The sequence below is a fragment of the Pseudothauera rhizosphaerae genome, assembly GCF_004801305.1.
Lineage (GTDB): Bacteria > Pseudomonadota > Gammaproteobacteria > Burkholderiales > Rhodocyclaceae > Pseudothauera > Pseudothauera rhizosphaerae.
The window spans coordinates 278,278-334,548 of the sequence record NZ_SSOD01000002.1 but is presented as its reverse complement, the minus strand read 5'-3'; the positions used below and the strand labels follow the sequence as shown (position 1 = coordinate 334,548).

At 68.1% G+C, this 56,271-nt stretch carries 51 protein-coding genes, 1 tRNA gene and 1 riboswitch (2 of these 53 cut by a window edge); of the genes, 33 read left to right on the top strand and 19 right to left on the bottom strand.

The genetic code is table 11. The features are described 5' to 3' along the window. Positions 1-532, bottom strand: partial view of a sulfite exporter TauE/SafE family protein gene (locus tag E6O51_RS03610; RefSeq protein ID WP_136383595.1) — the 5' portion only. Its footprint begins 224 nt before the window's first position; 532 of the gene's 756 nt are visible here — the first part of the coding sequence; the start codon lies at positions 530-532; its stop codon lies off the left edge, out of view. 97 nt (positions 533-629) lie between these two features. Here E6O51_RS03610 and E6O51_RS03605 point away from each other — a divergent pair, with 97 nt between their 5' ends. Continuing rightward, positions 630-1,580 carry a LysR substrate-binding domain-containing protein gene (locus tag E6O51_RS03605; protein ID WP_211091314.1) on the top strand — a complete coding sequence of 317 codons (951 nt, stop codon included), beginning with the start codon at positions 630-632 and terminating at the stop codon, positions 1,578-1,580. Positions 1,581-1,586: 6 nt separating this feature from the next. Here the strand turns inward: E6O51_RS03605 and E6O51_RS03600 are convergent, their stop codons facing one another. The 6 genes from E6O51_RS03600 to E6O51_RS03575 form a co-directional block, all read right to left on the bottom strand. After that, positions 1,587-2,066, bottom strand: a complete 480-nt coding sequence (locus E6O51_RS03600; RefSeq protein ID WP_136383593.1) for a DUF4124 domain-containing protein — start codon at positions 2,064-2,066, stop codon at positions 1,587-1,589. After that, the gene (locus E6O51_RS03595) at positions 2,063-4,120 is read right to left on the bottom strand and encodes a M3 family metallopeptidase (RefSeq protein WP_136383592.1); all 2,058 of its coding nucleotides are present in this window, start codon (positions 4,118-4,120) and stop codon (positions 2,063-2,065) included. The genes E6O51_RS03600 and E6O51_RS03595 overlap by 4 nt, the downstream gene beginning before the upstream one ends. A gap of 99 nt (positions 4,121-4,219) precedes the next feature. Further along, entirely contained in the window at positions 4,220-5,494 is a 1,275-nt protein-coding gene (locus E6O51_RS03590) for an MFS transporter (protein ID WP_136383591.1), read from the bottom strand. 90 nt (positions 5,495-5,584) lie between these two features. Further along, complete coding sequence (locus E6O51_RS03585) at positions 5,585-6,520, bottom strand: phosphoribosylaminoimidazolesuccinocarboxamide synthase (protein WP_136383590.1); 936 nt, start codon at positions 6,518-6,520, stop codon at positions 5,585-5,587. A gap of 49 nt (positions 6,521-6,569) precedes the next feature. Beyond that, positions 6,570-7,505 (bottom strand): nucleoside recognition family protein, encoded by a 936-nt coding sequence (locus E6O51_RS03580; protein WP_136383589.1) that lies wholly within the window; start codon positions 7,503-7,505, stop codon positions 6,570-6,572. 112 nt (positions 7,506-7,617) lie between these two features. Next, a complete protein-coding gene (locus E6O51_RS03575; RefSeq protein WP_136383588.1) occupies positions 7,618-7,818 on the bottom strand; it encodes a hypothetical protein in 201 nt (66 codons plus the stop codon). A 212-nt stretch (positions 7,819-8,030) separates the two neighbouring features. On the opposite strand from E6O51_RS03575, the gene E6O51_RS03570 reads away from it, so the two are divergent. Further along, a complete protein-coding gene (locus E6O51_RS03570) occupies positions 8,031-9,566 on the top strand; it encodes an extracellular catalytic domain type 2 short-chain-length polyhydroxyalkanoate depolymerase (RefSeq protein ID WP_136383587.1) in 1,536 nt (511 codons plus the stop codon). An 89-nt stretch (positions 9,567-9,655) separates the two neighbouring features. Here the strand turns inward: E6O51_RS03570 and aceB are convergent, their stop codons facing one another. After that, entirely contained in the window at positions 9,656-11,254 is a 1,599-nt protein-coding gene (gene aceB, locus E6O51_RS03565) for a malate synthase A (RefSeq protein ID WP_136383586.1), read from the bottom strand. 205 nt (positions 11,255-11,459) lie between these two features. On the opposite strand from aceB, the gene E6O51_RS03560 reads away from it, so the two are divergent. The 13 genes from E6O51_RS03560 to E6O51_RS03500 all read left to right on the top strand — a co-directional run bounded on the left by E6O51_RS03560 (position 11,460) and on the right by E6O51_RS03500 (position 22,388). After that, complete coding sequence (locus E6O51_RS03560; RefSeq protein WP_136383585.1) at positions 11,460-12,371, top strand: LysR family transcriptional regulator; 912 nt, start codon at positions 11,460-11,462, stop codon at positions 12,369-12,371. 83 nt (positions 12,372-12,454) lie between these two features. After that, positions 12,455-12,530: transfer RNA gene (locus E6O51_RS03555), tRNA-Thr, on the top strand. Between the two features lie 149 nt (positions 12,531-12,679). Further along, positions 12,680-13,447, top strand: coding sequence for a 3-hydroxyacyl-CoA dehydrogenase (locus E6O51_RS03550; RefSeq protein WP_136383584.1), 768 nt, complete (start codon positions 12,680-12,682; stop codon positions 13,445-13,447). A 177-nt stretch (positions 13,448-13,624) separates the two neighbouring features. Then, positions 13,625-16,105, top strand: coding sequence for a heavy metal translocating P-type ATPase (locus E6O51_RS03545; protein WP_136383583.1), 2,481 nt, complete (start codon positions 13,625-13,627; stop codon positions 16,103-16,105). Between the two features lie 14 nt (positions 16,106-16,119). Then, the gene (gene ccoS, locus E6O51_RS03540; RefSeq protein ID WP_136383582.1) at positions 16,120-16,347 is read left to right on the top strand and encodes a cbb3-type cytochrome oxidase assembly protein CcoS; all 228 of its coding nucleotides are present in this window, start codon (positions 16,120-16,122) and stop codon (positions 16,345-16,347) included. 366 nt (positions 16,348-16,713) lie between these two features. Beyond that, positions 16,714-18,138: a cytochrome-c oxidase, cbb3-type subunit I gene (ccoN, locus tag E6O51_RS03535; RefSeq protein WP_136383581.1), complete on the top strand. Its 1,425-nt coding sequence runs from the start codon at positions 16,714-16,716 to the stop codon at positions 18,136-18,138. Positions 18,139-18,153: 15 nt separating this feature from the next. After that, positions 18,154-18,789, top strand: a complete 636-nt coding sequence (gene ccoO / locus E6O51_RS03530; protein WP_136383580.1) for a cytochrome-c oxidase, cbb3-type subunit II — start codon at positions 18,154-18,156, stop codon at positions 18,787-18,789. Positions 18,790-18,806: 17 nt separating this feature from the next. Further along, entirely contained in the window at positions 18,807-18,995 is a 189-nt protein-coding gene (locus E6O51_RS03525) for a cbb3-type cytochrome oxidase subunit 3 (protein ID WP_136383579.1), read from the top strand. Further along, positions 18,988-19,884 (top strand): cytochrome-c oxidase, cbb3-type subunit III, encoded by an 897-nt coding sequence (gene ccoP / locus E6O51_RS03520; RefSeq protein WP_136383578.1) that lies wholly within the window; start codon positions 18,988-18,990, stop codon positions 19,882-19,884. The genes E6O51_RS03525 and ccoP overlap by 8 nt, the downstream gene beginning before the upstream one ends. Positions 19,885-19,975: 91 nt before the next feature. After that, positions 19,976-21,406, top strand: a complete 1,431-nt coding sequence (gene ccoG, locus E6O51_RS03515) for a cytochrome c oxidase accessory protein CcoG (RefSeq protein WP_136383577.1) — start codon at positions 19,976-19,978, stop codon at positions 21,404-21,406. Positions 21,407-21,410: 4 nt separating this feature from the next. Continuing rightward, positions 21,411-21,929 (top strand): FixH family protein, encoded by a 519-nt coding sequence (locus E6O51_RS03510; protein ID WP_136383576.1) that lies wholly within the window; start codon positions 21,411-21,413, stop codon positions 21,927-21,929. Between the two features lie 24 nt (positions 21,930-21,953). Further along, positions 21,954-22,103 (top strand): DUF3149 domain-containing protein, encoded by a 150-nt coding sequence (locus E6O51_RS03505; RefSeq protein ID WP_136383575.1) that lies wholly within the window; start codon positions 21,954-21,956, stop codon positions 22,101-22,103. Between the two features lie 30 nt (positions 22,104-22,133). Further along, complete coding sequence (locus tag E6O51_RS03500) at positions 22,134-22,388, top strand: hypothetical protein (protein ID WP_136383574.1); 255 nt, start codon at positions 22,134-22,136, stop codon at positions 22,386-22,388. Between the two features lie 45 nt (positions 22,389-22,433). On the opposite strand, the gene E6O51_RS03495 is transcribed toward E6O51_RS03500, so the two are convergent. Then, entirely contained in the window at positions 22,434-22,877 is a 444-nt protein-coding gene (locus E6O51_RS03495; protein ID WP_136383573.1) for a universal stress protein, read from the bottom strand. 135 nt (positions 22,878-23,012) lie between these two features. Between E6O51_RS03495 and E6O51_RS03490 the strand changes: the two genes are divergently transcribed. After that, complete coding sequence (locus E6O51_RS03490) at positions 23,013-24,422, top strand: MBL fold metallo-hydrolase RNA specificity domain-containing protein (RefSeq protein ID WP_136383572.1); 1,410 nt, start codon at positions 23,013-23,015, stop codon at positions 24,420-24,422. 133 nt (positions 24,423-24,555) lie between these two features. Further along, positions 24,556-26,241 (top strand): PHA/PHB synthase family protein, encoded by a 1,686-nt coding sequence (locus tag E6O51_RS03485; RefSeq protein WP_230976690.1) that lies wholly within the window; start codon positions 24,556-24,558, stop codon positions 26,239-26,241. A gap of 96 nt (positions 26,242-26,337) precedes the next feature. Here E6O51_RS03485 and E6O51_RS03480 read toward each other — a convergent pair whose 3' ends face one another. Continuing rightward, positions 26,338-27,024, bottom strand: a complete 687-nt coding sequence (locus tag E6O51_RS03480) for a Crp/Fnr family transcriptional regulator (protein WP_136383570.1) — start codon at positions 27,022-27,024, stop codon at positions 26,338-26,340. Between the two features lie 71 nt (positions 27,025-27,095). Here E6O51_RS03480 and E6O51_RS03475 point away from each other — a divergent pair, with 71 nt between their 5' ends. The 3 genes from E6O51_RS03475 to E6O51_RS03465 are packed head-to-tail and all read left to right on the top strand — an operon-like array spanning position 27,096 to position 29,258. Then, on the top strand, positions 27,096-28,316 hold the full coding sequence (locus E6O51_RS03475) for an NnrS family protein (RefSeq protein WP_136383569.1): 1,221 nt from the start codon (positions 27,096-27,098) through the stop codon (positions 28,314-28,316). A 4-nt stretch (positions 28,317-28,320) separates the two neighbouring features. Beyond that, positions 28,321-28,716: a SirB2 family protein gene (locus tag E6O51_RS03470; RefSeq protein WP_136383568.1), complete on the top strand. Its 396-nt coding sequence runs from the start codon at positions 28,321-28,323 to the stop codon at positions 28,714-28,716. Further along, entirely contained in the window at positions 28,716-29,258 is a 543-nt protein-coding gene (locus tag E6O51_RS03465; protein WP_136383567.1) for a hemerythrin domain-containing protein, read from the top strand. The genes E6O51_RS03470 and E6O51_RS03465 overlap by 1 nt, the downstream gene beginning before the upstream one ends. Here the strand turns inward: E6O51_RS03465 and fnr are convergent. Continuing rightward, complete coding sequence (fnr, locus tag E6O51_RS03460; protein WP_136383657.1) at positions 29,240-29,980, bottom strand: fumarate/nitrate reduction transcriptional regulator Fnr; 741 nt, start codon at positions 29,978-29,980, stop codon at positions 29,240-29,242. The two genes, E6O51_RS03465 and fnr, sit on opposite strands and share 19 nt — an antisense overlap. A gap of 117 nt (positions 29,981-30,097) precedes the next feature. On the opposite strand from fnr, the gene hemN reads away from it, so the two are divergent. Next, the gene (gene hemN, locus E6O51_RS03455; protein ID WP_136383566.1) at positions 30,098-31,489 is read left to right on the top strand and encodes an oxygen-independent coproporphyrinogen III oxidase; all 1,392 of its coding nucleotides are present in this window, start codon (positions 30,098-30,100) and stop codon (positions 31,487-31,489) included. A gap of 67 nt (positions 31,490-31,556) precedes the next feature. Beyond that, positions 31,557-32,258: a sulfite exporter TauE/SafE family protein gene (locus E6O51_RS03450; protein ID WP_136383565.1), complete on the top strand. Its 702-nt coding sequence runs from the start codon at positions 31,557-31,559 to the stop codon at positions 32,256-32,258. 4 nt (positions 32,259-32,262) lie between these two features. Here the strand turns inward: E6O51_RS03450 and E6O51_RS03445 are convergent, their stop codons facing one another. Further along, complete coding sequence (locus E6O51_RS03445; RefSeq protein ID WP_136383564.1) at positions 32,263-32,682, bottom strand: MerR family transcriptional regulator; 420 nt, start codon at positions 32,680-32,682, stop codon at positions 32,263-32,265. A 75-nt stretch (positions 32,683-32,757) separates the two neighbouring features. On the opposite strand from E6O51_RS03445, the gene E6O51_RS03440 reads away from it, so the two are divergent. Next, positions 32,758-35,163, top strand: coding sequence for a heavy metal translocating P-type ATPase (locus tag E6O51_RS03440; protein ID WP_230976682.1), 2,406 nt, complete (start codon positions 32,758-32,760; stop codon positions 35,161-35,163). Positions 35,164-35,187: 24 nt separating this feature from the next. Further along, entirely contained in the window at positions 35,188-35,397 is a 210-nt protein-coding gene (locus E6O51_RS03435) for a heavy-metal-associated domain-containing protein (RefSeq protein WP_136383563.1), read from the top strand. A gap of 5 nt (positions 35,398-35,402) precedes the next feature. Here the strand turns inward: E6O51_RS03435 and E6O51_RS22190 are convergent, their stop codons facing one another. Further along, positions 35,403-36,170: an energy transducer TonB gene (locus tag E6O51_RS22190; RefSeq protein WP_168735174.1), complete on the bottom strand. Its 768-nt coding sequence runs from the start codon at positions 36,168-36,170 to the stop codon at positions 35,403-35,405. A gap of 156 nt (positions 36,171-36,326) precedes the next feature. Continuing rightward, positions 36,327-36,478, bottom strand: a riboswitch (cobalamin riboswitch). A 62-nt stretch (positions 36,479-36,540) separates the two neighbouring features. Here E6O51_RS22190 and ppa point away from each other — a divergent pair. Beyond that, the gene (gene ppa, locus E6O51_RS03425; RefSeq protein ID WP_136383561.1) at positions 36,541-37,089 is read left to right on the top strand and encodes an inorganic diphosphatase; all 549 of its coding nucleotides are present in this window, start codon (positions 36,541-36,543) and stop codon (positions 37,087-37,089) included. 70 nt (positions 37,090-37,159) lie between these two features. Here the strand turns inward: ppa and E6O51_RS03420 are convergent, their stop codons facing one another. Together E6O51_RS03420 and E6O51_RS03415 are read right to left on the bottom strand one after the other, a co-directional pair. Next, positions 37,160-39,199, bottom strand: coding sequence for a sodium-translocating pyrophosphatase (locus tag E6O51_RS03420; protein WP_136383560.1), 2,040 nt, complete (start codon positions 39,197-39,199; stop codon positions 37,160-37,162). A 195-nt stretch (positions 39,200-39,394) separates the two neighbouring features. Beyond that, a complete protein-coding gene (locus tag E6O51_RS03415) occupies positions 39,395-40,546 on the bottom strand; it encodes a GNAT family N-acetyltransferase (protein WP_136383559.1) in 1,152 nt (383 codons plus the stop codon). 142 nt (positions 40,547-40,688) lie between these two features. Between E6O51_RS03415 and E6O51_RS03410 the strand changes: the two genes are divergently transcribed. Beyond that, positions 40,689-42,305 (top strand): NAD+ synthase, encoded by a 1,617-nt coding sequence (locus tag E6O51_RS03410; protein ID WP_136383558.1) that lies wholly within the window; start codon positions 40,689-40,691, stop codon positions 42,303-42,305. Between the two features lie 67 nt (positions 42,306-42,372). Further along, on the top strand, positions 42,373-42,711 hold the full coding sequence (locus E6O51_RS03405; protein ID WP_136383557.1) for a P-II family nitrogen regulator: 339 nt from the start codon (positions 42,373-42,375) through the stop codon (positions 42,709-42,711). Positions 42,712-42,718: 7 nt separating this feature from the next. Here E6O51_RS03405 and E6O51_RS03400 read toward each other — a convergent pair whose 3' ends face one another. Next, on the bottom strand, positions 42,719-43,510 hold the full coding sequence (locus E6O51_RS03400) for a Smr/MutS family protein (protein ID WP_136383556.1): 792 nt from the start codon (positions 43,508-43,510) through the stop codon (positions 42,719-42,721). A gap of 5 nt (positions 43,511-43,515) precedes the next feature. Further along, a complete protein-coding gene (gene trxB, locus E6O51_RS03395; RefSeq protein ID WP_136383555.1) occupies positions 43,516-44,475 on the bottom strand; it encodes a thioredoxin-disulfide reductase in 960 nt (319 codons plus the stop codon). Between the two features lie 232 nt (positions 44,476-44,707). On the opposite strand from trxB, the gene E6O51_RS03390 reads away from it, so the two are divergent. From E6O51_RS03390 to E6O51_RS03375, 4 genes are all read left to right on the top strand, one after another. Continuing rightward, complete coding sequence (locus E6O51_RS03390) at positions 44,708-45,379, top strand: Crp/Fnr family transcriptional regulator (RefSeq protein WP_136383554.1); 672 nt, start codon at positions 44,708-44,710, stop codon at positions 45,377-45,379. Positions 45,380-45,497: 118 nt separating this feature from the next. Further along, complete coding sequence (locus E6O51_RS03385; RefSeq protein ID WP_136383553.1) at positions 45,498-47,789, top strand: DNA translocase FtsK; 2,292 nt, start codon at positions 45,498-45,500, stop codon at positions 47,787-47,789. 1 nt (position 47,790) lies between these two features. Then, positions 47,791-48,429 (top strand): outer membrane lipoprotein chaperone LolA, encoded by a 639-nt coding sequence (gene lolA / locus E6O51_RS03380; RefSeq protein ID WP_136383552.1) that lies wholly within the window; start codon positions 47,791-47,793, stop codon positions 48,427-48,429. Between the two features lie 28 nt (positions 48,430-48,457). Next, on the top strand, positions 48,458-49,795 hold the full coding sequence (locus E6O51_RS03375; RefSeq protein WP_136383551.1) for a replication-associated recombination protein A: 1,338 nt from the start codon (positions 48,458-48,460) through the stop codon (positions 49,793-49,795). Positions 49,796-49,819: 24 nt separating this feature from the next. Here the strand turns inward: E6O51_RS03375 and E6O51_RS03370 are convergent, their stop codons facing one another. Then, a complete protein-coding gene (locus E6O51_RS03370; protein WP_136383550.1) occupies positions 49,820-50,083 on the bottom strand; it encodes a hypothetical protein in 264 nt (87 codons plus the stop codon). A gap of 264 nt (positions 50,084-50,347) precedes the next feature. Here E6O51_RS03370 and serS point away from each other — a divergent pair, with 264 nt between their 5' ends. Continuing rightward, positions 50,348-51,640 (top strand): serine--tRNA ligase, encoded by a 1,293-nt coding sequence (serS, locus tag E6O51_RS03365; RefSeq protein ID WP_136383549.1) that lies wholly within the window; start codon positions 50,348-50,350, stop codon positions 51,638-51,640. Positions 51,641-51,980: 340 nt separating this feature from the next. Further along, positions 51,981-55,364 carry a PAS domain-containing protein gene (locus E6O51_RS03360; protein WP_168735173.1) on the top strand — a complete coding sequence of 1,128 codons (3,384 nt, stop codon included), beginning with the start codon at positions 51,981-51,983 and terminating at the stop codon, positions 55,362-55,364. Here the strand turns inward: E6O51_RS03360 and mltF are convergent. Beyond that, positions 55,342-56,271, bottom strand: partial view of a membrane-bound lytic murein transglycosylase MltF gene (gene mltF / locus E6O51_RS03355; RefSeq protein WP_136383547.1) — the 3' portion only. The gene runs 453 nt beyond the window's last position; the window shows 930 of its 1,383 coding nt (coding positions 454-1,383); its start codon lies off the right edge, out of view; it ends in the stop codon at positions 55,342-55,344. The two genes, E6O51_RS03360 and mltF, sit on opposite strands and share 23 nt — an antisense overlap.

The following is a 56,271-nucleotide window of genomic DNA, read 5'->3' as shown; positions in this document are numbered from 1 at the left end:
CCAGCAGCATGGACAGGTTGAAGTTCTGCACCACCGCGCGCAGGGCGTCCTTGTCGAAGCCGCGCAGCGTGCCCCACAGGGTGGGCAGGGTGCCGGTGAAGCCGCCGATGCCGCCCATCATGCCGCTGGCCAGGCCCACCACGCCGTCGGCCAGCCGGCCGCCGCGGGCAATGCGCGGCAGCCTGCGCGCCATCAGCATGGCCGGGCACCACAGCACCAGCAGCGCGCCCAGGATGGCCTTGAACCACGCCATGTCCAGGCGCGGCAGCAGCAGTACGCCCAGCGGCACGCCGAGCAGGCCACCCAGCACGAAGGGCAGCAGCCGCCGCGCGTCGAAGCCGCGGCGCACGGACAGCGCGGCGATGATCTGCCCGGTGAGGGCGCCGAACACCGCCAGCGTCGCCGCCAGGCGTGGTTCCAGCGCCCAGGCCCAGAACGACACGGCGGTGAGCCCGAAGGCGAAGCCCGACAGGCCCTGCACGAAACCGCCCGCCACTGCGCCCAGCGCCACCACGAGATAGATCGAATCCATGCGTCCCCGCCTTCCCTTGCCGGCACATTGTGAGCGGAAGACATAAGGTGATCATTCGGAATTAGTATCGCGGTATCACATTCTCATCATGGTTGCGATGAACGCCCCCGACGAACTCCTGGCCCGCCTTACCTCGCGGTTGAAGATGCGCCACCTGGTGCTGCTGCGCCTGATCGGGCAGCACGGCTCGCTCACCCGCGTGGCCGGGCACATGGCCACCAGCCAGCCGGCGGTCACCCATGCGCTGGCTGAACTGGAGGCGATGTTCGGCGCGCCGCTGTTCGTCCGTTCCGCGCGCGGCATGGCGCCCACGGCGCTGGGCGAGGTGGCGCTCGCGCGCGCCCGGGCCATGCTGCAGGATCTCGGCCACTGGGTGCGCGACATGGAAGCGGCCGGCGCGGGCCGCGCGGCGCACCTGCAGGTGGGGGTGATTCCGTTCATCCCGGGGCGGCTGCTGGCCGAGGCCATCGGCCGCACGCGGCCGCGGGGGAGCGGCGTCACGGTGACGATCCACGAGGGTTCCAGCGACCATCTGCTGGCGCGCCTGCGCGACCACGAACTGGACTGCGTGATCGGCCGCAGCTCCGCCGTGCTAGCCATGGACGGACTGGTGCACGAGGTGCTCTACGAGCAGGAACCCCGGCTGGTCGCGCACCGCCGCCTGGCTGCGCGGCTGGGCCGCAGGCCGCTGTCCTGGCCGGAACTGGCGCAACTGGACTGGGTGCTGGGCCAGCGCAACACGCCGATGCGGGAGCAGATCACCGACTTCTTCCTTCGCGCCGGGGTGGCGCCGCCCGCGCCCATGGTCGAGAGCCTGTCGGCCAAGCTGATCGGCGAATTGCTGGCGGCCAACGAGCGCGCCGTGTCCATCGTGCCCGCCGACATCGCCGAGGAACTGGCGCGCATCGCCGGCGTGGGCGTGGTGGCGCACCGCTTCGGCTGGACGCTGCCGCCGGTCACGCTGTTCCGCCGCGCGGAGGAGTCGTCCCGCGAGGCCGACGCGCTGTTCGCGCAGGCCCTGCGCGCGGCGTGCGGCCGGAGCACCTGAGCGTTCTCAGCGGCCGGGCAGGGCCGTGCGCGGATAGCCGGCGTCGTCGAGCAGGCGCTGCCAGTCGTTTTCCAGGAAACCCTTGCGGGTGAAGCGGCCCACCAGCAGGGCCGGTACTTCCACCGGCACGCCGATGGCCTTCCGGTAGGCCTCGTGGGCGGTCTCGCTGTCCAGCGCGTTTTCCGCGTAGGGCACACCCCGGCCATCCAGCAGCTTCCTGGCGCTGTCGCAGGGATCGCCGCATTCCTCCGTGACGTAGAGCGTCACCGGGAAGTTCTCCGCCGCCTTGCGCACCGCGTAGGGCAGGGCGGCGTCGGCCGCACCCGGCTTGAAGCGCTGGCGCTCCACCTCCTGCACGTGGGCGGGCGGGGGCAGGTCGGAGTAGTTGATCTGGCCGCGGTCGTCCACCCAGCGGTAGGTCGTGTCCTGGGCGAACAGGGTGGGGGCGGCGGCAAGCAGGGCTGCGAGCAGGAGCATGCGTTTCATGCGGTCACCATACCGTTGTGGCGAAGCAGGGCATCCACCCGCGGCTCGCGGCCGCGGAAGGCCTTGAAGGATTCCAGCGCCGGGCGGCTGCCGCCCACGGCGAGGATTTCGCGCCAGAAGCGTTCGCCGGTTTCCCGGTCGAGCAGGCTGCCGCGCCCGGCACCGGCTTCCTCGAAGGCTTCGAAGGCGTCGGCCGAGAGCACCTCGGCCCACTTGTAGCTGTAGTAGCCGGCCGCGTAGCCGCCGGCGAAGATGTGGGAGAAGCTGTGGGGGAAGCGGTGCCAGGGCGGCGGGACGATCACCGCCACCTCGCGCCGCACCTCGTCCAGCAGGCGCAGCACGGCCTCCACCGGCACCGGGCCGGCGGAGGCGTCCACCTCGCTGTGCAGGCGCAGGTCGAACAGGGCGAATTCGAGCTGGCGCACGGTCTGCATGCCGCTCTGGAAGTTCTTCGCGGCGATCATCTTGTCGTACAGGGCGCGGGGCAGGGGTTCGCCGGTGTCCGCGTGGGCGGTCATGGCGGAGAGCACGTCCCACTCCCAGCAGAAGTTCTCCATGAACTGGCTGGGCAGTTCCACTGCGTCCCATTCCACGCCGTGGATGCCCGAGACCGCCAGCTCGTCGATGCGGGTGAGCAGGTGGTGCAGGCCGTGGCCGGCCTCGTGGAACAGGGTCAGCACGTCGTCGTGGGTGAAGGTGGCGGGTTTGCCATTGACCGGGCCGGGGAAGTTGCACACCAGGTAGGCCACCGGCGTGGACAGGCCCGCCGGGCCGCGGTAGCGGCTGCGGGCGGAATCCATCCAGGCGCCGCCGCGCTTGGTTTCGCGGGCGTGCAGATCCAGGTAGAAGTGGCCGATGGTGTCGCCGTCGCGCTCGATGCGGAAGAAGCGCACGTCCTCGTCCCAGCGCGGCGCCTCGTCGGGCAGGATGTCCACGCCGTAGAGGGTGCGGACCACGCCGAACAGGCCGTCGAGCACTTTGGGCTCGGGGAAGTACTGCTTCACCTCCTGGTCGGAGTAGGCGTACCGCGCCTGGCGCAGCTTCTCGGACGCCCAGGCGATGTCCCAGGGCTGCAGTTCGGGCAGGTTCAACTCGTCGCGGGCGAAGGCCCGCAGTTCGGCCAGGTCGCGCTCGGCGAAGGGCTTGGCCTTGGCCGCCAGTTCGCGCAGGAAGTCCAGCACCTGCTGCGGGCTGTCGGCCATCTTGGGCACCAGCGACACCTCGGCGAAGCTGCGGTAGCCCAGCATCCGCGACTCCTCGGCGCGCAGGGCGAGGATGCGGCCGATCAGCGGGCCGTTGTCCCAGTCTGCCTTGCCGGCTTCCGAGGCGCGGGTGGCGTAGGCGCGGTACATGCGCTCGCGCAAGTGCCGGTCGTCGGCGTACTGCATCACCGGCAGGTAGGAGGGCATCTGCAGCGTGAACTTCCACCCGGCCTGGCCGTCGCGCTCCGCGGCGGCGCGGGCGGCCTCCAGCGCGTCGGCCGGAATTCCCGCCACGCCGGCCTCGTCGGTGACATACTCGGCGTGGGCGTTGGTGGCGTCCAGCAGGTTCTCGGAGAACTTCGCCGCCAGTTGCGACAGTTCCTCCTGGATGGCCTGGAAGCGCGGCTTGAGTTCTTCGGCCAGTTCGGCACCGGAGAGGCGGAAGTCGCGCAGCTCATGCTCGACGATGCGCCGGCGTACCGGCGACAGGGCGGCGAAGGCCGGGCTTTCGGCCAGCGCCTTGTACTTGTGGTAGAGGGCCAGGTTCTGCCCCACCTCGGCGTAGAAGCGGGAGACTTCCGGCAGCATGGCGTTATAGGCCTCGCGCCACTCGGGCACGTCCTTGACGCTGTGCAGGTGGCCCACCACGCCCCAGGCGCGGCCCAGGCGCTCGCCGGCCTCGGTGAGCGGCACGGCGAAGCCGTCCCAGTCGGGCGTGCCGGCCTCGGCCGTGAGGCGGGCGATGAGCTGGCGGTTTTCCTCGATCAGTTCGCGGACGGCCAGCGCCACGTGTTCCGGGCGGATGGCGTCGAAGTCGGGCAGGGCCTTCAGGTGCAGCAGCGGGTTGCTCATGGCTGGGGATGTTCCGTTGGGGTGGGGCTGACCGCTATTGTGCCGAAAAAGCGGTGAGGGGTGCCCTATCCCGGCCATGTCCCTGTTCAATCTCCCCGTTCAATCCCCCTGTTCGGCCGGCGCCCGCCAGACGTTGCGGCAGCCGGTCTCGCGCACGAAGAAGCTCCACAGCGCGCCGAACAGGCCGGCGGCGGCGAGCAGGCCGATGCCGAGGCGGAAGTTGTCCACGGAATACACGCGCACGCCGTCGGCCAGCGTGCCGTCCCAGCCCAGGTCCATGACCAGGCCGACCGCCGGCTGCAGCAGCGCGCCGGCGAGGAAGCCGCCCATGTTGGTGACGCTGGTGCTCATGCCGGACAACTGCGGCGGATTCACTTCCTTGGCGCAGGCCCAGGTCAGGGAGAAGCTCGACGTGGTGAAGCCCATCACTGCGAACAGCCCGTAGGACAGGCCGATGGGCATGCGCAGCGCGGACAGCCACACCAGCCACAGCACGCAGTAGGCCAGGCTGGCGGCGATCAGTACCGGCTTGCGGCGCCTCAGGCGGTCGGACAGGGTGCCGATGGCGAGGCAGCCGATGGCGAAACCGGCAAAGAACAGCGACAGATGGCTGGCGGCCTCGACCCGGCTGAGGCCATGCACCTGCACCAGATAGGGCGTGGCCCACAGCCCGGCGAAGGCGAAGAAGCTGCCCGCGAGGCCGAAATTCACCCACACCGCTGGCCAGGTGGCGCGGTTTTTCAGCACGCCCAGCAGGCCGCTGATGATCACGGTGCGGTCGAAGCGCGGGCGGGGTGCATCCGCGCTGCGGGCTTCGCGGATGAAGACCCAGCACGCGACCGCCAGCAGCGCCGAGATGGCCGCGGCGCCGAAGAACACGCCGCGCCAGGAGGTGACCTGGGCCAGCGCGGCGAGCGGCGTGCCGGCCAGCATGGAGCCCAGGTTTCCCAGCAGCATGGACAGGCCCACCAGGGTGGCGAAGCGGCGTTCGTCGAACCACACGGCGATCAGCTTCAGCATGGCGATGAAGACCACCGACACGCCCAGGCCGATCAGCGTGCGTCCGATCAGGGCCACGTTCAGGTCGGGCGCGAGGCCGAACAGCAGGCTGCCGCCCGCCGCCACCAGGCCGCCCAGGAGCAGGATGCGGCGCGGGCCGAGGGTGTCCACCAGGATGCCGGTGGGCACCTGCATGAGCGTGTAGACGTAGAAATAGGTGGCTGCCAGCACGCCCAGGGAGGCGGCGCTGGTGTGGAAGGCGAGCGCCAGGTCCTGGGCGATGCCGGCCGGGGCGAAGCGGTGGAAGAAGGACATGATGTAGGCGGCGATGACCACGGCCATCGCCAGCCCACGCCCGCTGGCGGGGATGTGCATGGGATTCGTCTCCTGCGGGGGCGCGGGGCCGCCCTTGTTGTTGTGGCCGCCCCGCGGATCGTGCCGCGGGACGGGTACTGCACGGGCGGTTCAGCCCAGGGTCTTGCCGGTGAGACGCTCGTAGGCCTCGCGGTACTTGGCCGCGGTGTGTGCTATCACTTCGGCGGGCAGGCGCGGGCCCGGCGCCTTCTTGTTCCAGTCCAGCGTCTCCAGGTAGTCGCGCACGTACTGCTTGTCGAAGGAGGGCGGGCTGATGCCTTCGCGGTAGCTGTCGGCGGGCCAGAAACGGGAGGAATCCGGGGTCAGCGCCTCGTCGATCAGGTGCAGCGTGCCGGCCGCATCCACGCCGAACTCGAACTTGGTGTCGGCGATGATGATGCCGCGCGCCCGGGCGTACTCGGCTGCTTCGGAGTACAGCGCGATGGCGGCGTTGCGGGCTTCTTCCGCGAGACCCGCGCCACGCTTGCCGGTGCCGGCGAGCGCGTCGGCCAGTGCCGCGTCGCAGTTGGCCTGGGCCACGGCGAAGGAGACGTTCTCGTCGTGGTCGCCCGCCTCGGCCTTGGTGGCTGGGGTGAAGATGGGCGCCGGCAGCCTGGCCGCCTGCTTCAGGCCGGCGGGCAGCGGGATGCCGCAGATGCTGCCGGTGGCCTGGTAGTCCTTCCACCCCGAACCGATCACGTAGCCGCGCACCACCGCCTCGATGGGCAGGGGCTTCAGGCGCTTGACCACCAGCGCGCGCCCCGCGACCTGGTCGCGCTCGCCGGCGGCGACCACGGTTTCGGGGGCGATGCCGGTGAGCTGGTTGGGGACGACGTGGGCCAGGCGCTCGAACCAGAAGTTGGCCAGCGCGGTCAGCACCCGGCCCTTGTCCGGAATCGGATCCGGCAGGATCACGTCGAAGGCCGACAGGCGGTCGCTGGTGACGATCAGCAGCTTGTCGGCATCGACCGCGTAGATGTCGCGCACCTTGCCGCGGCCGAGCAGCGGCAGGCTCTTGATGGTGGATTCGAACAGGGGAGTGCTCACGGGGCGGGTACCGGCGGAAGTAAAGGCGAAATTATAGCCGCGGCCGACCCTACATCAGCGCGTGACCCACGGTGCGCAGCGCGATGCCCACCGCTGCACCGGCCAGCGCCGGGCGCAGCACGCCGGCCACCCGCCGGCCGGCGGAGATCAGGATCGCTACCCCGGCCACGTCCAGCGGGTGGATCAGGAAGCCGGCGCTGGCGTTGAGGGCCGCAGCGGAGAGGGTGCCTTCCCGCAGCATCTCGTCCATGACGCCCAGCATGGCGGTACCGCCGGCGATGTACTTGGTGAGCGTGGGCAGGATCAGCGCCGGGTCGATGGCCAGCACCGCCAGGGCCGGGGTCAGTGCGGCGGTGAGGAGGTCGATGGCGCCGGCCGCGCGCAGCGCCAGCACCGCCACCAGGGCCAGCACCAGCATGGGAATCGCGCCCACGGCGATCTTGAAGGCTTCCGCGCCGGCGCGGTTGATCACGTCCAGCACGCCCTTGGCGTCGTCGGCGCTGCGGTGGTGCAGGGTCTCGTCCACCGGTCCTTCCTCCGCCGACAGCCTGCGCCCGAACAGATGCCAGGTGGCGGCCGCGGCGAGCAGCCCGCCGACGAGCGACAGGGCCAGTGTCAGCGCGAAGTCCAGCCCCAGCGCCGCCATCGGAAAGGTCACGTTGGCCTGCGCCATCGCCATCACCATGGCCAGCGTGGCCGCCAGGTGGCGATCGGAGGCGCCGCGCCCCTCCATCATCGTCAGCGTGGCCACCGGCGCGGCGAAGCTGACGAAATTGATCTGCAGCGCGGCGAACACGCCCAGTCCGGTCAGCCCTACCGGCCGCAGCAGCGGGGCGAGGCGGGCGACCACCCAGTCCAGCACGCCGCGCGCTTCCAGCAGGCGCATCAGCGACAGCATGACCACCATGATGGGCAGCAGGATGAAGAGGGAAAGTTCCACCGCCGAACGGCCGGCGCGCAGGATGATGTCGGTGAGCAGGTCCATGCCTTGTGGCCATCGTGGCTATCGTCGCAACGCCGCGGATGCTAACCGTTCCCGGCGTGCTCCGCACGGGGGCATGGGAGGCTGGCGATGCACCGGATCGGCGCACCGCCGTTCAGTCGTCGTGCTCGCCCTTTTCCTTCTCCGCCGGGGCCGGCACGGCGGGCGCGCCGAAGGTGACGCCGATCAGCAACAGCAGCATGAACGCCAGCGTGAGGGCGTAGGCGTCGAAGCTGTGCAGTCCGAAGCCGAAGACCAGCGGCAGCACCAGCAGCCCGTGGGCGAGGAAGTCGATCAGCTTGTTCCAGGGAATCATGGCGTTCTCCTGTTGGGGCTGCGCGTTATCGGTATCTTGTGTGACGCACGAACCGTGCCGGCAATACCTATTCCAGTGTAGGTGTCGATTCCCGTTCTGCCGATTTTCCGTGCCTGGTCTTTCCTATGCCGGATGTCTATGCTCTCGTTGTGGTTGGGCGTGAATGAAGATGAGGAAATTCAATGAAATCATGTGGATGGATGAATTTTGGATTGCCGCGCCGACTGTTTTCGGCGGCGCTGGTGCTGTTGCTGGCCGGGGCGGGCGGCACCGCTGCGGCGGATGAGCCCCTGCCGGAGCTCGTGCTCGACACGACGCGGATCACCGTTTCGGGGATTTCATCGGGGGCCTACATGGCGGTGCAGTTCGGCACCGTCCACTCGGGTGCGGTCAGCGGCGTGGCCGCCACCGCCGGCGGGCCGTACTTCTGCGCCGGCGGCAATACCTGGGGCGGCCTGGCGGTGGGCGGTGTGATGGCCCGCTGCATGCAGGGCGACCCCGATTACCCGGCCACACCCATCACCGCCGCGCACCGGGCGCAGATGGAGGCGAACACCCGCGACTGGGCGGCGCAGGGGCGCATCGACCCCCTCGACGGCTTGGCGCGCCAGCGCGTGTGGATCTTCCACGGCTACAACGACGGCATCGTCAAGCGGCCGGTGAGCGATGCCCTGGCGGATTGGTACAGCGCGTTCGTGCCTCAACACCAAGTCTTCTACCGCAACGACCTCAACGCCGCCCACGGGCAGATTTCCGCCGCCTGCGCGGCGCCGCAGGCCGGGGCGAACTGCAACGTCTGCGCGCAAACTGGCGGCAATTTCATCAACCACTGCGCCGACCGGGCTACGGGGGCCGCCGACTACGACGCCGCGGGTGCCGCGCTGCAGCTCTTCCACGGCCCGCTGCAGCGCACGCCGACCGCAGCGCTCACCGGCCGCGTGCTGAGTTTCGACCAGACGCCCTACGTGCGGCGCGGCGACAGCCCGCTAGCCCCCGCCCGCGCCTCCATGGGCCAGACCGGCTACCTCTACCTGCCCGCCGCCTGCGCCGCCGGCCAGCCCTGCCGTCTGCACGTGGCCTTCCACGGTTGCCAGCAGTACGCGGGACGCATCGGCACCGCGTTCGTCGACCACGCCGGCTTCAACGAATGGGCCGACGCCAACCGCATCGCCGTGCTCTATCCCCAGGCGGCGGATTCCATGCCCACGCTGTTCGCGCCGACCCGGCCCATCAACCCCAATGGCTGCTGGGACTGGTGGGGCTACAACGATTTCCTCTTCGACCCCGCCGGCCGCTACGCCACCCGCGACGGCCTGCAGATCGCCGCGGTGTGGCGCATGGTGCAGCGGCTGGCGGGCGGCGGCAGCGCGGGCGTGCCCGCAACGCCCGCGAGCGGCACGCCCGTCCCGCAACTGGCGGACGTCAGCGCCACCCGGGTCGTGCTGGTGTGGACGCCGGTGGCCGGTGCGGCGGGCTACCGCATCGTCCGCAGCGGTGCGGGCGAGCCGGAGGTGCTGGGCGGCGGCTCGGTCGATGGGCCGTCCTTCGTGGACACCGGACTCGCGCCCGCCACGGCTTACCGCTACCGCATCCATGTACTCGACGCCGCGGGCGCCGAGGGGCCGCCGTCGGCCGAGCTGGCGGTAACCACCGCCGCAGCCGCGCCGGCCTGCGATCCCTACTATTCGCTCGCCCAGGACCGCCCGGTGGATGCGCGCAACCGGCCGACGGCGGCGGTCTGCCCCTGACGTAAACGACGAACGCCCGCTCGCGCGGGCGTTCGTGCCTGGCCGGTCGGAACCCGCCGAGCAGGCGGGGCAGCACCGGGAGGGGCCGTTCAGTCCATCGCCTCGTACAGCGGCAGGGTGAGGAACTCGGGGTAGTTCTCGGACAGGGACATCTCTTCGAAGATCTTTGCCGCCTGGTCGTAGGTAGCCGTATTCTCGCCCTGGGCGGTGACGGTGGCCTTCACCTTCGCCAGTTCTTCCGGGATCATCGCCCTCACCATCTCGGACGTGACCTTGCGGCCGTCGTCCAGCTTGCCCTTGGGGCTGACCACCCATTGCCAGATTTGCGAGCGGCTGATTTCCGCCGTGGCTGCGTCTTCCATCAGGTTGTGGATGGGCACGCAGCCGTTGCCGGCGAGCCAGCTACCCAGGTAGTGGATGCCCACGTTGATGTTGTTGCGCACGCCGACTTCGGTGATGGGCTGTTCGGGCCGGAAGTCGAGCCAGTCCTGCGGACCGAAGCTGCCGGACACCTGCTTTTCCCACTGGTTGGGACGGTCGCCGAGCACCTTGACGAACTCTTCCATGGCGATGGGCACCAGGCCCGGGTGGGCCACCCAGCCGCCGTCATAGCCGTCGTTGGCGTCGCGGGTCTTGTCGTGGCGGATGCCGGCCAGCGCCTTCTCGTTGGCGGCGGGGTCGCCCTTGATCGGGATCAGCGCGCTCATGCCGCCCATGGCCGGGGCGCCGCGCTTGTGGCAGGCCTGCACCAGCGCCAGCGCGTAGGAGCGCATGAAGGGCACTTCCATCGTGATGGCGCTACGGTTGGCGAGGCAGAAGTCCTTGTTCTTCTTGAACTTCTTGATGCAGGAGAAGATGTAGTCCCAGCGGCCCGCGTTGAGCCCGGCGGAGTGCTCGCGCAGTTCGTACAGGATTTCTTCCATCTCGAAGGTGGCGAGGATGGTTTCGACCAGCACGGTGGCCTTGATGGTGCCTTGCGGCAGGCCGATGTGATCCTGCGCCAGCTTGAAGATGTCGTTCCACAGCCGCGCTTCGAGATGGGATTCCATCTTCGGCAGGTAGTAGAAGGGGCCGGCGCCACGGGCGATCTGCTCCTTCGCGTTGTGGAAGAACACCAGCGCGAAGTCGAAGATGCCGCCGGAGACGCGCTGGCCATCCACCAGCACGTGCTTCTCGTCCAGATGCCAGCCGCGCGGACGGATCTGCAGGGTGGCGATCTTGTCGTTGAGCTTGTATTCCTTGCCGGCTTCGTTGGTGTAGCCGATCTCGCGGCGGATCGCGTCGTACAGATTCACCTGGCCCTGGATCTGGTTGTACCAGTTCGGGCTGTTGGAATCCTCGAAGTCGGTCATGTAGGAGTCCGCCCCCGAATTGAAGGCGTTGATGATCATCTTGCGCTCGACCGGGCCGGTGATCTCCACGCGGCGGCATTCCAGCGCCTTCGGCAGCGGCGCGATCTTCCAGTCGCCTTCGCGGATGTGCTTCGTTTCCGGCAGGAAGTCGGGCAGTTCGCCGGCGTCGATGCGGGCCTGGCGCGCGACGCGGGCGGCGAGCAGTTCCTGGCGGCGCGGCTCGAAGGCGCGGTGCAGTCTGGCGACGAGTTCGAGCGCCGGACGGGTAAGGATCTGGTCGAAGCGGGGGTGCAGGGGGGCGTTGATCTGCACGCCCTGGGGCAGGTCGAGGCTCATGGGGACTCCTTGATGGCGATTGCTGGAATGTCGGGTCGTGTGCCGGTGCCGGCGGCTTGCCGCGTGCGGGGTCTTCCCGTCTGGATGCGTGCTGCCGCAGGCGGGTGTCTCCTCCACCCGGCATAGGTTGAAGCCGAGTCTATTGCGTCGAAAATGAAAATAGAAGATAAGGCAAAATCAATTGATCTTTTACTTTGAGTAAAAAATGGATCAGCTCAAGCAGATCGAGAGCTTCGTCAGCGTCGCCACCCGTGGATCGCTCTCGGCCGCGGCGCGGGAAGCCGGGGTGACGCCCGCGGTCATTGGCCGCCGGCTGGATGCGCTGGAATCGCGTCTGGGGGTGAAACTCGCGCTGCGTACCACCCGGCGCATCACGCTCACCTTCGAGGGTAGTGCCTTCCTGGAGGACTGCCAGCGCATCCTCAACGATCTGGCCAACGCCGAAGCCTCCGTGAGCCTGGGCGGCATCAAGCCCAGCGGCCACCTGCGCCTGACCGCGCCGGCCGGCTTCGGCCGCCGCCACGTGGCGCCGCTGGTGATGCGCTACCTGCAGGACAATCCAGAAGTCACTTGCACGCTGGAGTTGTCCGACCGCATGGTGGACCTGGTGAACGAAGGCTTCGACTGCGCCATCCGCATCGGCGAACTGCCGGACTCCAGCCTCGTGTCGGTGCGCCTGGCGGAGAACCGCCGGATGGTGGTCGCCAGCCGGGACTACCTGGAACGCCACGGCACGCCGCAGAAGCCGGAGGACCTGCTCGCCCACAACTGCCTGTGCCTGGCGCAGCAGCGTGGATGGCAGTTCACCGGCGAGGACGGCACACAGCGTCTGGTGCGGGTGTCCGGCAACCTGGAGTGCAACGACGGCGCGGTGCTGCACGACTGGACGCTGGCCGGCCTGGGGCTGGCCTGGCGCTCCCTATGGGAGGTGGGGGAGGACCTGCGCAGCGGCCGCCTGGTGCCGGTACTGGAGAAATGGGCCGCCGCGCCGCTGGGCATCTACGCGGTGTTCCCCCAGCGCCGCCACCTGGCGCTGCGGATGCGCCTGCTGCTGGATCATTTCCGCGCCACCTACAGCGAGCCGGACTACTGGGGCCGGCCGGAGGCGGGGGCCTGAGCGGCGGCGAGATTGATGTATCGGCGACGATCCGTTATAGTCCGAGCCCTTCGCCGCCCGGCGCGACAAGCGCATGGCAGCAGGCCGGCATAGCTCAGTTGGTAGAGCAGCGCATTCGTAATGCGAAGGTCGGGGGTTCGACTCCTCTTGCCGGCACCAGTCGAAGTGAAAAGGGCAGCCCCACGGGGTTGCCCTTTTTGCTTTGAGGCAGCGTTTCCGGCGCGCGTCGTTTGTTGACGTTTACGTCAACGTTCACTATCGTCCGTCCATCGGCGGACGCGAGCGTCCGAACCCTGGAGGAGGCATAGATGAAGATAACCAACAAGGTATTCCTGGTGACCGGTGGCGGTTCCGGGCTGGGCGCGGCCACCGCGCGCATGCTGGTGGAGGCGGGCGGCAAGGTGGTGCTGGCCGACGTCAATGCGGAGGCCGGCGAGCAGGTGGCGAAGGAACTCGGCGCCGCGGCGGCCTTCGTGCGCACCGACGTCACCGACGAAGCCAGCGCCAAGGCGGCCATCGACCGGGCGGTGAGCGGCTTTGGCGGTCTGCACGGCCTGGTCAACTGCGCCGGCGTGGCGCCGGCCGAGAAGGTGGTGGGGCGCGAGGGGCCGCACCGGCTGGATGCCTTTGCCCGCACGGTGGGCATCAACCTCATCGGCAGCTTCAACATGATGCGCCTGGCCGCCGACGTCATGAGCAAGGCCGACCCGGACGAGGGCGGCGAGCGCGGGGTGATCGTCAGCACCGCGTCGGTGGCGGCCTTCGACGGCCAGATCGGTCAGGCCGCCTACGCCGCCTCCAAGGCCGGCATCGTGGGCCTGACCCTGCCGGTGGCCCGCGAACTGTCGCGCTACGGCATCCGCGTGATGACCATCGCTCCGGGCATCATGGAAACCCCGATGCTGATGGGCATGCCGCAGGAAGTGCAGGATGCGCTGGGCAAGATGGTTCCCTTCCCGTCGCGTCTGGGCAAGCCGGCCGAGTTCGCCACGCTAGTGCGCCACATCGTCGAGAACGCTTACCTGAACGGCGAGGTGATCCGCCTCGACGGCGCGATCCGCATGGCGGCGAAGTAGGGCGGCGACGGGCTCTGCGCCACGCGAAGGTCGGGCCTGGTGCCCGGCCTCTTTCTTTCCGGCCAGGCTTTGCGCAGGCGCATTGGTCGGGGTGGGGAAATGTGCTAAAAGGGCGCTTCCCCATTTTCCCGCCCCTGTTCTTGCTCGGCACCGGCGCGGGAACCTCGTCCCCGGACAATGAATACTGCTGTCAGCGAAACCGCTTCACCCGCCGCCGTCGAGGACGCGGACTGCTACCACTGCGGCCTGCCCATCCCGCCCGAAACCCGCCACTACGTACAGATCGACGGCCGCCCACGGCGCATGTGCTGCGTAGGCTGCGAGGCGGTGGCCCAATCCATCGTCGACAACAAGCTCACCGACTACTACCGCCACCGGGACGCCATGCCCGAGTCGCGCCGGGAGGCCATGCCGCAGGAGTTGCAGGAACTCGGCCTGTTCGACCATCCGGACTTCCAGAAGACCTTCGTGCGCCCGGTGGGCGAGCACGAGCGCGAGGCTTCGCTGATCCTCGAAGGCATCACCTGCGCGGCCTGCGTGTGGCTCAACGAACAGCACGTGGCGCGCCAGCCCGGCGTGCGCGGCATCGACATCAACTACGCCACGCGGCGCGCGCGGGTGCGCTGGGACGAGCGCGAGATCAAGCTCTCCGACATCCTCGCCGCGGTGCAGGCCATCGGTTATCGCGCCTATCCTTACGACGCCGAGCGCTCCGAGCAGGTCGCCCACCGGGAGCGCCGCTCCATGCTGTGGCGGGTCTTCGTCGCCGGCTTCGGCATGATGCAGGTGATGATGTACGCGATCCCCGTGTACATGGCCGGCGACGGCGACATGGGCGCCGACATCGAACTGCTGATGCGCTGGGCGAGCCTGGTGCTGACCCTGCCGGTGGTGTTCTATTCGGCCGCGCCCTTCTTCCAGCGCGCCCTGCGCGACGTCCGCCTGCGCCGGCTGGGCATGGACGTGCCGGTGGCCCTCGGGGTCGGCAGCGCCTTCGCCGCCAGCGTGTGGGCGACACTGACCGGCGGGCCCGAGGTGTATTTCGATTCGGTGACCATGTTCGTCTTCTTCCTGCTGTGCGGCCGCTACCTGGAGATGCTGGCGCGGCAGAAGGCGGTGCGCGGGGTGGAGGAACTCGGCAAGGTGCTGCCGGTGTTCGCCGAGCGCCTGGCTGCGGACGGCTCGACCGAAAAAGTGCCGGTATCGCAGCTCGAACCGGGCGACCGTGTGCGGGTGCGCCCCGGCGAGGTGATCCCGGCCGACGGCGTGGTGGCCGAGGGCGAGAGCGAGGCCAACGAGGCGTTGCTCACCGGCGAGAGCCGGCCGGTGGTGAAGCGTCCCGGCGCGGAAGTGACCGGCGGCAGCATCAACGTCGCCAGCCCTCTGCTGGTGGAGGTGCTCAAGGTGGGGGATTCCACCCGGCTGGCGGCGATCCGCCAGTTGATGGACCGGGCGACGGCGGAGAAACCCCGCATCGCCACCCAGGCCGACCGGGTCGCGCGCGTGTTCATCGTCACGCTGCTCGCACTGGCGGCGGCAACCTGGATGGCCTGGCAGTTCGTGGATCCCGATCGTGCCCTGTGGGTCTTCGTCTCCGTGCTGGTGGTGGCCTGCCCGTGTGCCCTGTCGCTGGCCACGCCGACCGCCCTCACCGTGGCCACCGACGTGCTCGCCCGCATGGGCGTGCTGATCACCCGCGGCCACGCCATCGAGGCGCTGGCCGGTGCCAATCTCTACGTGTTCGACAAGACCGGCACGCTCACCTACGGGCGCATGCAGGTGGATGCGGTACGGGTCTTCGACGGCGGCGACGAGGCGCGCGCGCGCGCCCTGGCCGGCGCGCTCGAGCAGGCCTCGGAGCATGCGGTGGCCGCCGGGGTGCGGCTGGCGGCCGATGGCCTGCCGCTGCCCGCGGTCGAGGGGTTGCGCGCGGTCACCGGGCAGGGCGTGGAAGGCCGCATCGAAGGCCGTCCGCTGCGCATCGGCCGGCCATCCTTCGTCGCGGAGCTGGGCGCAAGCCCGGTGCCGGAGGCGGTGGCGACGCTGGAAGAGGGCGGGGCCACGGTGGTGGCGCTGGGCTCGGCGGACGGCTGGATCGCCCTGTTCCGCCTTGCCGACGTCGTGCGCGACGACGCCCCCGAACTGTTCCGCCGCTTCGCCGGCGAGCGCGTCCCGACCGCCATTCTGTCGGGCGATGCGCCGGCCGCGGTGAATGCGGTCGCGCGGCGTATCGGTGCCGGGGAGGCGCACGCGGGCATGACGCCGCAGGACAAGCAGGCCTGGGTCGAGGCGCGCCAACGCGAACCCGGCGCGATGGTGGCGATGGTGGGCGACGGCGTGAACGACGCCCCCGTGCTCGCCCAGGCGCACGTGTCGGTGGCCATGGGCGGCGGCACCGACCTCGCACGCAATCAGGCCGACGTCGTGCTGCTGTCGGAAAGCCTGGCCGGCCTGTCGGGCGCCATCGGCCTCGCGCGCCGCACGCTTGCCGTGGTGCGGCAGAACCTGTGGTGGTCCTTCATCTACAACTTCACCTCGGTGCCGTTGGCGATGCTCGGCCTGATCACGCCCTGGATGGCGGGCATCGGCATGGCCGCGAGTTCGCTGCTGGTCGTGCTCAATGCGCTGCGCCTGCAGGCCCGGCCGTCCTCAATCTGAACGGAAACGCCACGATGGTCGACCTGCTCGGCAGTCTCTACATCCTCATTCCGCTGTCGGTGCTGCTGGTCTTCGCGATCGGCGCGATCTTCTGGTGGTCGGTGCGCTCCGGGCAGTTCGACGACCTGGAAGGACCCGCCTATCGTCTGCTGATGGACGACCGCGATCCCCCCGTAGCGGAGCCGGAACGCGAGAAGCCCGCTGCCGGGGAAGACGACGCGCAGCAGGGCGGGCGCCACTGAATCTGAAACCCTTCTCGAAAATCGCCATGACGTTTGATCTAGGTCAACGCGGCCTTGAAAGAATAAGTCACACTGCGCCCATGGTTATTCGTGGGCACGCCCTTTTGGGCCAATGCCGACGACGCCCGGATTTTTGTCTCTCTGTTGGGGTTGGGGGTGCGTTTCGAACGCACCCTTTTTTTTCGCCCTTTTTCCGTGGATTCGTTGGCTGGCGCGCTTTCGAGACCCCTCGCAGTGCAATACAATGTTGATCTGCGTCAAGTTCCGGTTCCGGTCGCGGCGTATCCTTCCATCGGTCGATTTCCGGGGTCGGATCGCGAAATCGGAGGGATCTACAAGGGGTTTTCAATCAAAGAGGTGACTCACATGCAATCGCAAGCGACTTATAACTACAAAGTCGTGCGCCAGTTCGCCATCATGACGGTGGTGTGGGGCATCGTGGGCATGCTGGTCGGCGTTATCGTCGCAGCACAGCTCGTGTGGCCTGAACTGAGCGTTCATGAGTGGCTGTCGTATGGCCGTCTCCGTCCGCTGCACACCAACGCGGTGATCTTCGCATTCGGTGGTTGCGCACTGTTCGCCACGTCCTACTACATCGTTCAGCGGACCTGTCACACTCCGCTGTTTGCGCCGTGGCTGGCGTCATTCACCTTCTGGGGCTGGCAGCTCATCATCGTGCTCGCTGCCGTCACCCTGCCGCTCGGCTTCACCTCCGGCAAGGAATACGCCGAACTGGAATGGCCGGTCGACCTGCTGATCGCGGTGGTCTGGGTCGCCTACGCCGTGGTGTTCTTCGGCACCATCGTCAAGCGCAAGGTCTCGCACATCTACGTCGCCAACTGGTTCCTGGGCGCCTTCATCATCACCGTGGCCCTGCTGCACATCGTCAATAGCGCGGCCATTCCGGTGAGCCTGACCAAGTCCTACTCCGCCTACGCCGGCGTGCAGGACGCCATGGTCCAGTGGTGGTACGGCCACAACGCGGTGGGCTTCTTCCTGACCGCGGGCTTCCTGGGCATGATGTACTACTTCGTGCCGAAGCAGGCCGACCGTCCGGTGTATTCCTACCGTCTGTCGGTGGTGCACTTCTGGGCGCTGATCTTCACCTACATGTGGGCGGGTCCGCACCACCTGCACTACACCGCACTGCCCGACTGGACCCAGTCCCTCGGCATGCTGTTCTCGCTGATCCTGCTGGCGCCGTCCTGGGGCGGCATGATCAACGGCATCATGACGCTCTCCGGTGCCTGGCACAAACTGCGCACCGATCCGATCCTGAAGTTCCTCATCACCTCCCTGTCGTTCTACGGCATGTCGACCTTCGAAGGCCCGATGATGTCGGTCAAGACCGTCAATGCCCTGTCGCACTACACCGACTGGACCGTCGGCCACGTGCACTCCGGCGCCTTGGGCTGGGTGGCGATGGTGTCGATCGGCTCCATCTACTTCCTGCTGCCGCGCCTGTACGGCAAGGCCGAGATGTACAGCGTCAAGCTGATCAACACCCACTTCTGGATCGCGACCATCGGCATCGTGCTCTACATCGCCTCGATGTGGATCGCCGGCGTGATGCAAGGCCTGATGTGGCGTGCCACCAACCCGGACGGCACCCTGACCTACTCCTTCGTCGAAAGCGTGAAGGCCAGCTATCCGTTCTGGACCATCCGTCTGGTCGGCGGCGCCCTGTTCCTCACCGGCATGCTCATCATGTTCTACAACATGGTGAAGACCATCGCCGGCCAGAAGGCTTACGACGCCCCGGTTGTGGCCCCCGCTGCCGCTCACGCCTAATCGGAGATACCTAACATGGCTCAATCGAAGCACGAAAAAATCGAGCGCAGCGTATTCCTGATGATCGTTCTGACTCTGCTGACCGTCAGCGTCGGCGGCCTGGTCGAGATCGTCCCGCTGTTCTTCCAGAAGTCGACCACCCAGGCGATCGACCAGAAAGGCAACACGCTCGACGTGAAGCCCTACGATCCGGTCCGTCTGGTCGGTCGCGACATCTACATCCGCGAAGGCTGCTACAACTGCCACTCGCAGATGATCCGTCCGTTCCGCGCCGAAACCGAGCGCTACGGCCACTACTCGGTGGCGGGTGAGTTCATCTACGACCACCCGTTCCAGTGGGGCTCCAAGCGTACCGGTCCGGATCTGGCCCGTGTGGGCGGCCGCTACTCCAACGAGTGGCACCGCGTGCACCTGCTGAACCCGCGCGACGTCGTGCCGGAATCCAACATGCCCGCCTACTACTGGCTGGATCGCCCGGCCAGCGTGGCCGACGTCCAGGCCAAGATGCGTGCACTCAACCTGGTCGGCCTGCACAAGTACAGCGAGGAAGAAATCGCTGGGGCGCCGGCTGCGGTCGAAGGTCTGACCGAGCTGGACGCCGTGATCGCCTACCTCCAGGGGATGGGCACCGCGCTGCAGAACGTAAGGTAAGAGGTTGAGAACGCGCCGTGGAATTGAACGATCTCAGAACCATTGTCACCGTGCTGGGCTTCCTGTGCTTCGTGGGTATCTGCGCATGGGCGTACAGCAAGCATGCCAAGGCCGGGTTCGACGAAGCGGCGCGACTGCCTCTGACCGATGACGATCCGCCGGACCAGACGGACCGGCAAGGAAAGGAAGGAAAAGCAAATGGCTGACTTTGTTAGCGGTTTCTGGAACGTGTATGTGATGGGCCTGGTCGCCCTGAGCCTGCTGTTCTGTGTATTCATTCTGATCGCCAACATGACCAAGCGCCCCGAGAAGGTCGAGGTGCAGGATCATCTGTGGGACGAGACCCTGCAGGAGTACAACAACCCGCTGCCGCGCTGGTGGCTGTACCTGTTCTGGATCACCATCTTCTTCTCGGTGGCCTACCTGGCGATCTTCCCGGGCTTCGGCAACAAGCAGGGGATTTTCGGCTGGAGTTCGATCGGCCAGTACGAAGGCGAAGTGGCGCGCGCCGACGAGCGTTACGGCCCGATCTTCAACCAGTACCTGGAAAAGGATCTGCTTGCCGTCGCGGCCGATCCCGAGGCGAACGCCATGGGCCAGCGCATGTTCCTGACCTACTGCGCGCAGTGCCACGGTTCCGCCGCGACCGGGGCGAAGGGCTTCCCGAACCTGACCGACGCCGAGTGGAACTGGGGTGGCGAACCCGACACCATCAAGACCACCATCCTCGGTGGCCGCATGGGCGTCATGCCGCCCTTCGGTCCGGCGCTGGGCGGTGAGGGCGTCAAGGATGTGGCCAACTACGTGCGTTCGCTCTCCGGTCTGGCCCATGACTCCCTGCGTGCCCAGCGCGGCAAGGACCTGTTCCTGCAGCAGTGCGCGGTGTGCCACCAGGCCGACGGTACCGGCAACCAGGCTCTCGGGTCGCCGAACCTGACCAACAACTCGTGGCTGTACGGTTCGTCGGAAGCCACCATCATCGAAACCATCACCAACGGCCGTCAGAACCAGATGCCCGCCTTCGCCGACTTCCTCGGCGAGGCCAAGGTGCACATCCTGGCCGCCTACGTCACAAGCCTGAGCAAGGGCCAGTAAGCCCTCGCAAGCCAGGACGCAGCATCCGTCCCCGGGGGTAACCCCGGGGATATTTCGCAGTAAAAAATAAGAATCCACTAATAAAGCGATCATGAACAGCATAGTCCCCCAAACCCAGTCTGCCGGTGCCCCCCAACCGTCAGACGATCAAGAGAACCTGTACGCCGCACGCAAGAAACTGCAGGTGCGTTCGGTGAAAGGCGTGTTCGCCAACTGGCGCTGGGCGCTGGTGTGGATCACGCAGATCATTTTTTACGGCCTGCCGTGGCTGGTCTGGAATGACCGCCAGGCTGTGCTGTTCCATTTGACTGAACGCAAGTTCTACCTTTTCGGCTGGGTATTCTGGCCGCAGGACGTGTTCTATCTCACGATCCTGCTCATCATCTGCGCCTACGCGCTGTTCTTCTTCACTGCCATCGCCGGTCGCCTGTGGTGCGGCTACGCCTGTCCGCAGACGGTCTACACCGAGATCTTCATGTGGATCGAGGAGAAGATCGAAGGCGACCGCAACGCGCGCATGAAGCTGGACAAGGCTCCCATGAGCGGGCGCAAGTTCGCCCTGCGCGGCGGCAAGTTCGGAGCCTGGGCGCTGTTTTCGCTGTGGACCGGTTTCACCTTCGTGGCCTACTTCTCGCCGTTGCAGGAACTGCTGCAGGCGGCCGTCACGTTCAGTTTCGGGCCGTGGGAACTGTTCTGGATTCTGTTCTACGGGGCCTTCACCTACATCTTTGCCGGCCATCTGCGCGAGCAGGTGTGCAAGTACATGTGCCCCTACGCCCGCTTCCAGGGCGTGATGTTCGACCCGGATACCCTGGTCATCACCTACGACGACGAGCGGGGCGAGCCGCGCGGTGCGCGCAAGAAGGGCTCGGACTACAAGGCCGCGGGCAAGGGCGACTGCATCGATTGTGGCATCTGCGTGCAGGTGTGTCCCACCGGCATCGACATCCGCAACGGGCTGCAGTACGAATGCATCGGCTGTGCGGCCTGTATCGATGCGTGCGATCAGGTGATGGACAAGATGGCGTATCCGCGCGGTCTGATCCGTTACTCGACCGAGAACGCGATGAAGAAGCACTGGGGCATGCGGGATATCCTGGTCCACGTCATGCGTCCGCGCACGCTGATCTACAGCGGTATTCTGGCGGCGTTTTGTGCCGCGCTGGTATGGGGGCTGGCGACCCGCTCCACCCTGCGCGTGGATGTGATCCGCGACCGCGCCACGCTGGCCACGGAACTGGCAGACGGCAACATCGAGAACGTCTATCGCCTGCAGGTGATGAACATGACCGAGGGGCCGCGCGCCTTCAGGATCGGCGTCGGAGGTCTGGACGGTGTGCAGATTCGCGGTACGGAGCGCATTGAGGTCGCTGCCGCCACGACGCAGGCGGTGACACTGCAGGTGGTCGTCCCCCCTGGTTCTGGCAAGCCCGGCGCCAATGCGCTTTACTTCGAAATAAACGCCGAAGACGATGAATCGGTCGCCATCCGCGAAGAATCAACTTTCCTGATGCCCCACTGAGCGCATGAACACTTCCTCTACTACCCCGCTGGCCAAGCCGGAACCCTGGTTCAAGCAATTCTGGCCCTGGTTCCTGCTGGCGATACCCGGCGCCTCCATCCTGGCCGGCATCGTGTTCCTCACGATCTCGATCAAGAGTTGGGATGGCCTGGTCGTCGATGACTATTACAAGGAAGGCCGCGCCATCGTCATGACCATCGATCGCCTGGCGCTTGCCGGCAAGCTGGGACTGAGCGCGGGCGTGAGGGTGTACGAAGATCGCATCGTCGTCGATCTGTCCGCCGCCGACACGACGAGCATCCCGGAAGTCATCCACCTGACCATCGCCCACCCGACCCGCGGCGGCATGGACCAGGAACTGCTGTTGCGCCGCCACGGCGGCAGTTTTACCGGTGTCATCCAACCCCTGCATGCAGGGCGTTGGCTGTTTCAGATAGAAGACGAGTCCCGCAGTTGGAGAATGAACGGGGCCGCATACCTCCCGACAGAGACGGAAATCAGGATCGATCCATCAGCTTCCTAACCCGTCCGTAGAAGGAGAAGTGCCATGGCCTTGCATGAGCTGTTCACGACCGATATCGGTCTGCTGAGTCTGTTCACCATCGGATTCGTCGTGGTGATGGCGGCCTACATCATCCGCTTTGCCAAGCGCCACATCGCAGAGGATACCCGGCGTGCGGAGGGCGGCCAGGGCTGAATTCCCTCAAGTCGGTAAAGGAGGCGTGCCGTGCTGAAATGGATACAGGTGTTGTGGCCATCCTTCATGGTGGCCGCGGTGGCAGAGGCCGTCTTCTTTACCGTTGTGGCGCCCCAGGAACTGTACTGGCGCGGTGAGCCGGTCCATCTGTCGGCCATCGCCACCTACTCGATCGGCTTCTTCGGATTCTGGCTGGCATGCGCTGCCTCCAGCCTGGCGACGATCTTCCTCCAGCGCTCCGCTGGGGAGATCAACCGGATTCACCAGGCCAGTCCGAGATCCTGAACGAAACGGCCCGCCCAGGCGGGCCGTCACGCTTGCGGACGTCCGTCAGCGATATACGAGTACGGGCGTCTTGCTGTGGGTGAGGACTTTCTGCGTCTCGCTGCCCAGCAGCAGGCCGGCGATGCCCCGGCGGCCGTGGGAGGCCATGAAGATCAGGTCGCAGCCGTGGCGGTCCGAGGCATCGATGATCGCCTCGTAAGGCACCTCATTCACCGTCGTATCGGTATCCGCGTTGACGCCTTCGGCATCGGCCACGGCCTTCGCCTTCTCCAGAATGCGCGCCGCTTCTTCGGCCGCGGACTTGGCGAACTGTTCCGGCGTGGTCGGGTCGATCAGCGCGCCTTCGCCGTAGATGGGCATCGGAAAATCCGGCTGCGCGTAAAAGAAGGTGACGCGGGCGCCGGCATCCCGCGCAAAAGAGACTGCACGCGCAATGGTGCCGTCGGACAGTGCCGAACCATCCGTCGGTACAAGCAGGTGTTTGAACATGACGGTGTATCCTTCTACCGAATGTGGTGACTGATTATAGCCACCAGCGGGGGAAGAGGGCGATTGACCGCCGTCAACGGCCGTGTGTATAGGTCGGCGCCTGCTCCGGGCGGGGAATAACGGGAAACGAACACGATGGAACTGACCTTCCACGGTGCGGCCGGCGAGGTGACCGGCTCGTGCGCCCACCTGCGCCACGAGGCGGGCGTGGGACTGATCGACTGCGGCATGTTCCAGGGCGGCAAGGCAGCGGTGCGCAAGAATCTGGCAGCACTGGATTTCAACCTGCGGGCGCTGGACTTCGTCCTGCTCACCCATGCCCACCTGGACCATTCCGGCCTGGTGCCGCGCCTGGCGGCGCTCGGGTACCGCGGCCCCATCCACGCGACCGCGGCCACCGTCGACCTGCTCGAGGTGATGCTGCGGGATGCCGCCCACATCCAGGAGAAGGAGGCCGAATGGGCGAACCGCCACGAACGTGACCGCCACCTGCGCCGCGGCTGGGATGCGGCACCGCTGTACACGGTGGCGCAGGCCGAGGAGAGCCTAAAGCGCTTGCGCCCGCATCCCTACGGCCAGTCTTTCAGCCCGGCGCGGGGCGTCACCTGCACCTTCCACGATGCCGGCCACATCCTCGGCTCGGCGATCATCGAACTGGACGTGGCCGAGAAAGGGGAGACGCGCAAGCTCGTGTTCTCGGGCGACCTGGGCCAGCCGCTGCGGCCGGTGGTGCGCGATCCGGCGACCTTGCAGGAGGCCGACTACCTGTGCATCGAGTCCACCTACGGCGACCGCGCACACCGGGCGATGCAGGAGACCGAGGACGAACTGGTGCATGCCCTCCAGCACACGCTCAAGGTCAAGCGCGGCAACGTGATCATCCCTGCCTTCGCGGTGGGGCGGACGCAGGAGGTGATCTTCGTGCTCGCGAACTTGGTGCGCCAGGGGCGTGTCGACAACCTCGAGATCGTCGTCGATTCACCGATGGCCGCGGCCGCGACCGAATTGACCCTGAGGCACGACGAACTGTGGGACGTCGAGACGCGCGAACTGCTGGCATGGATGCGCGAACATCCGGGACGGGCCAGCGTGCGCTTCGTGCAGGACGTGGAGGAGTCCATCGCCCTCAACGACCGCCATGGGGGGCTGGTGATCATCTCCGCCAGCGGCATGTGCGATGCCGGACGCATCAAGTACCACCTGCGCAACAACCTCGGGCGCAAAGAGTGTTCCATCGTCATCGCCGGTTTCCAGGCGGCCGGCTCGCTCGGCCGGCGGCTGGTGGAGGGTGCCCGTCACGTGACCCTGTTCGGCGAGCGCGTGCCGGTGCGGGCCGACATCTACACCATCGGCGGCCTGTCGGCCCACGCGGACCAGGCCGCGCTGCTCGCCTGGCTGGGGCATTTCACCCGTCCGCCGCGCCGTACCTTCATCGTGCACGGCGAGCAGCGGGCCTCCGAAGCCTTCCGCGAGGCCGTGCGCACCCGCTACGGCTGGCCGGGCGTCACCCTGCCGGCCGCCGGCGAACCGAATATCCTCGCCTGAGCGCGATGGAGTTGCCAGCGGACTTCGTCCTGCCCATGCTCAAATCGAAACCGGACAGAGATCGCACTCGATCCAAGGTGGAACGATGAAGCGCAACAACCGACTGACGCCGCCGGAAGCCATGCGGCGCACGATGCGCCAGATCCATGACAGCATCGAAGGCAGCATCGACCCGCTCGGCATGGCCGCGCCGCTGATCCATGCGCAACTGGCCTGGCTCGCCCATCCGCAGGAACTGGCGGAGCACCTGGCGCTGCTGTCGGCCGACCTGTGGCACCTGCAGATCCATACCTGGAAGCGCGCCCTCGGCATGCCCAGCGAGGACCCGATCCGTCCCCATGGCGACGACGCGCGCTTCAGCGACCCGGTGTGGACCGAGTCGCCGACCTGGGATCTGACCAAGGAGTGGTATCTGGCGCTGACCCACCACCTGCAGGACATGCTCTACGAAACCCCGGGGCTGTCGAGCAAGGAACGCCGCCGCGCAGCCTTCTGGTGGCGGAAGTGGCTCAACATGGTGGCGCCGACCAATTTCTTCTGGACCAACCCGGTCGCCATGCGCAAGGCCATGGAGACCAATGGCGAGAGCCTGGTGAGGGGCATGCGCAACTTCCTCGGCGACCTGCAGGCCGGCAACGTGCGCATGACTTCGCCGGAGGACTTCACCGTCGGTGTGAACCTTGCCACCACGCCCGGTGCGGTGGTGTTCCGCAACCGCCTGCTGGAGGTGATCCACTACGCACCCACCCAGCCGCGCGTGCATGCCGAACCGGTGGTCATCGTCACGCCGTGGATCAACAAGTTCTACGTGCTCGATCTGGTGCCGAAGAAAAGCATGATCCACTACCTGCTCGACCAGGGGCTGGACGTCTTCATCACCAGTTGGAAGAACCCCGATGCCTCGATGCGCGACGTGAGCTTCGACGACTACCTGCTGGAAGGCGTACACGCCATCGTCGAGACCGCGCGCAGGTTCACCGGCGCGCCCCAGGTACATGCCGCCGGCTACTGCATCGGCGGCACCGCGCTGGCCATGTACATGGCCTGGGCCAACCGCCGCTTCAAGGCGGATGACGTGCCGGTGGCCGACTGGACGCTGCTGACCACGCTCGTGGACTTCCACAAGCCGGGCGACATCGAGGTCTTCATCGACGAGGCGAGCATCCGCTACCTGACCGACAGCATGGCCAGGAAGGGTTACCTGGACGGCAAGGAGATGGCCGCCTCCTTCCGCCTGCTGCGCTCCAACAGCCTGATCTGGCACTACGTGGTGCACGGCTGGCTGTACGGCGAAGCACCGCCGCCTTTCGACGTGCTGTACTGGAACATGGACTACACACGCATGCCCTACCGCATGCACGCCTGGTATCTGCGCGAACTCTATCTGCACAACCGCCTGATCCAGAAGGATGCCCTCGCCGTGGCGGGCGAGCCGCTCGATCTCGGCCGCATCGTGCAGCCGCTGTACGCGGTCGCGGCCGAGGACGACCACATCGCCCCCTGGCTGCAGACCTACAGGATCAACAGCTACACCAGCGGCCCCAAGCGCTACGTGCTGTCGAGTTCGGGCCACATCCTCGGCATCGTCAACCCACCGGTGACCCCGCCCAAGCGCAAGTACTGGGTCGCCGACGCCCACCGCACCGAAGCAGCGGAAGCCTGGCAGGCGCGTGCCGAGCAGCATGCCGGCAGTTGGTGGGAGGACTGGATGGCCTGGCTCAAGCCGCGCTGTGGCGCGCTGGTGGACGCCCGTCCGGCCGCGAGCAAGGCCTTCCCGAAGCTGGCCGACGCACCGGGGACCTACGTGCTCGAACGCTGACGGCGCGTTCGCCGCCGGAGGCCGCTTGACGCGAGTCAAGGCCGACGCCCCGTTGCTGCGGACAATGCCGGCAACGGGGCGTCGGTGTCTTGCGGCCTAGCTCTGGTGGCGTGCCAGGCGGGCCGGGTCGTGCAGCGTGATGTGCTTGCCGCGCACGCTGATCAGCCCGGCTTCAGACAGGTCGTGGAAGATGCGCGAGAGCGTCTCGGGAGTGAGGTTCAGGCGCGAGGCGATCACCTGCTTGCTCACTGTGAGGTCGAATTCGCGTCCGCTGCCGTCCGATTCGTCGGACTGCTGCAGCAGGTAGCCGATGACCCGCTGGGTGCTGGAGCGCAGGGAATAGGTCTCCACGTCGCGCACCATGCTGTGCAGGCGGATCGCCATGCCGGCGAGCAGCTTGCGGGCGAAGGACGAGTCCTGGTCGACGAGTTCGGACACCACGTTCTGGCCGATGTGCAGCAACTGGGTGTCCACCAGCGCCTCGGCGAACACCGGGTAGGGGCGGTTCAGCAGCATCACCGCTTCGCCGAAGCTCTGCAGCGGGCCGATGATCTCGACCACCTTCTCGTTGCCCTGGGCCGAGGAGAACGCGAGCTTCACCTGGCCGGCGGCGACGAAATAGAAGCCGTGCGCCGGGTCGCCGCGCTGGAACAGCACCTCGCCCTTCTGCAGGTGCCTTTCGCGGGTGAAGCGCGCGACGCGTTCGATGTCTTCGCCGGACAGTTCGCCGAACAGCGGCACCCGGCGCAGCAGGTTGGGGATGTCCATGGGCTGGATGGGCATGGGGGTCTCCTGTTTATTGAGCATTCTAGCCTGCCCCATCGTGGGGCAGGCCTTGTGGAGCGATGGCCGGCATGGCGTCCTTGTCACCTTCCGCAGCGGGCGCGCCGCTGTTCCTCGCGCCCCACCGCGCGATGTTCCTCTCCGGCGGCGTCATGCTGCTGCTGGTCTTTCTGCTGTGGGCGGCGGAACTCGCCGCCCGTGCGGGGCTGGCGCCGTCACCAGGCTGGAGCCTGCCGCCGGGATGGGCGCATGCGCTGATGACCGTGGGCGGCATCTTTCCCTTCTTCATCTTCGGCTTCCTGTTCACCGCCATGCCGCGCTGGCAGGGCCTGGGCGACATCGCCCAGGAGCGCTGGCTGGGTTCGTGGCGGATACTGGCCGGCGGGTGGGCGGCCGTGCTCGTCGGCCTTTGGGTGCCGCTGGTGCTGCCCATCGGCCTGGTCGCAGTCCTCCTCGGCTGGGTGCGCCTGGCCGCCGTGCTGTGGCGCGTGGCTTTCCGCTCGCAGCCCGATCCGCTGCACGCGCGCGCCACCTGGCTGGGGCTGGCCGGCGGCGGTGCGAGCCTGCTGGCTTGGCTGATTTTCGCGCTCGGCGGCGGCGCATTCTGGGCGCGGGCAGGCATCGAGGCCGGCGTGTGGTGGTTCCTGCTGCCGGTGTTCTTCTCTGTGTGCCACCGCATGGTGCCGTTCTTCTCCAGCAACATCGTGCCGGACTACGTGATCGTGCGTCCGCGCTGGGCCCTGCTGCTGGTGCTGGCGGCCAGCGCCGTGCATGGCGCGCTTGCCATGGCCGGACTGAACGGCTGGACCTGGGCCGTGGATGTGCCGGCCGGCGCTGTGGCGCTGTGGCTGTGCGTGCGCTGGCGGCCGATCGCCGCCCAGCGCGTGCGCCTGCTGGGCATGCTGCACATCGGCTTCGCCTGGTTGGGCGTGGCCCTGCTGCTCCTGGCACTGCAGGCGGCGGGGGCGCAACTGGGCTGGTACGGGCTCGGCCTCGCGCCGCTGCATGCGCTCGCGCTCGGCTTCTTCGGTTCCATCCTGCTCGGCATGGTATCGCGCGTCACCCTCGGCCATTCCGGCCGCCCGCTGGCGGCGGACACCCTGACCTGGTCCCTGTTCCTCGCGCTGCAGGGGGTCGTCGCGCTGCGCATGCTGGCCGATCTCGCCCCGGCGCTGCTCTCGCCGTGGCTGATGCTGGCCGCGGTGGCCGGCTGGCTGGGCATCTTCATCGCCTGGGCGGCACGTTATCTGCCCATCTACCTGCGTCCGCGCGTGGACGGGCGCGCGGGATAGATCCATGTATCTCGCCCTCAAACATCTGCACGTGAGCTGCGTCGTGCTCAGTATCGCCGGCTTCACGCTGCGCGGCCTGTGGATGCTGGCCGGCAGCCGACTGCTCGGGCACCGCCTGACCCGGGTGCTGCCGCACATCGTCGACAGCGTGCTGCTGTTGTCTGCGGTCGCCCTGGCGGCGATGAGCGGCCAGTATCCCTTCGTGGCCGGCTGGGTCACGGCCAAGGTGGCGGGGCTGCTGGCCTACATCGTCCTCGGTGCCGTGGCGCTGCGGCGGGGCCGCACGCGGACGGTGCGGGCGGCCGCCTTCGTCGGAGCGCTGGCGGTCTATGGGTGGGTCGTGTCCGTGGCTCTGTCCAGGAACCCCGCCGGCTTCCTGTCTTTCGTTGGAGTCTCCTGATGGCCGAATCTCTGATTTCCGTCGCCCCGAGTTTCGAAACCCCGCTGGAGATGCTGGAAGCCTGTCACGGCCGCCTACAGGGCCAGCTCGACACGCTCGCGCGTCTCGCCGCCTGGCTGCCCGAGCACGGGGCAGACGCTCAGGCGCGGCAGGCCGCGAGCGCGGTGATGCGCTACTTCGACCTGGCCGCGGTCAATCACCACATGGACGAGGAGGACGATCTCTTCCCCGTGCTGCTCGCCCGCGTCGACGCCGAGCGGCGTCCGCAACTGCAGGCGCTGGTGGACTGGATTCTTGCCGACCATCAGCGCATGTTCGCCGCATGGGCGCAGATGCACGAGCGGCTGGCAGCGATCGCGCAAGGGGAGGGCGAGGAACTCTCCGCGGCGCAGGTGGAGGAATTCGCTACGCGCTACCGCCAGCACATCGCGCGCGAGGAAGGCGAACTGCTGCCCTGGGCGCGCGAACTGCTGAACGAGGCGGACGTGGCCGCACTGGGGGAGACGATGACCGCGCGCCGGCGTCAGCCGCCGCTGGGCTGATGCTGCAGCAGCTTCCTGAGGCCGGCGATGTCGAGGATGCGGATGTGCTTCTGCTGCACCGCGACCAGGCCGTCTTCCTGGAAGCGGGAGAAGGCGCGCGACACGGTTTCAAGCTTGAGGCCGAGGTAGGAGCCGATTTCCTCCCGCGTCATGCGCAGGTGGAACTCGGCCGCGGAGAAGCCGCGCGCGGTGAAGCGCTGGGACATGTTGAGCAGGAAGGCCGCGAGGCGTTCTTCGGCGCGCATGGAGCCGAGCAGCATCATCACGCCGTGGTCGCGCACGATCTCGCGGCTCATGACCTTGTGGAACTGGTGCTGTAGCCCTTCCACCTGGCGCGACAACTCTTCGAGCTTGCCGTAGGGAATCACACACACCTCGCTGTCTTCCAGCGCGATCGCGTTACAGGTGTGGAATTCGGTGCTGATGCCGTCCAGGCCGAGGATTTCGCCGGTCATCTGGAAACCGGTGACCTGTTCGCGCCCGTCTTCGAGCAGCACGTCGGTCTTGAAGGAGCCTGCACGGATGGCGTAGATCGCCTCGAACAGGTCGCCCGCGCGGTAGAGGTGTTGCTGGCGCTTGATCTTGCGACGGGTGCCGACCAGTTCGTCGAGGCGGTCGATCTCGTTTTCCGTCATCCCGAACGGCAGGCACAGCTCTTGCAGGTTACACTGGGAACAGGCAGCCTTCAGGCTTGCTATAGAGATCGGCACTGTCGCCTTTATTTGCACGATAAACACAGCTCCGTCCCGACACGGGATCCGCGGGGCCTCGTTGATCCACGTCAACCACAAAACTCCGGCTTTCTGCGATCTTACGGAACAGACTGCCGCCGTACGACCATGAGCAACCAGAAAGAACTCGTCTTCGACACCCAACTGATCCGCCGCTTCGACATCAACGGGCCGCGCTACACGTCCTATCCGACGGCGGACCGCTTCGTCGAGGCCTTCGACGCCAAGGCCTTGCGCGACTGGCTCGCCAAGCGGGCGGTGGGCGGGCTGGGCCGACCGCTGTCATTATACTTCCACATCCCATTCTGTAACACGATCTGTTACTACTGCGCCTGCAACAAGATCATCACCAAGGACCACGGGCGCTCGGCCAAGTACCTGAAGTACCTGGCCAAGGAAATCGAGATGCAGGCCGCCTGTCTGGGCGGCAGCCGCCAAGTTACCCAACTGCACCTGGGCGGCGGCACGCCCACCTTCCTCTCCCACGACGAAATGCACCAGTTGATGGATTCGGTGCGCGAGCACTTCACCCTGGTGCCCAATGGCGAGTATTCCATCGAAGTCGACCCGCGCAAGGTCGATTTCGACACGGTCGAACTGCTTTCCAACCTGGGCTTCAACCGCATGAGCGTGGGCGTGCAGGACTTCGCCCACGACGTGCAGGTGGCGGTCAACCGCGTGCAGAGCTTCGACGAGACCAAGCTGGTCGTGGATGCGGCGCGTGCCACCGGCTTCAAGTCGGTGTCCATGGACCTCATCTACGGCCTGCCCAAGCAGAACATCATCAGCTTCAACCGCACTCTGGAGCAGGTGCTGGAGATATCGCCGGACCGCATCTCGCTGTACAGCTACGCCCACCTGCCGCAGCTCTTCAAGCCGCAGCGGCGCATCAACTCGGTGGACATGCCCACCGCGGACACCAAGCTGCAGATCCTGCAACTGGCCATCCGCCGGCTCACCGAGGCGGGCTACGTCTATATCGGCATGGACCACTTCGCCAAGCCGGACGACGAACTCACCATCGCCCAGCGCCAGGGGCGGCTGCACCGCAACTTCCAGGGCTATTCCACCCACGCCGAGTGCGACCTGCTCGCCTTCGGCGTGTCGGCGATCAGCAAGGTGGGGCCGACCTACGCCCAGAACGTCAAGACCCTGGACGAGTACTACGACATCCTCGACCAGGACGAACTGCCGGTGCTGCGCGGCATCGAGCTGACCGCCGACGACCTGCTGCGCCGGGCCATCATTCAGGCGCTGATGTGCCACTTCGAGCTGTCCATCGAATCCATCCAGATCGCCCATCTGATCGACTTCAAGGAATACTTCGCCGAGGAACTCGCCGACCTGCGCGAGATGGAGAAGGCCGGCCTGCTGAAGGTCGAGGACGACTGGATCACCGTGCTGCCGCCGGGGCGCCTGCTGGTGCGCGGCATCGCCATGGTGTTCGACCGCTATCTGCGTGCCGACCGCGAGCGCGCACGCTACTCGAAGGTGATCTGAGCCTGCGGGGCGGGGCGTAGAATGCGTACCGTCCCCCGCACGGCTTCCCGCTCACCGGTCCCCTCGAATGCCTGAAACCGGCTACCTCGCCGTCTTCCTCATCGGCCTGCTCGGCGGCACGCACTGCGTCGGCATGTGCGGCGGCATCGTCGGCGCGCTGACGGTGCAGGTGCCGGGCCAGACCCGCCGCCAGTGGCCCATTCACCTCGCCTACAACCTCGGGCGCATCACCACTTATACCGTGATCGGCGGCCTGCTCGGCGCGCTCGGCACGGTGGGCATGCTGTACAACGACGTGATGCCGGTCCAACTCGCCCTGTACGTGCTCGCCAACCTGATGCTGGTGGCACTGGGCCTCTACCTCACCGGCTTCACCCGGCTGCTGGCACCGGTGGAACGGGCGGGGCAGCACCTGTGGCGGCGTATCCAGCCGCTCACGCGGCGTTTCCTGCCGGCGCGCTCCGTGGCGCAGGGCTATCCCCTCGGCCTGCTGTGGGGTTTTCTGCCCTGTGGCCTGGTCTACAGCGTGCTGGCCACCGCCCTGGTCACCGGCTCGGCCGCCCGCGGCGCCGGGCTGATGCTGGCCTTCGGCCTGGGCACGCTGCCCAACCTGCTGCTCGCCGGGCTGGTATTCAAGCGTTTCCGCGACATCACCCGCAACGGCAAGGTGCGCTTCGCCGCCGGCCTGGTGGTGCTGGGCTTCGGTGTGTTCGGCTTGTTCCACGCGCCGTCCCTGGGCGGCATCCTGTGGAACGGCGTGGTCTGCTGAATCTTCAGGTGTCGCTGCCGAAGGCCTGCAGGATGGGGCAGGGTGCGGGCGCCGCGGTGTGCTCGCAGCAGTGCACCAGCCCCTGCAGCGCGGCACGGACTTCTTCCAGGCGGTGGATGCGGGACTCGATGTCGGCGATCTTCGCCTGCGCGAAGGCGCGCGCCTTGTCCCGGTCGCGCTCCTCGTCGAGGGCCAGCAGTTCGGCGATCTCGTCCAGGCTGAAGCCCAGCGTCTGGGCGCGGCGGATGAAGTGCAGGCGCGACAGCGCGTCCGCGTCGTAGACACGGAAGGCCCCGCGCCGAGCGGCCGGTGCGCCGATCAGGCCGCGGCGCTGGTAGTAGCGCACCGTCTCCACGCCCACCCCGGCGGCAGAAGCCAGGCGGCCGATGGTCAGTGCGGCGGAGGGGGAAGATGAATTGCCCATGGGGGTTGACTCCGTACCTTGGTACAGGGTCTAGACTGCCACCATCGAAACACCCCATGCAAGCGGGGCATCACCATGAACGAGCGCATCACCCCAATTCCGCCCATCGTGCTGGAACTGCCGGTCGCCGGCATGACCTGCGCCGCCTGCGCGACCCGCATCGAGAAGGTGCTCAACCGCCTGCCCGGCGTCCAGGCCGGCGTGAACCTCGCCGCCGAGCGCGCGCAGGTGACGCTGTCGGGCGAAACCGCGCCCGAGGCGGTGGTGGAGGCGATCCGCAAGGCCGGCTTCGACGTGCCCCGGGCCGATCTGGAACTGTCCATCTCCGGCATGACCTGCGCGGCCTGCGCCGCCCGGCTGGAAAAGGTGCTGAACCGCCTGCCCGGCGTCGAGGCCGCGGTGAACTTCGCCAACGAGCGCGCCGTGCTGCATTACCAGCCCGGCCTGCTGTCACCGCAGGCCGCCATCGCGGCGGTGGAGAAGGCCGGTTTCGGCGCGATCGAAGCGGGGCTGGACATCCGCGAACAGGAGCGTGCCCGCCACGCCGAGGCCTGGCGGCGTGACCTGCGCCAGTTCTGGATCGCCGCGCTGCTGACCCTGCCGCTGGCGGCGCAGATGCCGGCCATGCTCGGCGGCTGGACGGGCGACGCTCACCACGACCTGATCCCACGCTGGCTGCAGTTGCTGCTGGCCACCCCGGTGCAGTTCTGGATCGGCGCGCGCTTCTACCGCGGCGCCTGGTCGGCGCTGCGCGGCGGCGGCGCCAACATGGACGTGCTGGTGGCGCTGGGCACCTCCATGGCCTGGCTGTTCAGCACGCTGGTGACCTTGCTGGGCATGCACGAACAACACGTGTATTTCGAAGCCTCGGCGGTGATCATCACCCTGGTGCTGCTCGGCAAGCTGATGGAGGCACGGGCCAAGGCGCGTACCGGCGCGGCGCTCGACGCACTGATGCGCCTGCAGCCGAAGATGGCGCGCATCGAGCGGGACGGCGAAGTGGTGGAAGTGCCGGTGGCTACGGTGCGGCCGGGCGACCTCGTCATCGTCCGTCCGGGGGATGCGGTGCCGGTGGACGGTGTGGTGGAGTCCGGCCGTTCGGCCCTCAACGAAGCCATGCTGACCGGCGAGAGCCTGCCGGTGGACAAGGCGGCGGGCGACAAGGTGTTCGCCGCCACGCTGAACGGCGAGGGCCTGCTTCGCTGCCGGGCGACCGGCGTGGGGGCGTCCACGCTGCTCGCCGGCATCATCCGCATGGTGGCGCAGGCGCAGGGATCCAAGGCGCCGGTGCAGCGCCTTGCCGACCGCATTGCGGCGGTGTTCGTGCCGGTGGTGGTGGCGGTCGCGCTCTTCACGCTGGCCGGCTGGTGGCTGTGGTCGGGCGACTTCGCCCAGGCGCTGATCAACGCCGTGGCGGTGCTGGTGATCGCCTGCCCGTGCGCGCTGGGCCTCGCCACGCCGACCGCGATCATGGTGGGCACGGGCCAGGGCGCGCGCGCCGGCATGCTGGTGAAGAATGCCGAGGCGCTGGAGCTGGCGGAGAAGGTGAAGGTGCTGGCGGTGGACAAGACCGGCACGCTGACGCGCGGGGAACCCGCGGTGAGCGACCTGCTGCCCGCGACCGGATGGACGCCGGCCGCGCTACTGGAGGCGGCGGCCGCACTGGAGCAGGGCAGCGCGCACCCGATCGCGCAGGCCGTGGTGGCGCGCGCCCGTACCGAAGGCTTGGCCCTGCAGCCGGTGGAGGCGGTGCAGAACTTCGGCGGCAAGGGGTTGGCAGGGCAGGTCGGCGGGCGCACGGTGCTGGCCGGCACGCCGGCCTTCCTGCTCGAGCGCGGCGTGGTGCTGCCGCCGGGCTTCTGCGACGAGTTGGCGGCAGCCGGGCGCACGCTGGTGGCGGTGGCCGTGGACCAAGGCTTCGCCGGTGTGCTCGGGGTGGCCGACCAGGTGCGGGAGGATTCCGCCCGCGCGGTGGCCCGCCTGCAGGCGCGGGGCATCCGCGTAGTCATGCTGACCGGCGACCACGAGGCCACCGCCGCGGCCATCGCCGCCCAGGTGGGCATCACCGACTACCGTGCCGGCGTGCTGCCGGGGGACAAGGCCGCGGCGGTCAAGGCGCTGGGCGCGGAGGGCGTGCGCGTGGGCATGGCCGGCGACGGCATCAACGACGCGCCGGCGCTCGCGGCTGCGGACGTGTCCTTCGCCATCGGCGTCGGTGCCGACGTGGCGGTGGAGGCGGCGGACATCACGCTGGTGCGCAACAGCCTGGACGGCGTGGCCGACGCCATCGACCTGTCCCGCGCCACGCTGGCGAAGATCCGCCAGAATCTGTTCTTCGCCTTCATCTACAACGTGCTGGGCATCCCGCTCGCCGCGCTGGGTTTCCTGAACCCGGTGGTGGCCGGGGCGGCGATGGCCATGAGTTCGGTTTCGGTGGTGAGCAATTCGTTGCTGCTGCGCCGCTGGCGCGCAGGGCGCTAGTTTTTTCTGAAGAGGATCAGAACGATGAGTGAAGTGACGATCAAGGTGGAAGGCATGAGCTGCGGCGGCTGCGTGCGCAACGTGACCGGCGTGTTGAAGGCTCTGCCGGGCGTGAGCGAAGCGGAAGTGTCGCTGGAGGGCGCCAGCGCGCGGGTGAATTACGATCCGGCCCAGGTCACGCCGGAGCAGTTGCGCACCGCGGTGGAAGCGGCCGGTTTCGATTCCCCTGTCTGAAGGCTTCACCCCTCTTCCAGGCGGAACACCGCCGGCACCCGCAGCCAGCTATCCACCGGCACATCGCCGCGGTGGGCCGGCTCGAAGCGCCATTCGGCCACGGCTTGCCGGGCGGCGTGGTCCAGCCGCGGGTATCTGCTGCTTTCGGCGATTTCGACCTCGCCCGCACGGCCGGAGGCCAGCACCCGCACGCGCAGGACGACCTGCCCTTCCTCGCCGCGGCGGCGGGAGGCCTGCGGATAGGCAGGCTCCGGGTTGTGCAGATAGGCGGCATCGAAACGCGCGGCGCTGAATGCCGACGCCGTGCCGTGGGATGCCCCCGGTGTCGCGCCCGACAGGGTGGTCGGCGTTTCCGTCGCGGGGGGCCCGGCCACCGGCGGCACCTGGGTGGGTAGCCGCTCCGCGGCATTTTCATTTTGTTCGGCGGGCGCCGGTGCCGGTGGATGTTCGGGCCGTTGAGCTGCGGTCATCGCCGTGGGGGCGGACGTTGTGTGTGGCCGCGCTGCGGGACGGGGGGCCGGCTTCGCCGGGTGGCGGGGGTGCGCGGCGGTGGGCTGCGCAGGAGGAGGGGCAGGCGCTGCCGGCGGCGTGGCCCCGGCCTGCGGCACGGATGCGGCAGAAGGAGCCGATGGTGCCAGCAGACGCACGCTGACCGCAGCCTGCGGCGGGCGGGCGGGCAAAGCCGGTTCGCCGCCCAGCCCCAGCCAGGCGAGGCCGGCGGCATGCACGCCGACCACCAGCGCGAGCCAGCCCCACTGCAGCGGCGGCAGCACGGCACCCGCTTCGGCAGTGCCGGAAGACAGCAGGGAGGGAGAGCCCGAAGAATCCATCGCAACCCGCAACGTCACAGGACGCGGGGCGGACACGGGCGCGAGGCTCGCGACGCGCAGCCGACCCGCAGCGCTTCACTCGCGGATCGGCGTGGGCACGGTCCGCGCGCTTCGAAGGCCGGTCTCCGGGCTCGGCGCGGAGCATCGCTCCGACGCCACACCGTTGCGGGGGCAGCACAGGTCTCGCACCTGTTTCCCGATTCTCCGCCGCGCATGGAATGGGCGGCAGCACCTTCGAATCAACGCCGAATTATAGGCGTGCCGGGCTTTCCCGTATAATTCCGCCCACTTTTTTCCATCGGAGGGTAGCGAAATGGGCTTCGAACAGGTCCCGGCCGGCAAGGACGTGCCGAACGACATCAACGTCATCATCGAGATCCCGGCGCATGCGGATCCGATCAAGTTCGAGGTGGACAAGGACAGCGGCGCGGTCTTCGTCGACCGCTTCATGGGCACCTCCATGTGCTATCCGTGCAACTACGGTTACGTGCCGCATACGATCGCCGGCGACGGCGACCCGGTGGACGTGCTGGTCGTCACGCCCTTCCCGCTGATCCCGGGCGTGGTGATCCGCTGCCGTCCGGTCGGCCTCCTGAAGATGGAGGACGAGGGCGGCCAGGATGCCAAGGTGCTCGCGGTGCCGGTGTCCAAGCTGACCACGCTGTACGACCGCATCGATTCGTTCCGCGACCTGGACGACCTGCTGCTGCGCCAGATCGTGCACTTCTTCGAGCACTACAAGGATCTCGAACAGGGCAAGTGGGTCAAGGTCGTCGGCTGGAGCGACAAGGATGAGGCCAAGGCCGAGATCCGCGCCGGCATCGACGCCTTCCAGGGGGCGAAGAAGAAGCCGCATTTCTGAGCCGGCCCGCCCGCGGCGAAAAAACAAAGCCCCGCGAACGCGGGGCTTTGTGCTTTTCAGGGCAGGCGTGTCAGGCGATCAGCGGTACGATCAGCAGCGCGACCAGGTTGATGATCTTGATCAGCGGGTTGACCGCCGGACCGGCGGTGTCCTTGTAGGGGTCGCCGACCGTGTCGCCGGTCACCGCGGCCTTGTGGGCGTCCGAGCCCTTGCCGCCGTGGTGGCCGTCCTCGATGTATTTCTTCGCGTTGTCCCACGCGCCGCCGCCGGTGGTCATCGAGATGGCGACGAACAGGCCGGTGACGATGGTGCCCATCAGCACGCCGCCCAGCGCCTGCGGGCCGAGCACGAGGCCGACCGCGATCGGTACGCCGACCGGCAGCAGCGACGGGATCATCATCTCCTTGATCGCCGACTTGGTCAGCATGTCCACGGCGCGCGAGTAGTCCGGCTTGGCCGTGCCTTCCATGATCCCGGCGATCTCGCGGAACTGGCGGCGCACCTCGACCACGACCGATCCCGCGGCGCGCCCGACCGCTTCCATCGCCATCGCGCCGAACAGGTAGGGGATCAGGCCGCCGATGAACAGGCCGATGATCACCAGGTGGTTCGACAGGTCGAAGGTCAGGTCGAGGCCGGAGCCCGTGAGCGCGTGCGTGTAGTCGGCGAACAGCACCAGCGCGGCCAGGCCGGCCGAACCGATCGCGTAGCCCTTGGTGACGGCCTTGGTGGTGTTGCCGACGGCGTCGAGCGGATCGGTGATCGCGCGCACCGAGTCGGGCAGTTCGGCCATCTCGGCGATGCCGCCGGCGTTGTCGGTGATCGGGCCGTAGGCGTCGAGCGCGACGATGATGCCGGTCATCGACAGCATGGACGTCGCCGCGATCGCGATGCCGTAGAGGCCGGCGAACTGGTAGGCGAGGAGGATCGACAGGCAGACCGCGATCACCGGCCACGCGGTCGCCTTCATCGACACGCCGATGCCGGCGATGATGTTGGTCGCATGGCCGGTCTCGGACGCCGAGGCCACGTGCCGCACCGGCTTGAACTCGGTGCCGGTGTAGTACTCGGTGATCCAGACCATCGCCGCGGTCAGCGCCAGCCCGACCACCGCGGACAGGAACACCTTGAACTGCGAGCCGGGCGCGCCGAGCGCATCGTCGGGCACGATCCACTGGGTGACGAAGAAGAACGCCACCAGCGCGATCACGCCGGCGACGATCAGGCCGCGGTAGAGCGCGTTCATGATCTTCTTGCCCGGCGTGGCCTTGACGAAGGCGCAGCCGATGATGGACGCGACGATGGCGACGCCGCCCAGCGCGAGCGGGTAGAGCACGCCGACTTCGGGCGCCGAGGTGATCACCAGCGTGCCGAGGATCATCGTCGCGATCAGCGTGACCGCATAGGTCTCGAACAGGTCGGCGGCCATGCCGGCGCAGTCGCCGACGTTGTCGCCGACGTTGTCCGCGATCACCGCCGGGTTGCGCGGGTCGTCCTCGGGAATGCCGGCCTCGACCTTGCCGACCAGGTCGGCGCCCACGTCCGCGCCCTTGGTGAAGATGCCGCCGCCGAGCCGGGCGAAGATGGAGATCAGCGACGAGCCGAAGGCCAGGCCGACGAGCGGGTGGATCACGTCGGAGAGCTTGGCGTCCGGCGCGGCGCCGCTCTTGAGGATGGCGTAGTAGCCGGCGACGCCGAGCAGGCCGAGCCCGGCGACCAGCATGCCGGTGATCGCGCCGCCGCGGAAGGCGACGGTAAGCGCGTCGTTGAGGCCCTTGCGTGCGGCTTCGGCGGTGCGCACGTTGGCACGCACCGAGACGTTCATGCCGATGTAGCCGGCCAGCCCGGAAAGCACGGCGCCGATGAGGAAGCCGATCGCGGTCGTCCAGCCGAGCGCGAAACCGATCACGATGAAAAGAACGGCACCAACGATGCCGATGGTGCCGTACTGGCGGTTCAGATAGGCGGTCGCTCCTGCCTGGACTGCCCGGGCGATCTCCTGCATCCGGTCGTTGCCTGCCGGTAGCGACAGGATCCATTTGCTGAAGAACGCGCCATACAAGATCGCTATGACTGCGCATAGCAGGGCGAACCAAAGTGCTACGGGCATGCTCAACCTCCTCGAAAATGACCAATGGGCAGTCTGCCGAAAGCGTTCCGCTTCTTGTCCGAGCGGCCTTCCCTGCTCTGCTGGCCCCGGCGGGCTGATCGATATCTCGTTGGGTTGCTACCGCGGCGAGATTACCACTGTTCGACGACGCGGGCATCCCCGGATCGCGCCGGGCGAGCGGCTGCGGCGGTCCGTTCAGCCGGCGCGGAACGGCAGACGCTCTTCGAGTTCGTCCAGATAGGCGTCGATGCCGCCGCGCTCGCGGGCGAGGAAGCGCGCGACGGCGTCGGCGAAGCGGGCATCGCGCAGCCAGTGCGCCGACACCGTGACGACCGGCTCCAGGCCGCGCGCGAGCTTGTGTTCGCCCTGGGCGCCGCCTTCGAAGCGGGCGAGGCCGTGGGCGATGCAGTACTCGATGGCCTGGTAGTAGCACAGTTCGAAATGCAGGAAGGGCAGGGCCTCGGTGGCGCCCCAGTAGCGCCCGTAGAGGGCATCGTGGTCGCACAGGAAGAAGGCGGCTGCGACCGGATCGCCGTCACGCTCGGCCAGCAGCAGACGTACGCCGTCCGGCAGCGTGCGCGCCAGCGTGGTGAAGAAGTCCTCGTTCAGATAGGGCGTGGAGCGGTGCAGGGCGTAGGTGAGCGCGTAGCAGTGGTGAAAGAAGGCCCAGTCCGCCGCCTGCGCGCTGCGGCCGTCCAGCCAGCGCAGGGTGAGGCCGTGGGCGGCGGCGCGGCGGCGTTCCTGGCGGATCTTTTTGCGCTTGTCGTGGTTGAGGCGGGCGAGGAAGTCGTCGAAGTCGCGGTAGCCGGCGTTGCGCCAGTGGAACTGCACGCCGCGGCGCAGCAGCAGGCCGGCCTCTTCCAGCCAGGGCGCCTCGTCCGGTTCGGGAAAGAGCAGGTGGAAGGAGGAATGGCCGCTGTCCGCCGCCATGGCCAGCACGGCGGCCAGCAGCGCCCGGCGGTCGGCCGGGCTGCGGCCCAGCAGGCGCGGGCCGGGAATGGGGGTGAAGGGCAGGGCGGCGAGCCACTTCGGATAGTAGGCCAGGCCATGGCGGGCGTAGGCCTCGGCCCAGGCCCAGTCGAACACGTATTCGCCCCAGGAGTGGTGCTTTTCGTACAGGGGCATGGCCGCCACCAGTTCGCCGGCGCGCCACAGGGTGGCATGGCGGGGCAGCCAGCCGGTCTGTCCGCCTACGCAGCCGGTCGCCTCCAGCGCATGGAGATAGGCGTGGGCGAGGCAGGGCTGGCCGCCGGCGAGGGCGTCCCAGGCTGCCGCAGGCACGCCGGCGAGGCCGTCCAGCAGGTGGAAGCCGTCCAGGGCGTGAGGGGCCGGAGGGAGATCGCTCATTTCTTGTGCAACTGCGCAAAAGCTTTACCGGTCATAGTGTTCGATACGCTATCCAGCGTTTATCCACAGGCTTGCCCACGGTGGCTGTGAAATACCGCGGTGCAGCGCCGGGCGCCGGAATCCCACGGTATAGTTGCGTCCCATGAATACCACGCTTTCGATTGCCGTCGCGCAACTCAATTTCACCGTCGGCGATCTCGCCGGCAACGCGGAGCGCATCATCGCCGCGCTGGCGCGCGCGCGCGCGGCTGGTGCTGACGTGCTGCTGACGCCGGAGCTGGCCCTGTCCGGCTATCCGCCGGAAGACCTGCTGCTGCGCCCGGACTTTTACCGCGCCTGCGAGCGCGAGATCGAGCGCATCCTGCCCCACACGGAAGGCATCGTGCTGGTGCTGGGCCACCCTGCGCTGTACGGCGAGGAGCGCTACAACGCCGCCTCGGTGATCCGCGGGGGCCGGGTGGAGGCGGTGTACTTCAAGCATCTGCTGCCCAACTACGAGGTGTTCGACGAGGAGCGCTACTTCGAAGCGGGCAGCGTGCCCTGCGTGTTCGACGTCAAGGGCGCGAAGCTGGGCGTGAACATCTGTGCCGACGTGTGGGAGCCCGGCCCGGCCGAGCAGGCCCATGAGGCGGGGGCCGAAATCCTGCTGGCGCTCAACGCTTCGCCGTATCACATGAACAAGCAGGCCAGCCGCTACGAGGTGCTGCGCGCCCGGGGGGCCAGCACGGCGATGCCGGTGCTCTACTGCAACATGGTGGGCGGGCAGGACGAACTGGTGTTCGACGGCGCCTCCTTCGCCCTCGACGGCGACGGCGCGCTGGCCTACCAGGCGAGTTCCTTCGAGGAGCGCGTGGATGTGATCCGCTTCGAAGGCGGACGCTGGCAATCGGCGGACAGGGAAGCGCCGCGCGCCATCGAGGCCGAGGTCTACGAGGCGCTGAAGGTCGGCGTGCGCGACTACCTGGGCAAGAACCGTTTCCCCGGCGCCATCATCGGCCTGTCCGGCGGCATCGACTCCGCGCTGACGCTGGCGGTGGCGGTGGATGCGCTGGGCGCGGACCGGGTGCGCGCGGTGATGATGCCCTCGCCCTACACCGCGCAGATGAGCCTGGACGATTCCCGCGAGATGGTGCGCCGGCTGGGCGTGCGCTACGACGAGATTCCCATCGCGCCGGCGATGGATGTCTTCGCCGATCTTCTCGCCGGCCAGTTCGCCGGGCTGCCCGCCGACACCACCGAAGAGAACCTGCAGAGCCGCATCCGCGGCATGATCCTGATGGCGCTCTCCAACAAGACCGGCGCCATCGTGCTGACCACCGGCAACAAGAGCGAGATGGCCACCGGCTACGCCACCCTGTACGGCGACATGGCCGGCGGCTTCGCGGTGCTGAAGGATCTCTACAAGACCTTCGTGTTCCGTCTCGCGCGCTGGCGCAACGCCCAGGGCGAGGTGATTCCGCCCAACATCATCGCGCGCCCGCCGTCCGCGGAACTGAAGCCCGACCAGAAGGACCAGGACAGCCTGCCGCCCTACGACGTGCTCGACGCCATCATCCAGGCCTACATGGAGCGCGACGAGTCGCCGCGGGAGATCATCGCCGCGGGCTACCCGGAAGCCGAGGTGCGGCGCACCGTGGCCATGCTCAAGCGCAACGAGTACAAGCGCCGCCAGGCGCCGGTGGGCATCCGCGTCACGCGGCGCGGCTTCGGCAGGGACTGGCGTTATCCGATAACATCGCGTTACCAGGACGAATTCTGAACGACGTCCGCCGAGCGCCGGCCGCGGGGTCCGGCCGGCCTGCAACCCGACCGACGAGGACATAGCCATGAAGAAGATCGAAGCCGTCATCAAGCCCTTCAAGCTCGACGAGGTGCGCGAGGCGCTCTCGGACGTGGGCATCACCGGCCTGACCGTGACCGAGGTGAAGGGCTTCGGCCGCCAGAAGGGCCATACCGAGCTCTACCGCGGCGCCGAGTACGTGGTGGACTTCCTGCCCAAGATCAAGGTCGAGATCGTCATCGGCGATGACCTGGTGGAGCAGGCCACCGAGGCCATCATCAAGGCGGCGCACACCGGCAAGATCGGCGACGGCAAGATATTCATCTCGCCGGTGGAGCAGGTGGTGCGCATCCGCACCGGCGAGATCAACGAAGCGGCGATCTGAGCCGCGCTCACTTTCCTTCGCGGGCGCCGCCCGGCGCCCGCAGCAGCACCAGCAGCGCACCGCCGCCCCCCGCGTGGGGGCCGGCCTGGCAGAAGGCGAGGATTTCCTCGCGCTGCGCCAGCCAGCCGCGCGAGAGCTGCTTGAGTATCGACACCCCGCCGGGGGAACCCAGCCCCTTGCCGTGGATGACCCGCACGCAGCGCCGCCCCTGCTGCAGGCTGGATTGCAGGAAGCGGGCAAGGGCCGCGCGCGCCTCTTCCCGGTTCAATCCGTGCAGATCCACCTCGCCCTGCAGCACCCAGCGCCCGCGGCGCAGATCGGCCAGCACGCGGCGCGGCAGGCCGGGGCGCAGGAAGGCCGCCTCGTCGCCCATGTCGAGGCGGTCCTCGAAGCTCAGCGGGGCATGCAGCGAATCGTGCAGGGTGGCGTGCTCATCCGCGTGCCGCTTGAGGGGGACCGGCGCGGGGCGGGATCGGGGCGCTTCGACCCGTTCGTGGCGTGCGGCCAGTGGCTGCACGTCGGCCATCGCCGCCTGCAGCAAGGCGAGATCGGCTGGCGCGATGGCGGGGTCCTGGACGGGGGCCGGCTGCTGTACCGGGGACGGCCGGCGCCGGGGTGCGTGCGCCTCTTCCCAGGCGCGCATGATGGGGTTCTGCGCCGGCGGCCGGCGGGTGCGCGTGAGTTCCGCGAGCGCGCCGAAGGGCAAGGTGCCGGCGCCGTCCGCTCCGAGGTGTGGCGCGCGGCGCTCATCCGCGCCGCGCGGCTCAGTCGGCGAACGGTCGCGGCGGCGGCGCGGCATGGGCCTCAGCTCACGTTGCCGAGGGCATCCAGGTAGCGTTCGGCATCCAGCGCGGCCATGCAGCCCGTGCCGGCCGAGGTGACCGCCTGGCGGTAGATGTGGTCCTGCACGTCGCCGGCGGCGAACACGCCGGGGATGCTGGTCTGGGTGGCATTGCCCTCGCGTCCGCCCTGGGTGACCAGGTAGCCGTTCTCCATCTCCAACTGGCCTTCGAAGATGTCGGTGTTGGGCTTGTGGCCGATGGCGACGAACACGCCCTGCAGGGCGACGTCGCGGGTCTCGCCGCTGTTCACGTCGCGGATGCGCATGCCGGTGACGCCGGTGTTGTCGCCCAGTACCTCGTCCAGCGTGGTGTTCACCGCCAACTCGATGGTGCCGGCGGCGACCTTCTCCATCAGCTTGTCGATCATGATCTTCTCGGCGCGGAACTTGTCGCGGCGATGGACCAGGGTGACCTTCTTCGCGATGTTGGCCAGGTACAGGGCTTCCTCCACCGCCGTGTTGCCGCCGCCGATGACCGCCACGTCCTGGTTCTTGTAGAAGAAGCCGTCGCAGGTGGCGCAGGCGGACACGCCGCGGCCGGAGAACTTCTCCTCCGAGGGCAGGCCCAGGTACTTGGCGGTGGCGCCGGTGGCGATGATGAGCGCGTCGCAGGTGTATTCGCCGGCGTCGCCGATCAGGCGGAAGGGGCGCTGCTGCAGTTGTGCGGTGTGGATGTGGTCGAAGACGATCTCGGTGTTGAAGCGCTCCGCATGCTGCTGGAAGCGCGCCATCAGGTCCGGGCCCATGACGCCGTCCACGTCCGCCGGCCAGTTGTCCACCTCGGTGGTGGTCATCAACTGGCCGCCCTGCGCGAGGCCGGTGATCAGCACCGGCTGGAGATTGGCGCGCGCGGCATAGACCGCGGCGGTGAAGCCGGCCGGGCCGGAACCGAGGATGAGCAGTCGGGCGTGCTTGGTGGTCATGGTGGGCTTTGTCTTCGGTCGGTTTGGGGATCGCGGGATTATAGCCGAGCCCCGCGGCGCGCCGGCCAATCGTGCCGATAGGGCGCCGCAATGGCGATGGCGGCCGGGGATGGCGCATCGGATGGGGATTTGCCGTTCGTCATGGATGTTCGTCTATACTCCGTGACATTGATCACGCCGCTCCCGAACCCGCATCCTGCCGTCGTTCCAAAGCGTTGCCGCCGGAGACCCCATGAGCCAGCCGACCGCCGTTTCCACCATCGCCCTGAAGACCTTCCCGCTGTTCCAGGGCCTGTCCGAGGAGGTCCTCGCCGCGGTCGCCCACTGTTCCATGATGCGGCGCTTCCCGCGCGGCCAGGCGGTGGTGCTGGCGGGTGATCGCAGCGATTTCGTCTATTTCGTCCTCACCGGCAGCCTCAAGGTGGTGGTCAGCGACGAGGACGGCCGCGAGGTCATCCTGTCCATCCTCGGCCAGGGCGAACTGTTCGGCGAGATGGCGATCTTCGGCGAGCAGCCGCGCTCGGCCTCGGTGGTGGCGGTGACCCCGTCCGACCTGGTGATGATCCCCAAGCAGGACTTCCGCCAGATCATGAAGGACAACTTCGACGTGGCCTGGCGCATCATGTGCAACCTGGCCGAGCGCCTGCGCAATGCCGACCGCAAGATCGAAAGCCTGGCGCTGATGGACGTCTACGGCCGGGTGGCGCGCCTGCTGCTGGAGATGGCCGAGGAGCACGACGGCCGCATGGTGGTGGTGCGCAAGATTTCCAAGCAGGACATCGCCAAGATGATCGGCGCTTCGCGCGAGATGGTCAGCCGCGTCATGAAGGACCTCAGCGTGCAGGGCCTGATCGAGGAGAGCGAGCGCGGCATCGTGCTGCGCGAGCGCCTGAACGACGTCTGAACCGCTGCGCGGTCTTCGGTCATTGTTACTGCCGGCAACGCCCGGGGCGGGGCCGGCAGGCCTTCGCATATAATCCGCCTCTGACGATGCCGGCCGGAGCGATCCGGCGTTCCTATCGATGCTGTCCCGTTCCTCGACCCGTTCCCAGCCGCTGCCGGAAAAGATCTCCCTCCTGCTGCAGGAGGCGAAGTGGCTCGCCCTCGGCGTGCTGTCGCTCTACATCGGCCTGATCCTGCTCGGCTACAGCAAGGCCGATCCGGGCTGGTCGCACGCCGCCGAGGTCACCCGCGTGGCCAATCCCGGCGGGCGCTTCGGCGCCTGGCTGGCCGACCTGCTGCTGTATCTGTTCGGCATTTCCGCATGGTGGTGGGTGGTCTTCCTCGGCTACGGCCTGGCCTGGGGTTTCCGCCGCCTGCGCCACGCCTACCAGGTGGACCGGCGCTCCTTCTTCATCGTGCTGGCGGGTTTCCTCGTCGTGCTGCTGACCAGCAGCGCCCTGGAATCCCTGCGCTTCCATTCCCACGGCGCCACCCTGCCGCTGGCCCCGGGCGGACTGGTGGGCGTGGAACTGGGCGTCGCGGTGCAGCGCAACCTGGGTTTCACCGGCGGCACGCTGCTGCTGCTGGCCCTGCTGGCCTCCGGCCTGTCGCTGTTCTCCGGCATTTCCTGGTTCGCCGTGATCGAGCGCGTCGGGCAAGGGCTGGAGCAGGCCTTCTTCGCCCTGCAGCGGGCTTTCCATATCTGGCAGGACCGCCGCGCCGGGCGTGAATTGGCGCAGAAGCGCGAGGCCGTGGTCGAGACCAAGCGCCGCAAGACCGTCGAGGCCCCGCCGCCGCAACTGCGCATCGAGCCCGCGGTGGCCGAGGTGCCCAAGTCCGAGCGCGTGCAGAAGGAACGCCAGCAGACCCTGTTCGCCGATCTCGCCGCGGGCGGCTTGCCGCCGCTGGCGCTGCTGGACGAACCCCGCGGCGACGGCGAACCGCCGTCCGCCGAGGCGCTGGAATTCACCTCGCGCCTGATCGAATCCAAGCTCGCCGAGTTCGGCGTCGAGGTCAAGGTGCTGGCGGCCTATCCCGGGCCGGTGATCACGCGCTACGAGATCGAGCCGGCCGTCGGCGTGAAGGGCAGTCAGGTGGTGAATCTCGCCAAGGACCTGGCCCGCGCCCTGTCGCTGATTTCCATCCGCGTGGTGGAGACCGTGCCGGGCAAGTCCTGCATGGCCCTCGAACTGCCCAACCCCAAGCGCCAGACCGTGCGCCTGTCGGAGATCGTCGGCTCCAAGGTCTTCCACGACATGCATTCGCCGCTCACCGTGGTGCTGGGCAAGGACATCGGCGGCCAGCCGGTGGTGGCGGACCTGGCCAAGATGCCGCACCTGCTGGTGGCCGGCACCACCGGCTCGGGCAAGTCGGTGGGCATCAACGCCATGATCCTGTCGCTGCTCTACAAGAGCGAGCCGGACAAGGTGCGGCTGATCATGGTGGACCCGAAGATGCTGGAGCTGTCCATCTACGAGGGCATCCCCCACCTGCTCGCGCCCGTGGTCACCGACATGAAGCACGCGGCCAACGCGCTCAACTGGTGCGTGGTCGAGATGGACAAGCGCTACAAGCTGATGGCCGCAGTGGGCGTGCGCAACCTGGCCGGCTTCAACAAGGCGGTCCATGAGGCCGCCAAGGCCGGGGCGCCGCTCACCAACCCGTTCTCCATCACGCCGGAAAGCCCCGAGCCGCTGCAGGCGCTGCCCCACATCGTGGTGGTGGTGGACGAGCTCGCCGACATGATGATGGTGGTGGGCAAGAAGGTGGAGGAACTCATCGCCCGCCTGGCGCAGAAGGCGCGCGCGGCCGGCATCCACCTGATCCTCGCCACCCAGCGCCCGTCGGTGGACGTGATCACCGGCCTGATCAAGGCCAACGTGCCCACCCGCATCGCCTTCCAGGTGTCCAGCAAGATCGATTCGCGCACCATCCTCGACCAGATGGGTGCCGAGGCCCTGCTGGGCATGGGCGACATGCTCTACCTGCCGCCGGGCACCGGCCTGCCGGTGCGGGTGCACGGCGCCTTCGTGGCCGACGACGAGGTGCACAAGGTGGTCGAGCACCTCAAGCGGATGGGGCCGCCGGACTACGTGGACGGCATCCTGTCCGCGCCCGAGGACGACATGGATGCGGCCCTCGGCGGCGGCGAAGGCGGCGAAGGCGGCGAGGCCGATCCCCTCTACGACCAGGCGGTGGAAGTGGTCGTCAAGACCCGCCGGCCGTCCATTTCTCTGGTGCAGCGCCACCTGCGCATCGGCTACAACCGCGCCGCGCGCCTGATCGAGCAGATGGAACGTTCCGGGCTGGTCAGTGCCATGGGTGCGAACGGCAACCGGGAAGTGATCGTCCCGCCCAAGGAGGGCGACTGAAATGCATCCCGCCAGACGCGCGGCACTGAAGAGCCTGGCCGTCCTGGCCGTGACGGCGCTGGTGAGCAGCGGCGCGCTGGCGGCGGACGGCATCGCCCAGTTGCGCCGCTTCGTCGCCGACATCCGCCATGCGGAAGGCGAGTTCGAGCAGACCGTGCATTCCGCCTCCGGCCGCAAGCCCCAGCAGGCCGCCGGCCAGTTCGCCTTCTCGCGCCCGGGGCGCTTCCGCTGGAGCTACGAGACCCCCTACCGGCAACTGCTGGTGGGCGACGGCGAACGCCTGTGGTCCTGGGACCCCGACCTCGCTCAGGTCACCGTGCGTCCGCTGGGCGACGCGCTGGGCAGCACGCCGGCCGCGGTGCTGGTGGGCAGCAGCGATTTCGAGGCCGCCTTCGAACTGGCCGACGGCGGCGCCTCCGACGGCCTGGCCTGGGTCGTGGCCCGTCCGCGCCAGGCCGACAGCGGTTTCGAATCCATGCGTCTGGGCCTGGCCGATGGCCGGCTGCACCGCATGGAACTGCGCGACAGCTTCGGGCAGAACACGGTGATCGTGTTCACTCGCCTGGCGGCGGTGGCCGCGCCGGACCCGCAACTGTTCCGCTTCACGCCGCCACCCGGCGCCGACGTGATCGGCCAGTGAGCGCGGGGCAGCGGCGGGGGAGGGTGCGGTGAGCGATCTCTTCGAAGCAGTCGAGCCGCCGCGCGTGCCGCTGGCCGAGCGCCTGCGTCCCCAGAGCCTGGACGAGGTGGCCGGGCAGAAGCATCTGCTCGGGCCGGGCAAGCCGTTGCGCCTGGCCTTCGAGTCCGGCAAGCCCCACTCCATGATCCTGTGGGGTCCGCCCGGCGTGGGCAAGACCACGCTGGCGCGGCTGATGGCCAAGGGCTTCAATGCCGAGTTCGTCGCGCTCTCCGCCGTGTTCTCCGGCGTCAAGGAAATCCGCGAGGCCATCGCCCAGGCCCAGGCCGCCAAGGCCCGCGGGCGCCACACCATCCTCTTCGTGGACGAGGTGCACCGCTTCAACAAGGCCCAGCAGGACGCCTTCCTGCCCTACGTGGAGCAGGGCCTGGTGACCTTCATCGGCGCGACCACCGAGAACCCGTCCTTCGAGGTCAATTCCGCGCTGCTGTCCCGCGCCGCGGTGTACGTGCTGGAATCGCTGGACGCCGGGGCGTTGGGCGAACTGTTCGAGCGCGCCCGCCAGGCCGCCTGCCCGGATCTCGCCTTCGACGAGGATGCGCGCGACCGCCTGATCGGCTTTGCCGACGGCGACGCGCGCCGGCTGATCAACCTGGTCGAGCAGCTCCAGGTCGCGGCCGAAACCGCCGGTGTCGGCACCGTGAGCGCGGACTTCGTCGACCAGGCCCTGTCGCGCAACCTGCGCCGCTTCGACAAGGGCGGCGAGGCCTTCTACGACCAGATTTCCGCCCTGCACAAGTCGGTGCGCGGCTCCCACCCGGACGCCGCCCTGTACTGGCTGGTGCGCATGCTGGACGGCGGCGCCGATCCGCACTACCTGGGCCGCCGCCTGGTGCGCATGGCGACGGAGGACATCGGCCTGGCGGACCCGCGTGCGCTGGAGATCACCCTGAACGCCTGCGCCACCTACGAACGCCTGGGCTCGCCGGAAGGCGAACTGGCGCTCGCCGAAGCCGTGGTGTTCCTTGCCTGCGCAGCCAAGTCCAACGCGGTGTACAAGGCCTATAATGCGGCCCGCGCTTTCGTCAGCGCCGACGGTTCGCGGCCGGTACCGCTGCACCTGCGCAACGCGCCCACGCGGCTGATGAAGGAACTGGGCTACGGCAAGGCCTACCGCTACGCCCACGACGAACCCGAAGCCTACGCCGCGGGCGAAAGCTACCTGCCGGACGGCATGGCCGAACCGGGTTGGTACCAGCCCACAACCCGCGGGCTGGAGGCGCGCATCGCCGAAAAGCTCGCCCACCTGCGCGCGCTCGACGCGGAGGCGGGCGGACAGCCGCCGGACGCCGCCGCGGACGAGCGTTGAACGCCGCGGCCGGTCAGGTGGATTTCAGTGGGGCAGGGGGTGGTCGGCCATGAAGCGTGCGCAGAGGTGGCGTGCCTGCTCGGCCTTTTCCAGGTCGCCGCGCTCGTCCGCGCGTTCGATCAGGTCGAGCATGTAGTGGGTCAGCAGCAATACCCCTTCCGGGGTCTGGACCAGTCCGCAGGCCATCTGCGCGGCGGCCGCGTCCGGGATGTTCTCGTGTTCGGCGATGAGCGCGACCTCGTCTTCGGTAAGATCGCAGTAATCGAGGCAGTCTCGAATGGAAAGCATACTGTCACTCCTCCTTGTCGGCATGCCGTCTGCGCGGCTTACTCAACATTACAAGCCTAGGTGACAGGGGATCGTTTGCAAGAAAAGTTTATTCGCGCAATGAACCGCAAGCGATTGTTTTTCTTAATTTAATTTGTGCTGTGCGTCATTTTTCACCCGGTCGGCAAAGCGCTTTGAAAGCATGGGGATGACGCCTCCAGCTCAGGGGTCATATCAGCTTTCGGCCCCATGTCGATGAATCGAAAGCCAATCCGGAAACCTCCCATGCTCGATATCCAGCTCCTTCGCTCCCAGTTCGACCAGGTCGCCGCCCGTCTCGCCACCCGCGGCCTCACTTTGGATGCCGCCGGCTTCCAGGCCATGGAAGACGAGCGCAAGCGCCTGCAGACCCGTACCCAGGAACTGCAGGCCCGGCGCAACACCCTGTCCAAGGAGATCGGCAAGCTCAAGTCCCGCGGCGAGGACGCCTCCGCGGTGATGGCCGAGGTGGGCCAACTGGGCGACGAGTTGAAGGCCTGCGAGCAGGCGTTGCCCGGCCTGCTGGAACGCATCGGCGACTTTGCCGCCGGCCTGCCCAACCTGCCCCACGAGAGCGTGCCGCAGGGTAGCGACGAGAGCGGCAACGTGGAGGTGCGGCGCTGGGGCACGCCGCGCAGCTTCGATTTCACCCCGCGCGACCACGTGGACCTGGGTGCGCCGCTGGGGCTGGATTTCGAGACCGGGGCGAAGCTCTCCGGGGCGCGCTTCACCTTCATGCGGGGGCAGATCGCCCGCCTGCATCGCGCGCTCGCCCAGTTCATGCTCGACGTGCACACCACCGAGCACGGCTACACCGAGTGCTACACGCCCTACATCGTCAACCGCGAGGTGCTGTTCGGTACCGGCCAGTTGCCCAAGTTCAAGGAGGACATGTTCTGGGTGCTGCGCGGCGGCGACGAGGAGGGCACCGAGCAGTACCTGATCTCCACCTCCGAGATTCCGCTCACCAACAGTGTGCGCGAGCAGGTGCTGCCCGCCGACGCGCTGCCGCTGCGCTTCACCGCCCATAGCCCGTGCTTCCGTTCGGAAGCGGGCAGCGCCGGGCGCGACACCCGCGGCATGATCCGCCAGCACCAGTTCGACAAGGTGGAGATGGTGCAGGTGGTGCATCCGGAGCAGAGCTACGAAGCGCTGGAGCAGATGGTCGTCCATGCCGAGGCCATCCTGCAGAAGCTCGGTCTGCCCTACCGGGTGATCACGCTGTGCACCGGGGACATGGGCTTCTCGGCCGCCAAGACCTACGACCTGGAAGTGTGGCTGCCGGCCCAGGACACCTACCGCGAGATATCCAGTTGCTCCAACTGCGAGGACTTCCAGGCGCGCCGCATGCAGGCGCGCTTCAAGAACGCCCAGGGCAGGAACGAGTTCGTGCACACGCTCAACGGTTCGGGCCTGGCGGTAGGGCGCACGCTGGTGGCGGTGCTGGAGAACTGCCAGCAGGCCGACGGTTCCGTGCGCGTGCCGCCGGCGCTGGTGCCCTACCTGGGCGGCGTGGAAGTGCTGCGTCCGGCGCGCTGAGGCTCGTGGACCGGGCGTGCAGCCCGGTCCGGGGCAAGGCTCCGCTGCGCTCCCGATGTCGGGGCTGCCGTACCGTGCCAGGCCGGACGGCGGGGATGCACGGGCCGTGGCACGGCTGACTCGCCCATGGCGCTTGCCGGGCGGTGCAGGGAGTGTGCCCGGCGGATGCCCGTGAAATATTACTTGCGCCATAGGTCACGGGCGCAGGGAGCCGCACCCGGTATCATCGCGGCACTTGTCCAGTGCCCGATGCACTTCCCTGGTCTCCGATCCCATGGCGAATCCCGGCGGGCGCTCTCCCTGCTTCTTCTGTCGTCCGAACACCCGCACCTCGTCGCGCATGGTCGCTGTCTGGGTGCTCGGCGTAGCCGTGCTGGCGGTCTACTGGTGGTCCCTGTTCGACAGCCATGCGCGGCAGCGGGGAGACGCCCTCGAGCAGACCCGCCTGCGCGCCGCGCAAACCGCCCAGGCGCTCGCCTTGCAGGTCGACGCGCTGGTTGGTGGCGTCGACTACATCGCGCGCAACCTCGTCACGGCCTGGACCTTGGCCGAGCCGAAACATTTCCGCGAGGCGGTCGAGACGGCCGCCGCCGCTCTGCCGGACGGCGCGCTGGTGCAGGTGGCCGTGGCCGACCGTGACGGCCTGGTGGTGTATTCCAATCTCGACGACGCCAGCGGCACGCCGGCCATGCGGGTGTCCATCGCCGATCGCGAACATTTCCGGGTGCATGCCGGCCACAGGCCGCCCGCGCTGTTCATCAGTTCGCCGGTACGGGGCCGCGTGTCGCAGATCTGGTCGGTGCAGTTTTCCCGGCCCATCGCTGTGAATGGCCGCTTCCTGGGCGTGGTGGTCGTGTCGATCTCGCCCGCCTATCTGTCGCAATCCCTGCGCGACATCTTCCCCGACAAGCACGACGTGGCGCTGCTGCTGCGCGAGGACGGCAGCTATCTGGCGCGCTCCCACGACCTGGACGCCGTGCTCGGGCGTGCGGTGCCGCCCGGGCGGGCCTTCCTGACGAACCGGGCGCAGGCCAGCGGCAGCTACGACATCGTGTCGCCCATCGACGGCATCGAGCGCGGCTACGCCTGGCACCGCACCAGTGACTATCCGCTGCTCGTCAGCCTGGGGCTGGACAAGGTGCTTGCGCTCGCACCGGTGGAGGCGCTGATCGCCGACAGCCTGAGGCGCAACCTTGTCGGCTCGGTGCTGCTGGTGCTGGGGGCGGTACTGGTCAGCGCCCTGATCCTGCGGCAATTGCGCATGGCCAGGCGGCTGGCCGAAAGCCACGGGCGGCTCGAACTGGTACTGAGCGGCGGCGGACTCGGCGCCTGGGATTGGAACGTGGCAACCGGCGCTGTCCTGTTCGACACGCGCTGGGCACGTACGCTCGGCTATCGCGCGGACGAATTCGAGTGCGCGATCGATTTCTCCGATTGGGCGGCACGCCTGCACCCGGACGACAGGCAGGCAACGCTGGACATGCTCAACGCCATGCTGCGCGGCGAAACGCAGCAGTACGACGCCGAATACCGCGTGCGCCACCGCGACGGCCACTGGATCTGGATCCAGGGCCGCGGGCGGGTGATGGAGCGTGGCGACGACGGTGCGCCGCTGCGCGCCACCGGCACCTATTTCGACATCACCGCGCGCAAACTGGTGGAAGCGGAGCGGGCTGAACTGCGCAGACGGCTCACCAAGCTGGTCACGCAGGTGCCGGGCTTTTTCTACCAGTACCTGCTGCGCCCGGACGGCACGAGTTGCTTTCCCTATGCCAGCCCGGCCATTTCCGAGGTCTATCTGCTGACGCCGGAGGAGGCCGCCGAGTCGGCCGACAGGGTCTTCGCCATCCTGCACCCGGACGATCTCGGGCGCGTCTCCGAATCGATCCGGGAGTCGGCCGAACGGTTGACCACTTGGCAGTGCGAATACCGCGTGTGTTTCCCCGACGGTACCGAACGCTGGCTGCACGGCCAGGCCAATCCCGAGCGCACGGAGGACGGCGGCACCCTGTGGCACGGCTACATCCACGACGCGACCGCCGCCCACGCCGCCGCCGAGGCGCTGCAACGCAGCGAGGAGCGCCTGCGCCTGACCCTGGATGCGGTGCGCGACGGCCAGTGGGAATGGGACATGCGCAGCGGCGCTCTCCATTGGGATGCGCGCAGCCATGAGATGCTGGGCATGGCTCCCGGTACCTTCTGCGGCCGTTTCGACGCCTGGGTCGAACGGCTGCACCCGGCCGATCACGCCCGCGTTCTAGCCGTGCTGCAGGCTGCGATCGACCGGCAGCGCACGGTGAAGGATTACGTCGGCGCGGCGGACTTCCGCACGCGCACGGCGAGCGGCGAATGGCTGTGGGTGGAAGGCCGGGGCCGGGTGGTGGACTGGGACGGCGACGAACCGCTGCGCATGATCGGCACCTACTCCGACATCGGCCAGCGCGTTGCCGATGCGAATCTGCGGCGTGCCCTGCTCGACCGCAGTGCCGCCGCCATCTTCGTCGCCTCGCGTGCGCGCCGTGCGCTCTACGCCAATGCCCGCGCGCGCGAACTGTTCGGCGAGCCCGGCGAGGACATGACCGGCTTCGATTTCCGCCGCCTGCACACGGACCAGACGTCCTTCGACCATCTCGGCGAGCACTACGACACGCTGGTGCGCGACGGCGAGATACGCTGCGAGTGGCCCTTGCTCGATGCACATGGCCGCAGGCGCTGGTTCGACGTCAGCGGCACCCTGCTCGACCCGGAGCAGCCCAACGGTGCAGTGATCTGGATGCTGGTAGACGTCACCGAGCGCCACCAAGCCGAGGCGGCGCTGGCGACCGAGCGCCTGCGGCTGACCACCCTGCTCGAACGCTTCCCCGGCGGCGTGCTGGTGGAGGATGCGGACGGCCACATCGTGATGGCGAACGACGGCTTTTGCCAGTTGTTCGGGCTGCGCTGCAAGCCCGCCGACCTGACCTGCCTGGGCCGGGACGATCTGCGCCGCCTGGGTGGCGACGCCGGTCTCGGCTGGCTGGACGGCCCCGGCAGCGGGTCGAAGGGTGAGCAGCGCCGTACCATCGAGGTGGCCGGCGCCGGCGGGCGCGAACTCGAAGTGGATTGGGTGCCCATCGTGCGCGGGCGCGATGACCTTGGCCACGTCTGGCTGGTGCGCGACATCACTGAGCGCAAACGCCGCGAAGATCGGCTTGCCACACTTGCCGCCACCGATACCCTGACCGGCCTGCCCAACCGCCGCGCCTTCATGTCCAGCCTGGAGCTGGCGGTGTTGGACCCTGCGCGCGGCGGCGTGCTGTTGATGCTGGACATCGACCACTTCAAGCGGGTCAATGACAATTACGGCCACTTGGTGGGCGATCGCATGCTGCAGCACGTGGCCGAGATCGTTCGCCACGAGTTGCGCGCCAGCGATGTCGCCGGCCGCCTTGGCGGCGAGGAATTCGCAGTACTGCTGCCCGGCACCACGGCTGAGGACGGCATGCTGCTCGCCGAGCGCCTGCGCGCCGCCATTGCCGGTACGCCGGCCCAGGCCGACGCGGGCGAGCTGGCGGTCAGCGTCAGCATCGGGCTGTGCCCGCTCGGCGGCATGCCGGTCAAGGACGTGATGATGCGCGCCGACGAAGCCCTGTACGCGGCCAAGGGGGCCGGGCGCAATCAGGTGCGGGCATGGGGCGAGCAAGGCGCTGGCGCATGGGGTTTCAGTCGCTGCGGGTCAGCCTGATGCCGCGCGGCTGCAGCGGCGGCACGTGGGGTGGTTCGATGCGGGTGAGGATGTCGTAGTAGTTGCGGATGTTCTCGGTCATGATCACCGCCTCGCCGCCGCGGGCAGCGCCCGCCTTGAGGCGCGCCGCGTACTCGGGGCGGGAGAGCAGCGGCAGCACCGCCTTCATCGCCCACCAGGAGGTGTTGTCGCGCTCCATCGTGCGTGCGATCGCGCGCGCGCCGCGCAGATGGCCCATGCCCAGATTGTAGGCGGCGATGGCCATCCAGGTGCGGTCCGGCTCGGCGATCTCGTCGGGCAGTTCGTCGCGCAGCATGGCGAGGTAACGGGCGCCGCCGAGGATGCTGTCGCGTGCATCGAGCCGGTCCTTGACGCCCAGCCGGTCGGCGGTCTCCACGGTCAGCATCATCATGCCGCGCACGCCGGTGCGCGAAGTGGCGAGCGGGTTCCACTGGGATTCCTGGTAGGACAGGGCGGCGAGCATGCGCCAGTCGATGCCGGTGCGCGCCTGCGCCTCCTGGAAGTGGGGGCGATAGTCGGGCAGGCGCTCCCGCGCGCGGGCCAGGAAACCGTTGATGTCGGAAGTGCGCAGGCGGCGCACGTGGCCGAAGTAGCGGTCGGCGACGCGGGCGAGGTGGCCGCTGTCGATGGCTTCGGCGAGGAAGGCGTCCACCGCTTCGTCGAGCGGATCGTGTTCGTCCAGCGGCAGGGCCCAGGCGATCTGCGACTTGAGCGGCAGATCCCAGGCCACCGCCAGTTGCGGGTACAGGCGCTTGGCGAAGGCGTAGTGCAGGCGGTCGGTGGCGACCAGGTCGAGCTTGCCGTTCGCGGCCTGTTCGAGCAGGGTCTGGTCGCTGTCGGCCAGCGGCACGTGCAGGCTCAGTGCGGGTACCCGCTTGCGCAGGCG

Coding starts and splice junctions, on each gene's coding strand:
- E6O51_RS03605 (WP_211091314.1), top strand. CDS start 630: ATGAACGCCCCCGACGAACTCCTGGCCCGCCTTACCTCGCGGTTGAAG.
- E6O51_RS03600 (WP_136383593.1), bottom strand. CDS start 2,066: ATGAAACGCATGCTCCTGCTCGCAGCCCTGCTTGCCGCCGCCCCCACC.
- E6O51_RS03595 (WP_136383592.1), bottom strand. CDS start 4,120: ATGAGCAACCCGCTGCTGCACCTGAAGGCCCTGCCCGACTTCGACGCC.
- E6O51_RS03590 (WP_136383591.1), bottom strand. CDS start 5,494: ATGCACATCCCCGCCAGCGGGCGTGGGCTGGCGATGGCCGTGGTCATC.
- E6O51_RS03580 (WP_136383589.1), bottom strand. CDS start 7,505: ATGGACCTGCTCACCGACATCATCCTGCGCGCCGGCCGTTCGGCGGTG.
- E6O51_RS03575 (WP_136383588.1), bottom strand. CDS start 7,818: ATGATTCCCTGGAACAAGCTGATCGACTTCCTCGCCCACGGGCTGCTG.
- aceB (WP_136383586.1), bottom strand. CDS start 11,254: ATGAGCCTCGACCTGCCCCAGGGCGTGCAGATCAACGCCCCCCTGCAC.
- E6O51_RS03560 (WP_136383585.1), top strand. CDS start 11,460: ATGGATCAGCTCAAGCAGATCGAGAGCTTCGTCAGCGTCGCCACCCGT.
- E6O51_RS03550 (WP_136383584.1), top strand. CDS start 12,680: ATGAAGATAACCAACAAGGTATTCCTGGTGACCGGTGGCGGTTCCGGG.
- E6O51_RS03545 (WP_136383583.1), top strand. CDS start 13,625: ATGAATACTGCTGTCAGCGAAACCGCTTCACCCGCCGCCGTCGAGGAC.
- ccoS (WP_136383582.1), top strand. CDS start 16,120: ATGGTCGACCTGCTCGGCAGTCTCTACATCCTCATTCCGCTGTCGGTG.
- ccoN (WP_136383581.1), top strand. CDS start 16,714: ATGCAATCGCAAGCGACTTATAACTACAAAGTCGTGCGCCAGTTCGCC.
- ccoO (WP_136383580.1), top strand. CDS start 18,154: ATGGCTCAATCGAAGCACGAAAAAATCGAGCGCAGCGTATTCCTGATG.
- ccoP (WP_136383578.1), top strand. CDS start 18,988: ATGGCTGACTTTGTTAGCGGTTTCTGGAACGTGTATGTGATGGGCCTG.
- ccoG (WP_136383577.1), top strand. CDS start 19,976: ATGAACAGCATAGTCCCCCAAACCCAGTCTGCCGGTGCCCCCCAACCG.
- E6O51_RS03510 (WP_136383576.1), top strand. CDS start 21,411: ATGAACACTTCCTCTACTACCCCGCTGGCCAAGCCGGAACCCTGGTTC.
- E6O51_RS03505 (WP_136383575.1), top strand. CDS start 21,954: ATGGCCTTGCATGAGCTGTTCACGACCGATATCGGTCTGCTGAGTCTG.
- E6O51_RS03495 (WP_136383573.1), bottom strand. CDS start 22,877: ATGTTCAAACACCTGCTTGTACCGACGGATGGTTCGGCACTGTCCGAC.
- E6O51_RS03490 (WP_136383572.1), top strand. CDS start 23,013: ATGGAACTGACCTTCCACGGTGCGGCCGGCGAGGTGACCGGCTCGTGC.
- E6O51_RS03485 (WP_230976690.1), top strand. CDS start 24,556: ATGCGCCAGATCCATGACAGCATCGAAGGCAGCATCGACCCGCTCGGC.
- E6O51_RS03480 (WP_136383570.1), bottom strand. CDS start 27,024: ATGCCCATCCAGCCCATGGACATCCCCAACCTGCTGCGCCGGGTGCCG.
- E6O51_RS03475 (WP_136383569.1), top strand. CDS start 27,096: ATGGCGTCCTTGTCACCTTCCGCAGCGGGCGCGCCGCTGTTCCTCGCG.
- E6O51_RS03470 (WP_136383568.1), top strand. CDS start 28,321: ATGTATCTCGCCCTCAAACATCTGCACGTGAGCTGCGTCGTGCTCAGT.
- E6O51_RS03465 (WP_136383567.1), top strand. CDS start 28,716: ATGGCCGAATCTCTGATTTCCGTCGCCCCGAGTTTCGAAACCCCGCTG.
- hemN (WP_136383566.1), top strand. CDS start 30,098: ATGAGCAACCAGAAAGAACTCGTCTTCGACACCCAACTGATCCGCCGC.
- E6O51_RS03450 (WP_136383565.1), top strand. CDS start 31,557: ATGCCTGAAACCGGCTACCTCGCCGTCTTCCTCATCGGCCTGCTCGGC.
- E6O51_RS03445 (WP_136383564.1), bottom strand. CDS start 32,682: ATGGGCAATTCATCTTCCCCCTCCGCCGCACTGACCATCGGCCGCCTG.
- E6O51_RS03440 (WP_230976682.1), top strand. CDS start 32,758: ATGAACGAGCGCATCACCCCAATTCCGCCCATCGTGCTGGAACTGCCG.
- E6O51_RS03435 (WP_136383563.1), top strand. CDS start 35,188: ATGAGTGAAGTGACGATCAAGGTGGAAGGCATGAGCTGCGGCGGCTGC.
- ppa (WP_136383561.1), top strand. CDS start 36,541: ATGGGCTTCGAACAGGTCCCGGCCGGCAAGGACGTGCCGAACGACATC.
- E6O51_RS03420 (WP_136383560.1), bottom strand. CDS start 39,199: ATGCCCGTAGCACTTTGGTTCGCCCTGCTATGCGCAGTCATAGCGATC.
- E6O51_RS03415 (WP_136383559.1), bottom strand. CDS start 40,546: ATGAGCGATCTCCCTCCGGCCCCTCACGCCCTGGACGGCTTCCACCTG.
- E6O51_RS03410 (WP_136383558.1), top strand. CDS start 40,689: ATGAATACCACGCTTTCGATTGCCGTCGCGCAACTCAATTTCACCGTC.
- E6O51_RS03405 (WP_136383557.1), top strand. CDS start 42,373: ATGAAGAAGATCGAAGCCGTCATCAAGCCCTTCAAGCTCGACGAGGTG.
- E6O51_RS03400 (WP_136383556.1), bottom strand. CDS start 43,510: ATGCCGCGCCGCCGCCGCGACCGTTCGCCGACTGAGCCGCGCGGCGCG.
- trxB (WP_136383555.1), bottom strand. CDS start 44,475: ATGACCACCAAGCACGCCCGACTGCTCATCCTCGGTTCCGGCCCGGCC.
- E6O51_RS03390 (WP_136383554.1), top strand. CDS start 44,708: ATGAGCCAGCCGACCGCCGTTTCCACCATCGCCCTGAAGACCTTCCCG.
- E6O51_RS03385 (WP_136383553.1), top strand. CDS start 45,498: ATGCTGTCCCGTTCCTCGACCCGTTCCCAGCCGCTGCCGGAAAAGATC.
- lolA (WP_136383552.1), top strand. CDS start 47,791: ATGCATCCCGCCAGACGCGCGGCACTGAAGAGCCTGGCCGTCCTGGCC.
- E6O51_RS03370 (WP_136383550.1), bottom strand. CDS start 50,083: ATGCTTTCCATTCGAGACTGCCTCGATTACTGCGATCTTACCGAAGAC.
- serS (WP_136383549.1), top strand. CDS start 50,348: ATGCTCGATATCCAGCTCCTTCGCTCCCAGTTCGACCAGGTCGCCGCC.
- E6O51_RS03360 (WP_168735173.1), top strand. CDS start 51,981: ATGGTCGCTGTCTGGGTGCTCGGCGTAGCCGTGCTGGCGGTCTACTGG.